Origin of the sequence: Vibrio sp. 10N.222.54.E6, from assembly GCF_041473955.1 — a bacterium.
In the GTDB taxonomy this organism is placed as follows: domain Bacteria; phylum Pseudomonadota; class Gammaproteobacteria; order Enterobacterales; family Vibrionaceae; genus Vibrio; species Vibrio tasmaniensis_A.
Genome location: NZ_JBFRTD010000010.1, coordinates 312,524 through 370,194, shown reverse-complemented (window position 1 = coordinate 370,194; position 57,671 = coordinate 312,524). Strand labels below are relative to the sequence as shown.

At 45.6% G+C, this 57,671-nt stretch carries 38 protein-coding genes, 1 tRNA gene and 2 pseudogenes (1 of these 41 cut by a window edge); 23 read left to right on the top strand and 18 right to left on the bottom strand.

The features are described 5' to 3' along the window. Nucleotides 1–719: the 3' portion of a ribonuclease D gene (gene rnd, locus AB4513_RS06550; RefSeq protein ID WP_032500282.1), read on the top strand. Its footprint begins 400 nt before the window's first position; only the last 719 of its 1,119 coding nucleotides appear in the window; its start codon lies beyond the left edge, outside the window; it ends in the stop codon at nucleotides 717–719. 99 nt (nucleotides 720–818) lie between these two features. Here the strand turns inward: rnd and pfaD are convergent, their stop codons facing one another. The 5 genes from pfaD to AB4513_RS06525 are packed head-to-tail and all read right to left on the bottom strand — an operon-like array spanning nucleotide 819 to nucleotide 18,506. After that, on the bottom strand, nucleotides 819–2,456 hold the full coding sequence (pfaD, locus tag AB4513_RS06545; RefSeq protein ID WP_009847297.1) for an eicosapentaenoate synthase subunit PfaD: 1,638 nt from the start codon (nucleotides 2,454–2,456) through the stop codon (nucleotides 819–821). Nucleotides 2,457–2,486: 30 nt separating this feature from the next. Next, a complete protein-coding gene (locus AB4513_RS06540) occupies nucleotides 2,487–8,429 on the bottom strand; it encodes a beta-ketoacyl synthase N-terminal-like domain-containing protein (protein WP_009847296.1) in 5,943 nt (1,980 codons plus the stop codon). Further along, nucleotides 8,426–10,474, bottom strand: a complete 2,049-nt coding sequence (locus AB4513_RS06535) for a PfaB family protein (RefSeq protein ID WP_009847295.1) — start codon at nucleotides 10,472–10,474, stop codon at nucleotides 8,426–8,428. Before AB4513_RS06535 ends, AB4513_RS06540 begins: the two co-directional genes overlap by 4 nt. After that, nucleotides 10,474–18,315: a type I polyketide synthase gene (locus AB4513_RS06530; RefSeq protein WP_102257781.1), complete on the bottom strand. Its 7,842-nt coding sequence runs from the start codon at nucleotides 18,313–18,315 to the stop codon at nucleotides 10,474–10,476. Before AB4513_RS06530 ends, AB4513_RS06535 begins: the two co-directional genes overlap by 1 nt. Beyond that, entirely contained in the window at nucleotides 18,315–18,506 is a 192-nt protein-coding gene (locus tag AB4513_RS06525; protein WP_083784101.1) for a hypothetical protein, read from the bottom strand. The genes AB4513_RS06530 and AB4513_RS06525 overlap by 1 nt, the downstream gene beginning before the upstream one ends. A gap of 527 nt (nucleotides 18,507–19,033) precedes the next feature. Between AB4513_RS06525 and AB4513_RS06520 the strand changes: the two genes are divergently transcribed. Further along, nucleotides 19,034–19,867: a 4'-phosphopantetheinyl transferase superfamily protein gene (locus AB4513_RS06520; protein ID WP_009847293.1), complete on the top strand. Its 834-nt coding sequence runs from the start codon at nucleotides 19,034–19,036 to the stop codon at nucleotides 19,865–19,867. A gap of 30 nt (nucleotides 19,868–19,897) precedes the next feature. Here AB4513_RS06520 and AB4513_RS06515 read toward each other — a convergent pair whose 3' ends face one another. Next, nucleotides 19,898–20,305 carry a thioesterase family protein gene (locus AB4513_RS06515; RefSeq protein ID WP_009847292.1) on the bottom strand — a complete coding sequence of 136 codons (408 nt, stop codon included), beginning with the start codon at nucleotides 20,303–20,305 and terminating at the stop codon, nucleotides 19,898–19,900. A 346-nt stretch (nucleotides 20,306–20,651) separates the two neighbouring features. On the opposite strand from AB4513_RS06515, the gene AB4513_RS06510 reads away from it, so the two are divergent. The 3 genes from AB4513_RS06510 to AB4513_RS06500 all read left to right on the top strand — a co-directional run bounded on the left by AB4513_RS06510 (nucleotide 20,652) and on the right by AB4513_RS06500 (nucleotide 23,832). Continuing rightward, nucleotides 20,652–21,647, top strand: coding sequence for a TRAP transporter substrate-binding protein (locus tag AB4513_RS06510; protein ID WP_009847291.1), 996 nt, complete (start codon nucleotides 20,652–20,654; stop codon nucleotides 21,645–21,647). A gap of 65 nt (nucleotides 21,648–21,712) precedes the next feature. Continuing rightward, nucleotides 21,713–22,468, top strand: a complete 756-nt coding sequence (locus tag AB4513_RS06505) for a TRAP transporter small permease (protein WP_009847290.1) — start codon at nucleotides 21,713–21,715, stop codon at nucleotides 22,466–22,468. Nucleotides 22,469–22,470: 2 nt separating this feature from the next. After that, nucleotides 22,471–23,832, top strand: a complete 1,362-nt coding sequence (locus tag AB4513_RS06500; RefSeq protein WP_009847289.1) for a TRAP transporter large permease — start codon at nucleotides 22,471–22,473, stop codon at nucleotides 23,830–23,832. 32 nt (nucleotides 23,833–23,864) lie between these two features. Here the strand turns inward: AB4513_RS06500 and AB4513_RS06495 are convergent, their stop codons facing one another. The 3 genes from AB4513_RS06495 to AB4513_RS06485 form a co-directional block, all read right to left on the bottom strand. Next, nucleotides 23,865–24,038 (bottom strand): hypothetical protein, encoded by a 174-nt coding sequence (locus tag AB4513_RS06495; protein WP_009847288.1) that lies wholly within the window; start codon nucleotides 24,036–24,038, stop codon nucleotides 23,865–23,867. Nucleotides 24,039–24,115: 77 nt separating this feature from the next. Beyond that, nucleotides 24,116–25,465 (bottom strand): sigma-54 dependent transcriptional regulator, encoded by a 1,350-nt coding sequence (locus tag AB4513_RS06490; protein WP_009847287.1) that lies wholly within the window; start codon nucleotides 25,463–25,465, stop codon nucleotides 24,116–24,118. Between the two features lie 60 nt (nucleotides 25,466–25,525). After that, on the bottom strand, nucleotides 25,526–27,334 hold the full coding sequence (locus AB4513_RS06485) for an ATP-binding protein (RefSeq protein WP_009847286.1): 1,809 nt from the start codon (nucleotides 27,332–27,334) through the stop codon (nucleotides 25,526–25,528). Nucleotides 27,335–27,497: 163 nt separating this feature from the next. Here AB4513_RS06485 and AB4513_RS06480 point away from each other — a divergent pair. The 8 genes and pseudogenes from AB4513_RS06480 to AB4513_RS06445 form a co-directional block, all read left to right on the top strand. Further along, nucleotides 27,498–27,680 (top strand): annotated as a pseudogene (locus AB4513_RS06480) (hypothetical protein); the annotation flags it as partial. A gap of 294 nt (nucleotides 27,681–27,974) precedes the next feature. Next, nucleotides 27,975–29,273, top strand: coding sequence for a trigger factor (tig, locus tag AB4513_RS06475; RefSeq protein ID WP_004736079.1), 1,299 nt, complete (start codon nucleotides 27,975–27,977; stop codon nucleotides 29,271–29,273). Between the two features lie 105 nt (nucleotides 29,274–29,378). Beyond that, entirely contained in the window at nucleotides 29,379–30,005 is a 627-nt protein-coding gene (clpP, locus tag AB4513_RS06470) for an ATP-dependent Clp endopeptidase proteolytic subunit ClpP (RefSeq protein WP_004736080.1), read from the top strand. 81 nt (nucleotides 30,006–30,086) lie between these two features. Next, nucleotides 30,087–31,367 carry an ATP-dependent protease ATP-binding subunit ClpX gene (clpX, locus tag AB4513_RS06465; RefSeq protein ID WP_009847283.1) on the top strand — a complete coding sequence of 427 codons (1,281 nt, stop codon included), beginning with the start codon at nucleotides 30,087–30,089 and terminating at the stop codon, nucleotides 31,365–31,367. Between the two features lie 132 nt (nucleotides 31,368–31,499). Further along, nucleotides 31,500–33,851, top strand: a complete 2,352-nt coding sequence (lon, locus tag AB4513_RS06460) for an endopeptidase La (RefSeq protein ID WP_009847282.1) — start codon at nucleotides 31,500–31,502, stop codon at nucleotides 33,849–33,851. A 170-nt stretch (nucleotides 33,852–34,021) separates the two neighbouring features. Continuing rightward, nucleotides 34,022–34,315 (top strand): HU family DNA-binding protein, encoded by a 294-nt coding sequence (locus AB4513_RS06455; RefSeq protein ID WP_012604504.1) that lies wholly within the window; start codon nucleotides 34,022–34,024, stop codon nucleotides 34,313–34,315. Nucleotides 34,316–34,535: 220 nt separating this feature from the next. Then, nucleotides 34,536–36,401, top strand: a complete 1,866-nt coding sequence (ppiD, locus tag AB4513_RS06450) for a peptidylprolyl isomerase (protein WP_009847281.1) — start codon at nucleotides 34,536–34,538, stop codon at nucleotides 36,399–36,401. Nucleotides 36,402–36,622: 221 nt separating this feature from the next. Further along, nucleotides 36,623–36,922, top strand: coding sequence for a ComEA family DNA-binding protein (locus AB4513_RS06445; RefSeq protein ID WP_009847280.1), 300 nt, complete (start codon nucleotides 36,623–36,625; stop codon nucleotides 36,920–36,922). Here the strand turns inward: AB4513_RS06445 and rrtA are convergent. Beyond that, nucleotides 36,919–37,461: a rhombosortase gene (gene rrtA / locus AB4513_RS06440; RefSeq protein ID WP_032555260.1), complete on the bottom strand. Its 543-nt coding sequence runs from the start codon at nucleotides 37,459–37,461 to the stop codon at nucleotides 36,919–36,921. The genes AB4513_RS06445 and rrtA overlap by 4 nt on opposite strands. A gap of 9 nt (nucleotides 37,462–37,470) precedes the next feature. Between rrtA and AB4513_RS06435 the strand changes: the two genes are divergently transcribed. Next, nucleotides 37,471–38,070: a tRNA-uridine aminocarboxypropyltransferase gene (locus AB4513_RS06435; protein ID WP_032555259.1), complete on the top strand. Its 600-nt coding sequence runs from the start codon at nucleotides 37,471–37,473 to the stop codon at nucleotides 38,068–38,070. A 26-nt stretch (nucleotides 38,071–38,096) separates the two neighbouring features. On the opposite strand, the gene AB4513_RS06430 is transcribed toward AB4513_RS06435, so the two are convergent. The 3 genes from AB4513_RS06430 to AB4513_RS06420 form a co-directional block, all read right to left on the bottom strand. Further along, the gene (locus AB4513_RS06430; protein ID WP_032555258.1) at nucleotides 38,097–39,440 is read right to left on the bottom strand and encodes an anti-phage deoxyguanosine triphosphatase; all 1,344 of its coding nucleotides are present in this window, start codon (nucleotides 39,438–39,440) and stop codon (nucleotides 38,097–38,099) included. A 54-nt stretch (nucleotides 39,441–39,494) separates the two neighbouring features. Further along, complete coding sequence (gene yfbR, locus AB4513_RS06425; RefSeq protein WP_009847276.1) at nucleotides 39,495–40,079, bottom strand: 5'-deoxynucleotidase; 585 nt, start codon at nucleotides 40,077–40,079, stop codon at nucleotides 39,495–39,497. A gap of 331 nt (nucleotides 40,080–40,410) precedes the next feature. Next, nucleotides 40,411–41,643 carry a pyridoxal phosphate-dependent aminotransferase gene (locus AB4513_RS06420; RefSeq protein ID WP_009847275.1) on the bottom strand — a complete coding sequence of 411 codons (1,233 nt, stop codon included), beginning with the start codon at nucleotides 41,641–41,643 and terminating at the stop codon, nucleotides 40,411–40,413. A gap of 295 nt (nucleotides 41,644–41,938) precedes the next feature. Here AB4513_RS06420 and AB4513_RS06415 point away from each other — a divergent pair, with 295 nt between their 5' ends. The 6 genes from AB4513_RS06415 (at nucleotide 41,939) to menE (ending at nucleotide 49,318) form a co-directional block, all read left to right on the top strand. Continuing rightward, nucleotides 41,939–43,246: an isochorismate synthase MenF gene (locus tag AB4513_RS06415; protein WP_009847274.1), complete on the top strand. Its 1,308-nt coding sequence runs from the start codon at nucleotides 41,939–41,941 to the stop codon at nucleotides 43,244–43,246. Continuing rightward, the gene (gene menD / locus AB4513_RS06410) at nucleotides 43,243–44,967 is read left to right on the top strand and encodes a 2-succinyl-5-enolpyruvyl-6-hydroxy-3-cyclohexene-1-carboxylic-acid synthase (protein WP_009847273.1); all 1,725 of its coding nucleotides are present in this window, start codon (nucleotides 43,243–43,245) and stop codon (nucleotides 44,965–44,967) included. Before AB4513_RS06415 ends, menD begins: the two co-directional genes overlap by 4 nt. A 9-nt stretch (nucleotides 44,968–44,976) precedes the next feature. Beyond that, nucleotides 44,977–45,777 carry a 2-succinyl-6-hydroxy-2,4-cyclohexadiene-1-carboxylate synthase gene (gene menH / locus AB4513_RS06405; protein ID WP_009847272.1) on the top strand — a complete coding sequence of 267 codons (801 nt, stop codon included), beginning with the start codon at nucleotides 44,977–44,979 and terminating at the stop codon, nucleotides 45,775–45,777. A 102-nt stretch (nucleotides 45,778–45,879) separates the two neighbouring features. Beyond that, nucleotides 45,880–46,746, top strand: a complete 867-nt coding sequence (menB, locus tag AB4513_RS06400) for a 1,4-dihydroxy-2-naphthoyl-CoA synthase (protein ID WP_009847271.1) — start codon at nucleotides 45,880–45,882, stop codon at nucleotides 46,744–46,746. A 75-nt stretch (nucleotides 46,747–46,821) separates the two neighbouring features. Further along, a complete protein-coding gene (gene menC / locus AB4513_RS06395; protein WP_102257782.1) occupies nucleotides 46,822–47,829 on the top strand; it encodes an o-succinylbenzoate synthase in 1,008 nt (335 codons plus the stop codon). A 52-nt stretch (nucleotides 47,830–47,881) separates the two neighbouring features. Continuing rightward, complete coding sequence (gene menE, locus AB4513_RS06390; RefSeq protein ID WP_032555257.1) at nucleotides 47,882–49,318, top strand: o-succinylbenzoate--CoA ligase; 1,437 nt, start codon at nucleotides 47,882–47,884, stop codon at nucleotides 49,316–49,318. A 145-nt stretch (nucleotides 49,319–49,463) separates the two neighbouring features. Here menE and nagE read toward each other — a convergent pair. Next, a pseudogene (gene nagE / locus AB4513_RS06385) lies at nucleotides 49,464–50,910 on the bottom strand (N-acetylglucosamine-specific PTS transporter subunit IIBC). Nucleotides 50,911–51,103: 193 nt separating this feature from the next. Between nagE and AB4513_RS06380 the strand changes: the two are divergent. Together AB4513_RS06380 and AB4513_RS06375 are read left to right on the top strand one after the other, a co-directional pair. Beyond that, complete coding sequence (locus tag AB4513_RS06380) at nucleotides 51,104–51,982, top strand: LysR substrate-binding domain-containing protein (RefSeq protein WP_017098789.1); 879 nt, start codon at nucleotides 51,104–51,106, stop codon at nucleotides 51,980–51,982. Nucleotides 51,983–52,088: 106 nt separating this feature from the next. Beyond that, nucleotides 52,089–52,256, top strand: coding sequence for a hypothetical protein (locus AB4513_RS06375; protein ID WP_017100591.1), 168 nt, complete (start codon nucleotides 52,089–52,091; stop codon nucleotides 52,254–52,256). A gap of 153 nt (nucleotides 52,257–52,409) precedes the next feature. On the opposite strand, the gene AB4513_RS06370 is transcribed toward AB4513_RS06375, so the two are convergent. The 3 genes from AB4513_RS06370 to AB4513_RS06360 all read right to left on the bottom strand — a co-directional run bounded on the left by AB4513_RS06370 (nucleotide 52,410) and on the right by AB4513_RS06360 (nucleotide 55,957). Continuing rightward, nucleotides 52,410–53,330, bottom strand: coding sequence for a YeiH family protein (locus AB4513_RS06370; protein ID WP_029223440.1), 921 nt, complete (start codon nucleotides 53,328–53,330; stop codon nucleotides 52,410–52,412). 144 nt (nucleotides 53,331–53,474) lie between these two features. After that, nucleotides 53,475–55,349, bottom strand: a complete 1,875-nt coding sequence (locus AB4513_RS06365) for an MFS transporter (RefSeq protein ID WP_102257783.1) — start codon at nucleotides 55,347–55,349, stop codon at nucleotides 53,475–53,477. 17 nt (nucleotides 55,350–55,366) lie between these two features. Continuing rightward, nucleotides 55,367–55,957 carry a TetR/AcrR family transcriptional regulator gene (locus AB4513_RS06360; RefSeq protein WP_012604487.1) on the bottom strand — a complete coding sequence of 197 codons (591 nt, stop codon included), beginning with the start codon at nucleotides 55,955–55,957 and terminating at the stop codon, nucleotides 55,367–55,369. A 197-nt stretch (nucleotides 55,958–56,154) separates the two neighbouring features. On the opposite strand from AB4513_RS06360, the gene AB4513_RS06355 reads away from it, so the two are divergent. Beyond that, the gene (locus AB4513_RS06355) at nucleotides 56,155–57,078 is read left to right on the top strand and encodes a Tim44 domain-containing protein (protein ID WP_102257784.1); all 924 of its coding nucleotides are present in this window, start codon (nucleotides 56,155–56,157) and stop codon (nucleotides 57,076–57,078) included. 472 nt (nucleotides 57,079–57,550) lie between these two features. On the opposite strand, the gene AB4513_RS06350 is transcribed toward AB4513_RS06355, so the two are convergent. Then, nucleotides 57,551–57,635 (bottom strand) — tRNA-Tyr (locus AB4513_RS06350). Nucleotides 57,636–57,671 lie beyond the last annotated feature (36 nt).

Here is a 57,671-nt window from a genome sequence, read left to right as displayed (position 1 = left end):
AATCTCGCACCGACTGGCTAGCGCGTCCGCTTTCTCAAAAGCAACTCGACTACGCAGCAGCAGACGTTCACTACTTGATGCCAATGTACAACAAGCTTCTAGAAAAAGTGATGGAAGCGGGCTGGTGGGAAGCGGCACAGCAAGAGTCTGATTTACAAGTGGCTAAGCGCATCCGTAAAGCAAACCCAGATAACGCTTACCTTGATATTAAAGGCGCGTGGCAGCTAAAGCCTCAGCAGCTAGCTATTTTAAGACCGCTAGCAACTTGGCGTTTAAAAGAAGCGATTAAGCGTGACTTAGCGCTGAACTTTGTTTTCAAAGAACAAGACCTATGGGCTGTGGCGCGTTTTGCGATGAAAGACCCTAAGCACATGGAGCAAGAAGGTTTTGATTACCGCTCTGTACGTCGCCATGGCGCTAAAATCAGTTCAATCGTTAAGTTAGCTGAGCATACGCCAGAAGAAGAGTACCCTGCGCCAGTAGAACGTCTAATGGACTACCCAGGTTACAAGCAACTCTTCAAAGTGTTGAAAGATGAAGTGAAAACAGCATCGCAACACAGTGGTTTAGCGACTGAGTTTTTGGCGTCGAAGAAGCAACTTAATCAAGTGTTAAGCTGGATTTGGAAGTACGATCGTAATCCTGAAAAGCTGCCAGATGTTATGCAAGGTTGGCGTTTAGATGTGGTTGGCGAGAAGCTAAATAAAGCGATCAAATAACCAACGACTGCAATGACATTTCGATGATTCAAAGAAAAGCGACCCGTTAAGGTCGCTTTTTTTATTCGTTGAGCTTAATTAACCGCTGTATTGAAATGCCTAGGCCATTCTTTGCGTTGGCTTCCAGCGTGCTAGTTCCGGATCAAGCTTGATACCTTGCGAAGTCAGCAGGTTAACACGAGCCAAGTAGGCTGCGCCGTGCATTAGGTGTTTTGCTAGGTCGACTGCATTACGCTGCTGGTAATCATCTAGGTAGCTGTCTTTCGCCCATGCGTTGAATGCGCCAAGTGCCGGGCCAGCCCATACTTGATAATCCATCTCACGACCTTGTTCGCCGGTGTTTGACCAACGGCTAGAAAGACCCAAGTACCAACGGAAAATCAACGCCATTTTACGTTTCGGGTTACCTTCAGCACGCTCGATCTGTTTAGGATCGCGCTCGTTAAAGTGCGCCACAGTCCCTGCCCAAATGTCATCCAGTGTTGAACGGAATACTTGCTTCTCAAGCTTCAGACGCTCTTCTACTGGAATCGCTTCAATTGAGTCGTAGCGAGTGTAAAGTTCATACAACTTGTTCGCACGCATTGGGAATAAAGTGCCGCGCTTAACCACTTGCAGTTTCACGCCCATTTCGAACATGTCTGCTGCCGGAGCCATAGTCACGTCAGCCATTTCAGTTGTCGAAAGCAGCTTACGTGTGTGTTCGCTCGCGCCAGCCTCAACACACGCTTGGTTGATTGAACCGGTAACAATGTAAGCAGCACCCATGTTAAACGTCGCTAGAGCCGCGTCAGGCGTGCCTACGCCACCACCACAACCGACACGTAGCGGAGTTTTGAATTGGTACTGTGCTTGGGTTTGTTCTTTCAGTGCAAGAATCGTTGGCAGCAGGGTAACCAGTGGACGGTTATCGGTATGACCACCAGAATCGGCTTCTGCGGTAATGTCATCAGCCATAGGAACCAGCTGTGCCAGTTCCATCTGTTCTGCTGTGATTCGACCTTCATCAACCAAAGCTTGCAGCATTTTAACTGGAGCTGGTTGCATGAACTTACTTGCAACTTCAGTACGGCTTACCTTAGCAATAACCTTGTTGCCAATCTGAATCTCACCTTGTGCATCGCGGCTAAGGCCCGCGGCACGGTAGTGAACGATCTGCGGTGTTAGGCCTAAGAAGGCAGAAGCCTCAACCGTTTTCACTTTGTGTTTCAAAAATAGCTCTACACTGCCGCGCTCTAGAGCGGGTTCGCTTGGGCTGTGAATCAGGTTAAACGCATAAGGACCGTTTGGCAGTGCTGCTTGAATACGGTTGATCGCTTGCTCAACGCGAGACGGGATTAAGCCCGCCGCGCCAAATGAACAAAGAATGCCAGCTTGGCCAAGCGCAATCACTAACTCTTCAGATGAAATGCCGTTTGCCATTGCGCCCGCATAGTAAGCGTATTTCACGCCGTGACAGCGACGAAAATCTTCGTCGCCTAGGCTTTGTGTACCAAGTGCAGGAGCAAAGGCGCTAACAGGTTGGCTGTTCGCTGAGCTTGCTGAATCGCCCGATGCAATCTCTGCTTGTTGGCTAACACCTAACCCTTTTTCTGGGTGGTTCACGACGTAACAAGCAAGGCTTAAGTCTTTCAATATTGTCGACATTGCTGCGTTATCAAAGCGAGTTGTGCTCTCTTCGATCTGCCAAGGCCACGGAGATAGCTTTTCGTTATTGATTGTAGTTTGAGTTGTCATACTAAATTCTTTCCTAGTTCTCTGTCAGGCTTATGCTTCTTCGATACAAATCGCGATGTCTTTCACTTCGTAAATACGTAGACCATCTTTGCTCAGGTTTGCGTCGCCAACGATGATGCGTTTGCCGTCTTCGTCTTTGATTGCAGTGATGTGTACATCCAGTGACATCTGTTTGTTCAGAGGGTTAATCTGACCACGGTATTTCCATTTCACTTCAGATTGGATTTGACCAAACTTAGGATTGCGGAAGCCAGCACCAAGATCTTTATTTAGCGCATAGGTTTGCATCAGTTCGATGATCGCTTCGACACCTAGAGAACCTGGCATTACCGGATCTTGATGGAAGTGGAACTGGAAGAACCAATCGCTTGGGTCAATCGTACGCTCAGCGTATAGGTAACCCAGACCGTCTTTACCACCATCGCTGGTGATCTGCACCGTATCGATAAAGTTCAAGCGACCGCCAGCCAGTTGGTAGTGCTCTTGCACTTCACCAGTAGCAGAAACAGGTGCATTGAAGTAACGCGTCGTTTTGTCTAGTAGGTTGATGTTTACATCCGGCGTGCGGTTGTTATCAACATGCCAAGGGTGAGTCACTTTACCGTTGTCCAAACCAAGCTGGTCTTTCAGTGCTGCGCCCTTGAAGTAACCGAATACCGCTGTACCTTGGTAGAACGGCACGCCGTCAGTGCTCAGTTCGAAGCTGAAGCTCTGAACGATGTTGGTGCCCATCATTACTGTTGAAAGCAGACGAGAATCGTTGGTGATCGTTTTGCCGCGCAAGTCGACGTTACGCAACATTTTGCCGCTGCCATCTAGGTTGCGGAAAAACAGTTCTTCACCTGGGAAACCCAGTGTTGTTCCCATGTAGCCAGAGATGAAGCCGTTTGGCTGCAGTGAAATCTCCATCAATACCGAGTAAGGCATTAGGGTCTGGTGGCTGTTTTCATCAAAGTACCATGCATTTTCTGGCACTTCGTACTCTGCGATACACGATGAAGGCTTCTTGAAGTCGCCACGCTTACCGTCGATCTCAACCACACGAGTGGTTAGCTGCAAGTCGCCACACGGAGTACGTGGTGGAATCATTCCACGGTAGATAGAGAAATCAGGACCGAAACACTTCTCGATATCGCCAGTCGCGAATTCGAACATGTGGTAAGGCGTGAATGGAACCGTATCGGGTGTGCGGTTTGGGTAATCTGGAGTTGCCGGAGCTTCAACGTGTTGAAGAGGAACCACACCTTTGTTTGGTGCAGTTTCTAGGTCTTCAATTTGAGCCATCAATGGCGCATTCGCTGAAGCCTGTTGGTTCACTTCTGGTGTATGGCCCAAGCTTTTATGGTCCAAGCTTTCGATAACAGGGGTCGCGACAGCTGATTCTAAAGAAGGCAGATAACGAGTACATTCGTCGTCTTCTTTGATCATCACACCCAAGTTTTGGAAATCAACAATCACTTTGCCATTCAGCAAAATATCGATGTTAGCTTTCGCGTATGGGCGAGGGCTTAGACCAATCTCAGTCACTTCCATGCGGTAAGTCAGTTCTGCCGATTGTGGTAGAACTTGACCACGGCAACGTACTTGTTGAGGCGCATTTTCAAGCGGTTGGAAACGACCATTTTGAACAAGCGTGTGCATGCCAAGGTGCATCATGAAGAACTGAAGCAGTTGACCACAACCTTCTGCCATCAAAGAACCAGCCATTACCGAGTCATCTTTGAAGTGACAAGGGAAGTACCAATGCTCAGGCTCTAGCTGCTTATGACCTTCAATCAGACCAAGTCCCCATGTGCCACCTTGTGGTTCAACACGACTAACCTTTTCGATCATCATGAACTTCTCTGAGCTGAAGCATAAAGAAGGCTGGTGGCTATTGGATTGGTGAGTTGGACCAAAACATTCTGCAATGTTGGCAGTCAGTAGATGACGCAATTCTTGGTGGTTAAACTGAGTTTTAGGGCAGTGCAACATAGGATCGAAGCGTTGCTTAGTTGCAAGCTTACGAGCCTTGATTTCATCTTCAGTGTGAATCACACCCTTGCCATCTGCCAACTCTTCATCGGTGAAGAAGCCCGCACAGCCGTTATCCATTTTCAGGATCATCTTGTCGCCAACGAAACATTCGTACGAGAAGAAGAACAGCAGCGTGTCGCCATTGCGAGCAAAGTTGTTGATTGAGATGTCGTAACGCAGTGTATCGCCACCACGAGGCAAGTCGCCAAGGAAGGTCAGCGTGCAATCAAGCAGGCGATAAACACGCTCACCTTTGTTTTCGAAATCAATACCTAAGTAGCTGATTAGCATTAGGTCACACTGACCAGATTCAACTGCAACAGCCCAAGGGATCTGACCATCAACAAGATACGGCGCATCAACTGGGATGTCGTATTCTGTGGTCATTGTGCTTGGCTTGTACTCGTTAACGGTCGCGTTTAGCTTGGTTACACGAGATACCAGTAGGTAGTCCGTGGTTGGCAAGCGAACGCGACGCGAGTAGCTATCGATGATCGCGTAATCAGGGCCAAATACGTTCGCAATATCGCCTTCAGCGTATTCAACCAGATCATCGTAATCCCAGATACATGGCTTACGGATAGGTTTTACTGGTGCTGGCGTCGCAAGTACGTTGACTGGCGTTGACGAAACCTGAGCCGGTTGAGCTTGAACAGGCTGAGCTGGCGTTTGTTGACCAGTCGTTTGTTGGCTGGTCGTTTGTTGAATCAGGGCATTGCTATCTAAACCAGATGTCACTGCGTTTAGCTGTGCTTTTAATAACGCATCAGCCATCTGCATGCCTTGGGCACGTGTGTGCAGGAATGCTTTGTGTACCTGTTGAGCCGCTTGCTGGTTTTGAGCAAAAGCTTGGTTTTGGCTTAGATTTTGCGGCTGCTGTGAAGCTGCGTCGATTTGAGACGCGCCATTTTTAGCGGATAGGACATGAGTCATATTGCTGTGGTTACCTGTTAGCTGACTGTGGCGAGTTGGCGCCAGAGTAGGAGATACTGATGTAGGAGTTTCGATGACTGGCTCTATCGCGTTTTGCGCTAATGCATTCTTCTCTAACTCTTTTTGTGCAAGGGCTGCTTGAATGCTTGCTGTCGTTGGAACCGACGCCACTCTTGCTGCTTGTTTACCAGAAGCTTTCTGTTGAATCGTTGCCAAGTTGGTCACTGGGGTTTGGGCAATATGTTGATAGATATCACGACCACCAAGAGTCACTTGCTTAACTAATTGACGTTTAGCATCGCTCGCCAGTTCATTGCTTAAACGAACGGAAAGTGATTGAGATTCAACACTCGATTGGCTTAGTAGCAGCTGTGAACATTGTCCTTCGCTGATGTTGGCAACAATCGCGCTCTTAGAACTGACATTCGGATTCAGAGGTGCAAGGTTCAGGTTGAGCAGACCGTGTAGCAGGCTTGCCATACCAGAAGCAGCAGAGCAATGACCCACACGTTGACTTGCTTGAGTAGTCTTTGTGTTCCCTAAACTTAGAGACGAAAACTGATGAGATGAAGATTCTGGTGCATGGTTAAGCTCAAGCAGAGAAACATCGTTCGAGCTCATACCGACTTGAGTCAGTAACTCATCAACAACGGCGTTGTTATTCTCGCTTGAACCAAAAGCTAAGGCGTTGATGCTGCCGTAAGCCGCATCTTGGTTGCTCGCTACTTGGTTTTCTTCAACAAGAACAATCGCACCTGCACCTTCACCGACATTCCAACTGCCATCTTGCAGCTGTCCGAATTTTGGAGCTAGCGTCACTGGGCTTACGCTGTTCTTCAGAATCACATGTTCTGCACTGCCGCTTAGGTCGACGGCTGCAATCACAACGGCATCCATCGATTCTTGTGACATCAAGTTTTGTGCAACATCAATACAACGAGCAACCGACTGTTCAGCAGCTGAAATCGTAAAGGCAGGGCCATTAAAGTCCCACAATGAAGAGATACGCGAAGCCATGATATTGCCGATGAAACTGGTGTATTGGTTCAGCTTGGCTGCGTCCATCACACTGTCCATCGCGATGGTTTCTAGCGCTTGGTATTCGTCTTGAGTTAGTTCGATACCCATGTTGGCAAAGCTGTCAGCCAATTGGCTATGCAGGTTTACGCGTCCACGGAATTGGTGCATCTCAAGCTCTGTTTCCATCGCAACTAAAACCGCAACCTTTTGGCCTGCAACAAGCTTGGCATCTTTGATGGCTTCGTCTGCAACTTTCATCAGTAGCAACTGCTGAGAGATCAAACGGTCATCTTCATTTGGCGGCACTTTGAAGCGCAGGAAATCGAGATCGAATTGATCGATGTACGCGCCATTTGGAATACCGTGTAAACCAAACTGATTCAGTAGTTCTGGATGTTGGTCTAAGCCTTTCCAGCGCTTCTTAGGCAAGGCAATGAAAGCATCGTTGTTGGTCTCAATCGCAGTGCTTAGCGCGTTGATGCTCTGCAGAGAACCAAAGTGAGACGCTAGACCAGTAATGCTTAAATTAGATGGTTGTAGGCTTGGAGACGCTGACTCTTGAGTCGGGTTTACATGACTGGTGTCTGAATACGCTTCAAGCAGTAAGTGAGCGTTACAGCCACCGAAACCAAAGACAGAAACACCCGCACAGCGCTCTGAGTTGCCCGCTTTACTTGGCCAAGATTGAACCTGCGTTGGCAGAGTCTGTGAGCCAAATAAACCTTCTGGCGACGATAGTGGCTTATCCAAGTTAATACTTGGCGGAAGCACACCTTCTTTCATCGCAAAGATCATTTTCATGATCCCTGGCATACCCGCCGCAGTCAGCAAGTGACCGAGGTTGGACTTAGCAGAGCCAATCAATGGCGGGTTCGAACCATTCAATTTGTCAGCAAAGAAACGCTCCATTGAGGTTAACTCAACCTTGTCACCTAATGGTGTACCGGTTGCGTGACACTCAATCACTTCAATGCTGTCTGGTGATAAGTTCGAAGCCTCGTAAGCGCGTTCAAAGGCTTGGACTTGTCCTTTGCTGTTTGGGCTTAATACGAACTGGCCTCGGCCATCGTTCGACAAGCCAATACCGCTGACGACTGCGTAAATATTGTCGCCATCACGCTCTGCATCAGCTAAGCGTTTTAGGACTAAAACCCCCGCACCTTCGCCAGCAAACAGACCTTTACTGTTGCTATCAAACGGAACCGACACACCGTGATCAGGGTAAGCGTGGAAGATCGAAAAACCCATATTGATAAAGAATGGGTCAGCACCGGATACCGCGCCTGCCAACATCATGTCGGCTTTGCCTGTATTCAAGTAATCACACGCTAACTTCAATGAATACACAGAGCTTGCACATGCGGCATCTAGACTCAGTTGTACGTTACCTAAACCCAATGCATCAGCCACTAACTTAGAGGCGTTGTGTGCCGCTGCACCATTGATAGGGTTGAGGTCTTGCGCGGTTTCATTGGTTGGTAGCAATGAAAATTGGTCATTAGCTAATTTATCTTTAAATGCTTTCTCGACCACCGAGTGATAAATCGGTAGAAACAGGTCGTTTGAACGTGTGGTTGGGAACGAAAGGGCACCCATGATCACGCCTGTGCGCTCTAAAACATCGGCATTCAGATCAATGCCAGCGTCGACTAACGCCTTACGACTGGTATCCAAAGCCCATAGGAAACTTTGGTCAACACCGTTGAACGATTCTGCTGTTAAGCGGTAGCCATTGCTATCGAAATTGAAGTTTTCGATGTAACCGCCTTTGTCACAGTAAAAGCGGTCTGACTCACCTTGCACGCCCTGATAGTTTTCAGGTTTAGCTCCTAACTTTTCAGCGCTTAATGTGGTTCGAGAATCTTTTTTATCCAGCAAGTTTTGCCAAAAGTCTTTTGGCGTATCAGCTTCTGGGTATTGGTTTGCAATACCAACAATCGCGATCTTATTGCACTTTACTTGTTGTTTGTTCTGAGCCTGATACTGGTTCGATTGAGAACTCATACTAGCTCTCCTTGATGATTCACTGCGCTGCCTTGAGACACACCACTTAATTGCTTAGCGGTGGTGATCTGTTGTTTTAGCCCTTGAATAAGTGGCTCGACAGACAGTGGAATTTGATGAGTAATGAGCTGACCAATGCATTTGATGAGCGTGACAACATCGTCACCGCCTTTGGCATTGGAAGCGATTGTGCAGTACTGGTCTGCTACGTTGTCGCTACGATTGATCTTGTCGATCAATGTGCTGGTTTGACGATCGGCACCTACTTCTACAAACAGACGAGCACCTTGTTGACGCGCACTCTGGATCAACGCGGTGAAATCCAGCGTTGAACAGAAAGTGTCGGCAATCGAAAGGGCGATGCTGTCACTGTCGATATTGATTGGTGCGCCAGTCGGTAGACCTGCTGCGCTGATAAAGCGGATATGCTTTGGCAACTCGTCGAACAGTGATTGCGTGTAAAACTCACGCACTTGGCTATGCTGACTCAGCGCTGGTGTGGTGTGCATCGCAGTAACACGGTTCGCGGCAATGCCACGTTTACCAAGCTTTTTGAGCAGAGCTCGACATGTGCTTTCACAACCGGCCAGTACGCAAGTATCACCTTGGATGATAGCGAGATAAGCGCGCGGAAACTCTGGTAACAGAGCTTCAATCGCTTGCGCATCACTGCGAACCACAAAGCTGTTCCATTGGATGCTTTCGTCGCTGTTCAACTGCCAATCTTGACGCACTGCGGTGAGTTCACCAGAAATAGCCGTCGTGAAGATAGGACTGGTTTGAGTCATCTCAATCAGCGCATGTGGGTTTTTCCAAACATTTAAGCTGGCCCACATGGAGGCTTCACCTTTGGAGTAACCCAAAGCGAAATCTGGCTGCACTTTGAATTCATCACACAAGAGCTGCGTTAGTAAATAACTACTGCCGACACCTGCAATGGCCAATTCACTGAGCGACATTTCTTGCGCGTCGTCTGCGTAGGTTTTTTCTGCCTGCAGCATCTCTTTCAAGTTACCTTCGCGCTCTAAACGAGCAAATAACTGTGGGAAATGTTGGTGAAATTCGCGCAACATGCCGGGATAAACCGTGCCAACACCAGGGTAAACAAATGCAACGCCACCTTTGCTTTGAGGCTTCGGTGAGAAACAACTGCCCGCTGGCGTTTTGTAGTGGCTATTGTCACCCATTACTTTTGGCAACGCATTTTCTATCGCGGTGATCTCTTGTAGTGCAGCCTCAATTGAAGCCGCCTGAATCACGATGTTTGCACCACGGCCAGCATTGTGTTGAACGCTTTGAAAGTGGCTTAGGTTTGAATGCATCAAGGTGGCGATAGCAAGTTCGCTGTCCGTTGAATCACTAACGCATTTTAGCTCTTCTCTTAACGAGGTTAGCTGAGAAACCAATTCAGTTTGCTCGCAGCCAAAAACCACAAACATCAAACGTTCGCTGGATAGCAAGGTTTTTGGTTCGTGCAAACCGGTCGCTTGAGTCAATATCAGGCTGGTGGCTTTTGGGCTATCGTCACTGAAAGTTAACGCAGCAACACGTGCTTTGTTTGGCTCAGTGAACCAGTAATGGTTAGGTAATGAATGGCTCGGTAATGAACGGCTCGATATCGCATTAATTATATTCAACAATTCATCAAACTGCTGCGAAGCCGATAAGTCAGAGTGTTGCTGTTGATGACTTAAATCTGAAGCGGGGCGGCGTGCAATATCCAGAGCTAGCTGAATGCTATTTCCGGTAGCTGTATCTACAAAGCTCGCCAAATTCGCGTGTGGGTGAATCTTATTCTGAGCAGCATTCAGCGCACTTAACATCAACAATGATGGTGAGTGATGATCCAAACAGAGCTTAACGACATTACCTTGATTGACTGTCTCGATGGCGTGAGCAAGTGCTTGATTAAAATTGCCATCAACCACAACAGTTATCATCTCTGGGAACGAGGGAAATAAGTCGGCAGAAAGCTCAGCCGCGTTTGCTGGCTGAGCTAAAAGAGCGATGCGCAATGGCATCGCTTTATTAGTAGGAACAGTCACTATGACAATTGCTCCTTTTCTGGGTTCTTAGTAGTCTCTTTCTTCGACACTGCTGAGCTAGACTTCGGCAAAAATGCGTCGTTTAAGCTTTTGCTGATGGTGACTTTTGCACCTTTCATTACCGCGCTTAAACGACCATCTTGGTGGTAAAGCGAGATATCAGCTTGAAGCGAACGAGCCGTACTTTTTATCACGCTCAGATCTAGCCAACCTTGGTCACCATCGTGCATCGGTGCGTAACAAATAAACTCACCGATTGCAGACGGTAGGCTTGCCGCGCCGTATTTCAATCGAGCCCATACCAACATGGCTTGCAATAGATAATCTTCAGCAAATGGCTGGCTATCACCAAAACCTTGCTTCGGAATAAATGATCCGCAGTCGCTGTTTTCAATCTGAGGTAGTTGGCACTGAGCCAATAAACCTAAGTCGTCAAAGCATTCGACTGAGGTAATACCTTGCAATCTTGGTCCATGAAACAGAGTGCCGTCACTGTATAGAGCTTGTGCCGTTGTTACAGGAGCTGAAGTGTTGGCTTCAAAGCGCTTTGTCGACGCTTGTTGAACATCTTCAGAAACTTGCACAGAGGCAACTTGCAACTGAGCTTGATACTGTGGTCGTCCTTGGCAACTGATCACTGCTTTTAGCTGACCTTTTGATTTAGCATCAGAGGAAAGAACCAGTCTTAGCTCTTGCACTTCATCAGTATCAAAAATCACACCTTTCAGCAGTTTGTAGTTGTGAACGCTAACGTTCACCCCTAACAGTTGCTCAGCGATTTCACGCATCCATTGGATGGCACACACTGTCGGTAACACTGGGTTACCGGCAATGCAGTGATCTTGAATGAAAGGCAATGCCTTAGGATCAAGATGACGTGTCACAGTAATGCTTGTATTCAGCGGACTCTCTGCAAGATGCACAGACTCCGCATTAAGCTTTTTTACAGCAGCTTCCTTGTTGTCAGAACCTTGCATGCTCGTGCCAACCAGCAGTTGAATGCCAGTTTCGTTCAGTAGTTGAGAGCTAAATAGCTCTGCACCCGCTTGAAGAGGAATTACGTACACACCGCGCTCTGTAAACATACGCTTCAGCGCTGCGTTTACCATGCCGCCGTCCCACGGTCCCCAGTTGAAGCTCATCACTTTCGCTTGAGGGTTACGAGCAGACAATTGCAGAGCCGCTTTGTTTAGGATTTCGTTAGACATCGAGTAATCGCTTTGGCCTGTGTTTCCGTAGAAACCCGCCGCCGAAGAGAACATCGCAATCAGTTTTAGCTTGCTGCTATCAAGACCACCAAGAACCGCTTCTAGTCCGCCCACTTTCGTGCCGTAAACCATGTTCAGTTCATCAAGTGTTTTGTCTTGAATGTGTTTGTCAGCCAGTACACCAGCGCCGTGGATAAGACCTGTGATGCCTTCGAAATTCGCCAGTGTTTTCGCTACTGACTCATGGTTCGATACATCTAGGCTTAGGTATTCAGCGCTCGCGCCAATCTCGTTGAAAGCGGCAAGTGCTGCGTTGATTTCAAGGCTGCTCAATACAGGTTTTAGCAAGGTATCAACTTTCTTAGGCGTTGGTTTGTCACCTGTTGCTTGTAGGTGAGCGATAGCCGCTGGTTTTAGCTCTTTCTCTTGCTTACCTTGTGCCCACTGAGGTAGCTCAGCTGAAGTAATATGCTTACTACGACCTGCAAGAATGAAATGAGATTTACATTGCTTAGCAAGCGTCAGTGCACATTCAAACGTCACGCCTTTAGCGCCACCAGTTACGAGAACTTTGTCGCTCTTGGTGAGTTGAGCGCCTGTGTTTTTAGTTTGTGCAGCGCCTGGTGTTGTCGCAATCAGTGTTGCACGACCAGATTCACCGTTTTCCGCATGGCTAAGGCCGATTTCAACCGTGTTGGTATCGATATCGAACAGTTCGCCTGTGATAGCTTCAGCTAGGTGACGAGCATCAATAGAAGCGTCAGCATCCAATGCACGGCAGAACACGTTTGACCATTCATGGCTCAGTGTCTTAGTTAGACCAGACAACGCGGCTTGGTTAAGTTCTGCATTCGCTAGTTGCTTAGTATCTAGGTAACCAAAGCCACCATCGATACGGCTTAGTGTGAAGAACACACTACGACCAGAAACGGCATTCAGTTGGCCATTTAGGTGCTTGGCGAATAAGAACGCTGTCGTCAGTGAAGCTCTGGAGTCTGCATTCAAGTTAACCGCTTGCTCGTTGCTTTGTTTCGCATCAACGATAGCTTGTAAATGAATGAAGCCAGCAATCACTTTGTTCGACGTTTTAAGGTCTGCTTCGATGCCGTTAATAACCGCAGTGACACCAGCATCATCGACGCTGTTGAGTGTGTAGCTTGCGATTTCACTGTTTAAAGGTGACGCGGCAGAAAGAGCACTACGCACTACAGCCACTTGAATGCCGTTAGCGGTCAACTTTTCTGCTAGAACACCGGCGTTGTGACCATCATCTGTGATCACGACACAAGCGTCTTTTGAGAAACAATCGACGAGTTTATCTGCCGCTGGTAGCTTTTTTAGCGCTACCTCATTGTGTGGAGGAAGTTCCGCTGTCGCTGTTTCTGCGATAGGCGTTACTGATTCAGCTTTTGGAGTTGCTGCGGGTGCAGCAGCGGATAGCTTGCTTTGCATGTAGGTAACGATTTCACCAAGCGTACGACACTCAGCTAGGTCTTCAGGGTTTAGCTCTGGCAGCGTTGGTAGCTGGTCTTGAACCGTACCCAGGATCTCGACGCGTTTAATCGAATCGATACCAAGGTCTGCTTCCATGTCCATCGCTAGGTCGAGCATTTCTGCTGGGTAGCCAGTTTTATCGGCAACCACTTCCATCATTGTTGATTGAACATGAGCAGGATTTAGGTCATTGCTCGTGCTTTCTGTAGCAGGAGCTACTGTCGCTGCTTCCGAACTAGGAGCTAACTTGCTGTTCATGCCTTTAGTATTCATGTAAGCAACGATTTCACCCAGAGTACGGCACTCCGCTAGGTCTTCAGGGTTCAGCTCTGGCAGTGTTGGTAGCTGGTCTTGAACCGTACCAAGGATCTCAACACGTTTGATTGAGTCGATGCCAAGGTCTGCTTCCATGTCCATTGCTAGGTCTAGCATTTCTGTTGGGTAGCCCGTTTTATCAGCCACTACGCTCAGCATTGTGCTTTGAACTTGTTCTGCGTTTAAACCGTTTGATACTGCTTGCGCTGGTGCAGATGCTTGAGTTGCTACTGGAGCAGAAGCTGGAAGTTTGCTGTTCATGTACTCGACTATCTCGCCTAGAGTACGGCACTCAGCGAGGTCTTCAGGGTTTAGCTCTGGAAGAGTCGGTAGCTCGTCTTGAACCGTACCTAGAATTTCAACACGCTTGATTGAGTCGATACCAAGGTCTGCTTCCATATCCATTGCTAGGTCGAGCATTTCAGTCGGGTAGCCCGTCTTTTCTGCTACCACTTCTAGCATCGTCTTCTGAACGACAGCGGCATCTAAACCGCTAGCTGCTTGAACTGAAGTTGCTGCAGTTTGAGCGACTACAGGAGCAGAAGCCGGAAGCTTGCTGTTCATGTAAGCAACGATTTCGCCAAGAGTGCGACACTCAGCTAAGTCTTCAGGGTTTAGCTCTGGAAGAGTAGGCAGTTCATCTTGAACCGTACCAAGAATCTCAACACGCTTGATTGAGTCGATACCAAGGTCTGCTTCCATATCCATTTCTAGATCAAGCATTTCCGTTGGGTAACCTGTCTTCTCAGCAACCACTTCTAGCATGGTTTGTTGAACGACTTTTGCATCAAGACCGTTAGCGGCTTGAACAGCAGCAGTTGCGCTTGGCTGTGCTGCCACAGGCGCTGATGCTGGCATCTTGCTGTTCATGTAAGTAACGATTTCACCAAGAGTACGACACTCAGCTAAATCTTCAGGGTTCAGCTCAGGTAGGTTTGGCATTTCGTCTTGAACGGTACCAAGGATCTCTACGCGCTTGATTGAGTCGATACCAAGGTCTGCTTCCATGTCCATTTCTAGATCAAGCATCTCCGTTGGGTAACCCGTTTTCTCGGCAACGACTTCTAGCATCACTTTTTCAGCGTCGGCTGTTTGTACTGCTACTGGTGCAGCCACAGGAGCTGGTTGCGCTTTAACTGGCACAGGTTGAGCTGCAACAGGCGCTGCCGCTTGAGCCGCTACTTGTGGTGCAGGAACGGCTTTCTGTACTGGCGTAACTTGAACAGACTGAGCTTGAACTGGCGCGGCTTGTACAGGAGTCGCTTGTACTTGAGCTACAGGCTGTTGGACGGTAGCTGCTGGAGTCGTTGGAGTAGCTGTAGCTTGAATCACTGGCTGAACATTTACTGGCGCAACGAAGGTTTGTTGTGCCGTTTGTGCTGAACCTTGCGTTAGCATATTAAGTGCTGAGTTGTTGCTGTGCGCTTGCATTTCTAGGTAATGAGCGTGCGCTTTTAGCGTTTCAGCTTGGTGCTGGTGGAACATTTCCATAGAACGTTGCAGGTTCTCAGGAATTGCTACGCCTGCTGTTGCCATTTTCGCTTGCTCAGACATTAAGGTGTTGAACGTGTCACCGTATTGCTGAGGAATCGCCAAGAATTGCTGATGTACTTCTGCTGCTTGTTGTTGAGCATTGAAGAACGACTGCAATGAAGACTCATCTACCGTTACTTGAGCTGTTGGCTGACTAGTCGCTGGGGCTGTTTGAACCACTTGAGGCTGCTGAGCTGTTGTTGCTACTTGTGCGCTTGGTGCTGGAGCAGCTGACTGTTGTACATTTGAAGCTTGAGGAGCAGCCACAGGTACTTCAACGATTTCTGTTTTAATCACTTCTTTTTCCACGATTTTCTCGACTTCAACTTTCACTTCAACAATCTCAGTCTTTTCGGTGACGTTGCCCGAAGCCAATGATTGATCCATTTTCTTACGAGTAGCAGGGCTGATGTAGTTGGTTGCATTCAGCTTGATGTTCATTGGTGATGCCTTCGCAGGTTCAGCAATGTCAGCTTGGTAAGGGTCAATGTTGTCTAATGAAATACCTGCCACGCACAGTTGAACCGCAGCTAAGCGAAGCTGTTGGTCACTGTCGCCTTTAGGGCTTGGGTTGATGCTGATTGCGTAAAGCTCTTCGTTCTTATCAGCCAATGTTTTCTCAACCAGCTTTTGAAGAATGTTTTTCGGACCGAACTCAACGAATACGCGCGCGCCTGCTTCATACATCGCTTCAATTTGCTCGCTGAAACGAACCGATTGCAGCATGTGTTGCTTGAACGCTTTCTTGATCGCTTTAGCGTCTTTGCTGTGCAGTTTGCCCGTTGCGTTCGAGTAAAGCGGCAGCGTTGGAGCGCTGAATGAAGCTTTATCAATTGCAGAAGCAAATGGTTTTTGAGCGTGAGCAACAAGCGGTGTGTGGAAAGCACCAGACACTGGCAGAGCAATCGCTTTGAAGCCTTGTTCTGTTAGCGCTTGTGCTGCTTGTTGAACCGTTGCAGTTGGACCTGCAATAACCAGTTGAGTCGGAGCGTTGTAGTTGGCAATGCTCACGCCTTCGAATTGGCTGATGCAGCTTTCAACGGCTGGAAGTTTGTCTGCGTCTAGGATGACCGCAAACATCGTACCGCTGTCACCTTGTTCTGGTGTTGCAGCCATCGCATCGCCACGAGCGAAAGCTAGCTGGTAGTAATCGTCTTGCGAGATAACACCCGATGCACATAACGCGCTTAGCTCACCAAAGCTGTGGCCTGCGACCATGTCTGCTTTGAAGCCAGCTTGAGTCATGATGTCGAACTGACCCATAGACACAGTACCAATCGCACTTTGAGCATTGGCCGTGTTGGTTAACACCGCTTCTTGAGCTTTGGTTGCTTCTGGTGTGAAGGTTGGAATTGGGAACAGAATTTGCGACAGAGCTGTTTTCTTGTGCTGACCAAATACTTGATCCGCTTGAGCAAGCTGTTGGCGCATTTCAGGGTAGTGACATGCAAGCTCGCGACCCATGTTTAGGTATTGCGAACCTTGACCTGCAAACAGAGCTGCTACTTTACCCGCACCATTTTCTGCAATCAGTGCCGACTCACGGTAGCTAGCACCGTTTGGCATCTGCCAATGTGTTTTGGTTTGGCTCTCAAGCATAGAAATCGCTTGAGTCAGTTGCGCTTGCAGGTCTGCTTGGTCAGTGACAACTAAACCAAGACGAGCGTGCTTAGCGTCTACTTCGCGTAGAGCGTGCTGCTCAGCAAGCGCTTCCAGTTTGAACGCGGCGTCTGCAGCTTGAGTTGAAACTTGTTTTAGCTCATTGATCAATGCTTGACGAGATTCTGCGCTGAATAACAGAGTTTGCGGTACTTGGCGCTGACGGTATTTATCACCGCGAGCGTGCTCTGGCGTGTACTCTTCCAATACAACGTGGAAGTTAGTGCCACCAAAACCGAATGAGCTGATACCTGCACGGCGTGGTGTGCCGTCGACACGTTTCATCCAAGGACGCGTTTGTGTATTTAGGTAGAACGGTGAGTTCTCGATATCCAACTTAGGATTCGGAGCCGATACGTTAATCGTTGGCGGCAGTACTTTGTGGTGCAGTGCTAATGCAGCTTTGATTAAACCGGCAGTACCCGCGGTTGATTTAGTGTGACCAATTTGAGATTTCACAGAGCCTAACGCAATGTGTTGCTTCTCTTCGTTGTTCTCACTGAATACTGAGTTTAAGCCACCAAATTCAGCAACATCACCCGCAGCAGTACCAGTACCGTGCGCTTCTAGTAAGCCAAGCGTGTGCGGTGCAAAACCTGCATCATCGTAAGCACGTTTCAGTGCTTTAGCTTGCCCTTCAGGGCGAGGCGCGTAAATACTCTTGAACTTACCATCCGACGAAGAACCCACACCTTTAATTACCGAGTAGATTCTGTCGCCGTCACGCTCTGCATCTTCAAGACGCTTAAGAGCAACCATGCCGATGCCTTCACCAATCATCATGCCTTTTGAATCGATGTCGAAAGGTTGAATGGTTTCGTTTGTAGTGAATGCTGGGGTTTTAGAGAAGCTCATGTACATGGTTGGTGAGTTATCAGTACACACACCACCAGTGATCATCATTTCACTGCGGCCTTCAACCAGCTCACTCAGAGCCATACGCATTGCAGCCAGAGAACCAGCACATGCAGCGTCTACTACACAGTTGATGCCACCAAGGTCAAAGCGGTTAGCAATACGACCTGAAATTACGTTACCCAATGAACCAGGGAACGAGTTCTCTTCCCAGTGGATGTATTGGTCTTGGAACTTTTTGATCAGCATTTCGCTGTCTTCGTCGTTGATGCCACTGCTCTTGAAGACTTTTTTCAAAACAGGGTATTGAAGACGAGCATTCAGGCTTTGAGCAATCTTCTGACCACCGCCTACACCAAGCGTAATACCGATCTTGTCGCGATCGTAACCTTCAGGCAGTTTGGCATCTTCAAGTACTTCTTTTGCCACGATCAGAGAAAGTAGCTGTGACGTATCCGTCAGTTCAAGGATATTTGGCGGAAGGCCGAACTCCATAGGGTTGAAGTCAACTTCTGGGATGAAACCACCGCGCTTACAGTAAGATTTGTCTGGCGTGGTACGATCTGAATCGTAGTAATCTTCTGGACGCCAGTGTGTATCAGGCACTTCGGTAATTGCATCGATCTTTTCGCTGATCAAATCCCAAAACTTGTTTAAGTAACGAGAGTTCGCAAACATGCTTGCCATTCCAACGATAGCAATAGGCATGTCTTTAAGACGTTTATTAAGTCGAGTGTCGTCGACTGATTCCGGTGTGTTTTTTTCGGGTTGGCTCATTATGAGTCTCCACTAGAAATCACAGAAAGTGATGTCGTGTTTTGAGGCTGCGCTTTTAAAGCTATAGAAAGAAAATCTGAAACAGACTTAGGGAAGCGCAGCTGAAAATTCAGGTTGCTGAGTGGCGGCAACCAGATAGAAATTAGTTTTACGAAGTGCGTTGACTTACGAGAGTAGGGGAGGTGTTTCATGCGCGACGGTGGCATTCAAATGTTGAGGCGATGTCCATTAAAATCCTGTTCAAAGTCTGACTAAACGACAAGTCGGTATCCGCAAAGAAAACGTGTGAATTTGTTTAATGGTTGAGCAGGCTACCCGAGGTGAGTGGCCGATACAATGCTCCCAGAGGCCACTATGATCTGTTCAGACCAGATGATTTTGCTGAACTTTTGTTTTTTGTATTTTTAATGGAATTAACTTATTGATAATTAATGGATATGGGTGGTTTTTTAGTGTTTATACTCTATTTCTTGACTTGGTGGGATCTATGTCAGATTTTTGTAAGTAACATTTAATAGATGCCTGTTCTGTAAGGTGGAGTGTGATCTGTGTTTTAATTTGTTATTATTTTAAAAGTTAGTTTTAAGTCCCTATATGAAGGGTGTTTCCCTCCCGTATTCTCTAGGTTCCACTTAATTTATAGGTGAGTTAAATTTGTTCGATTGGGTTGTTCCAATCGTGTTTTGAAGAGTGATTTATAGAAGTGAGTTCGAGTTAAATGAAAACTCCCGTTGTTGATTTGTGGCTATGTTCTCTGAGTAATTTAAATGACCAGCCAAACAATGTATCGCAGCTCAAAAAGAGACTGACAGCCGATGAGATTGCCAAAGTTGAGCGTTATCGAATGCCCTCATCTCAGATTCAAGCTTTGTATGTACGAAATTATCTGAGAAAGGTGCTGTCTAGCTATTCTGATTTGATGCCTGAAGCGTGGCGCTTTGAATATGGTGAGAAAGGGAAGCCGAGATTAATAGAGAAACAACAAATAGAAACCGGCCTGAATTTCAATATCAGTCATAGCAAAGAACATTTGTTGATTGCAGTTTGCCAGAGAAAAGGGAAGCAAGTTCAATTGGGTGTTGATATTGAACACGCAAGAAGTTCGACCAATATCGACTCGATCATGAAGCACTACTTTTCAGATAAAGAATTGGCGGATTTACTTGAGCTCAGCAAAGAAGAACACAGAGAGCGTTTTTTCGATCTGTGGGCGTTGAAAGAGTCGTACATCAAAGCGACGGGGAAGGGGCTAGCCACATCGTTGCGAAGCTTTTCGTTCGATTTCTCCAATCTGACGGAGCAAACATTGCCAATTCACGCTTCGGATTTTCAACCAAACTTGCAGGATGAAATTAGATTGTATCGCGAAATCAGGCTAGATAGCGGGATTGGGTTGGATTTGGATTCTTATCAACAAGACGATATTTCTACAGATTGGCAATGTTGCTTGGGTCGATTAGATGACCAGTATCGTTTCGCCGTGACTCTTGGTGGGAATTTGCTACCCATGCAGATAGAGATGAGAACCTTTTCGTCGTCTCATCTCCTTTAAGCGAGTTTGGTGAGGTGAGGTAAGATGAGGTTAACTCGTTTCGCCAAGCATCGCTTTTAAGACTTCAGCAGGCACTGGCTGAAGTTGTTTGTCTTTATCTAAACAGACCATTTCGATATCACCAATCACTGCGGGTTTGGTTGCATCTTTACGCCACACTTCTTGTCGCCATAGCGTTTTGTATTTGCCATCGAGTTCAAAAGAGGTGCGGATGTCGCAGATCTCAGCGAACTCAACCCCATCTTGAAAAGTCATGTTGGCTTTATATACCGCAAAACCTAATCCATGTTCATTCCACAATGTTGCCAGTTTATCGCTACCCAAGACATGTTCGCGTGCACGCTCAAAGTACTTTAGAAAGTTAGGGTGATAAACCACACCTGAGTGATCGGTATCTTCATAGTAAATTTGTACTGGGTGATGGTAGATCTGGCTCATTGATATCAACTCTTATTAAGTAGCGTTGTAGTAAATCTGACTAAGTTGTGCAGCACTCTACAGGATAGGTCGAAATTACTTCAAGGTATCATCGGCAATCGAGCTTTTGGTCAGACCTCATTTATCACCGATGCTTTGGTCAGCTTCCACCCATTTACAAATATTCTATGTGTCACTTTCCACCCATTGATTTTTGCAGCGAGTTAGTGACTGCTGCAGGCAGATATCATGAAGCCTTACGGTTAAAGGGTTGTTAATGATTTGTGTCAATGTGGCGCGCTAATTGCCTTAGTGAAAGCACGCAGTTCCCATTGAAGGGCTGCTTTGTTTACTAAGGAGAATAATAATGTTTAAGCCTCTTACCCTGCTGTCTGTATCTGCTCTGGTGCTCACAAGTTTTAATGCTGCTGCAAACTGTGACCCAGGTGAAATCGTGATTAAATTCAGTCATGTAACCAATACCGATAAGCACCCGAAAGGCATTGCCGCTTCTTTACTGGAAGAGCGAGTAAACACGGAAATGAATGGCAAAGCTTGTATGCAAGTTTTCCCTAACTCAACACTCTACGATGATAATAAAGTACTGGAAGCCCTGTTAAATGGTGATGTTCAAATGGCGGCTCCTTCGCTGTCTAAATTTGAGAAGTTCACTAAGAAATACCGCATTTTTGACCTTCCTTTCCTATTTGAAGACGTAGAAGCTGTTGACCGTTTCCAAAACTCAGAGTCTGGCGAAAAGCTGAAGAACGCGATGAAGCGTCGTGGCCTTCAAGGCCTAGCGTTTTGGCACAATGGCATGAAACAGATGTCAGCAAACAAACCTCTTATCAATCCTGAAGACGCGGAAGGCTTGAAATTCCGTGTTCAAGCATCAGACGTATTGGTTGCTCAGTTTGAACAGCTAGGTGCTAACCCACAGAAGATGTCTTTCAAAGAAGTATACGGTGGCCTACAGACTAAGGTTATCGATGGCCAAGAGAACACATGGTCAAACATCTACGGTAAGAAGTTCTTTGAAGTACAAGACGGCGTGACAGAAACTAACCACGGTATTCTTGATTACCTCGTAGTAACGTCGAACGACTTCTGGAAAGACCTACCTGAAGATGTACGTACGCAACTTGGCACAATCGTTCAAGAAGTGTCTGAGACTCGTAACGCAGAATCTTCAAAAGTTAACCTAGCGAACAAAAACAACATCATCGAAGCGGGTGGTGAAGTTCGTACGCTTACGCCTGAACAGCGTGAAGCATGGGTAACTGCGCTTCAACCAGTATGGAAGAAGTTTGAAAAAGACATCGGTTCAGATCTTATCGATGCAGCGTTAGCTTCAAACCAATAACACCGCTAAGGGAGTGGCGTGAATTTCGCCACTCCTCATTAAAATAACTATAAGCGGAGTCAATTATGGATAATCCTCAAATGGAACAGCCAAATTCTAGCGAATCAGCACTGGAAACCTCTTTTTTTTCCAAAGTCGGAAGAGTTACGGATGTGATTGAAGAGTCATTAATCGCATTTTTCCTTGGCGCAATGACGCTACTTACTTTTGCCAATGTGGTATTTCGATACGCATTCAATGGCAATATCTTATGGGCACTAGAACTGACGGTGTTCATGTTCGCTTGGATGGTGTTAGTGGGCGCATCTTATGGCGTTAAAAAACACTTCCACATTGGTGTTGATGTGATCATCAACCTTGCCCCAGAAAAGCTACGCAAAGTGTATGCGTTAATCGCCGTCACAAGCTGCCTAGCATTCTCAATCTTACTTCTTATAGGTTCTTGGAATTACTGGTACCCGTTCGCGACTGAGCGCGCTTGGTACGAGACCGATGATATTCCAATGCCAGAGATGCTTCAGTTCCTTGCCGACTGGATGAATGAAGGCGAGCGATACGAGAAACTGCCACGTTTTATTCCTTACATGGCACTGCCTATTGGTATGGCAATGCTGACGTTCCGTTTTGCCCAAGTTGCTTACCAAGTAGTCACAGGCAAGCTTGATCGCATGATAGCGGGGCATGAAGCCGAAGAAGAGCTGGATGCATTGAAAGCTGATGTGTTAGCGGGTTCTGATGAAGACGCGACAGCGGTATTGGATTCGACTAAGCAAAACAAGGCGAACGAGTCGGGTACAAAATCTAACGGTAAGGAAGACTAATCATGGCAATGTTATTTCTATTTTTAATGGTAATTGCTTTCATGTTGGTCGGTGTACCAATTGCGATTTCCCTTGGTTTATCGAGCGTCATATTCTTGTTGATGCACTCTGATGCGTCACTAGCTTCGGTTGCACAAACGCTGTTTAATGCATTTGCAGGCCACTACACACTCTTAGCGATCCCTTTCTTTATCTTGGCCTCTAGCTTTATGTCTACTGGTGGTGTGGCGAAACGTATTATCCGTTTTGCTATTGCAATGGTGGGTTGGTTCCGCGGCGGTTTAGCAATGGCATCGGTTGTGGCGTGTATGATGTTCGCAGCGTTATCTGGGTCGTCTCCAGCAACGGTAGTGGCAATCGGTAGTATTGTTATCGCTGGTATGATCAAAAACGGCTACACAAAAGAGTTCGCGGCAGGGGTTATCTGTAACGCGGGTACGTTGGGTATCTTGATTCCACCATCCATCGTTATGGTGGTTTACGCTGCGGCGACGGATGTATCTGTCGGTCGTATGTTCTTAGGCGGTGTGATTCCTGGCCTGTTGGCGGGCGTGATGTTGATGATAGCTATCTACATTGCAGCACGTATTAAGAAAATTCCTGCACAACCATTTGTAGGCTGGGGTGAGATGTTCGCAGCCGCGAAGGATGCGAGCTGGGGCTTGTTGCTGATTGTTATCATTTTAGGTGGTATCTACGGCGGTATCTTTACTCCGACAGAAGCGGCGGCTGTTGCAGCGGTTTACGCGTTCTTCATTGCCAACTTTATCTACAAAGATATGGGGCCGTTTGCGGAGAAGAAAAATACAAAGCCTGCTTTGGTGAAAGTGTTCCAAACGTTTTTCCATAAAGACACCAAAGACACGCTCTATGATGCGGGCAAGCTGACCATCATGTTGCTGTTTATCATTGCCAATGCTCTGATTCTTAAGCATGTACTGACAGAAGAACGTATTCCTCAGATGATCACGGAATCGATGTTGTCTGCAGGTTTAGGGCCGATCACCTTCTTGATTGTGGTGAACGTTCTACTCTTGATTGGTGGGCAGTTCATGGAGCCATCAGGCTTGCTGATCATCGTTGCGCCGTTGGTATTCCCAATTGCAATTGCACTGGGTATCGACCCTATTCACCTAGGTATCATGATGGTTGTGAACATGGAGATAGGGATGATAACACCGCCTGTGGGGCTCAACTTGTTTGTGACCGCAGGGGTTGCCAAGATGTCGATGATGAACGTAGTAAAAGCCGCACTGCCATGGGTTGGCGTGATGTTCTTATTTCTGATTATCGTAACCTACGTACCTTGGGTATCAACATGGTTACCGACTACCTTGATGGGGCCGGAGATCATCACGAAATAGATAGTGAAATCATAGCGAAGTGATGGGGAGGGTTAAACCTCCTCATCAATGATTTTTCCATATCGAGAGCTAGATTCAATCGGATCATACAGCGCTCTTTTTGCCTCTAATTCTGGAGTGTCTAAGTTGACATGATTGTCAGTATAAAAAATACCGTCAATTTCAAACGTATCGGTGATCGAGGGAACTTTTGTTTTCTCACCCATAATGATCTCCTTACCACCTTGGTTGCATAACATCCTGTTGTGAAATAAGTATAGGTGATCTTGCTCCCAAATTTAATTTAGTTTTCGCTCTGTCGGTATGACTCTTTAACTAGTTGGTGTTTTTGCATTTTATCGTAGAGGGTTTTACGTGGAAGTTGCAGTCTATCCATAGTCTGTTTAATGCTGCCATTACACTCAATAAGCGCTTGTTTTAACGTGTTTTTCTCAAATTCAGACACCAGTTCTGCCAAAGACAGTTCTTGAGTGACTTGATTGGTGTTGTCTGATAAGTGAGAAAGCTTACCTAAAAGTACAAACCGCTCAGCTGTATTACGCAATTCTCGTACATTTCCCGGCCAATCATGGGCTAAAAGCGCGTGCAGCTCCTTTTGGGGAAGTGCTGGTGCTGTCTTGCCATAACGTGCAGCAGCGACCAGTAAGAAGTGGTGGAAGAGTGCAGGGATGTCTTCTTGACGGCTTCTTAACGGCGGTAAATCTAGGGTCACAACGTTGAGTCGATAATAGAGGTCTTGGCGGAAAACGCCTTCTTCAGCCGCCTTCTTTAGGTCGACTTTGGTTGCAGCGATTACTCGAATATCGAGAGGCACTAAACCGTTTGAGCCAACCCTTTCAATAACGCGCTCTTGTAAGACGCGCAACAGGCGAATTTGTGCCTGCATCGGCATGGACTCAATTTCATCTAAGAATAGAGTTCCGCCTTGAGCAAATTCAAATTTACCCACTCGCTTGCTTTCTGCGCCAGTGAACGCACCTTTCTCATGACCATACAGTTCACTCTCTATCAGGTTTTCAGGTACCGCACCGCAATTGACGGCGACGAAGTTTTGTTCTCGCCGGCTGCTTTGTTCATGTAGAGAGCGTGCGACCAACTCTTTGCCTGTGCCAGTTTCACCAAAGAGTAAAATGTCAGCGTTAGTATCTGCCACATGAGTGATGATAGAACGCAGGTCGGTCATTGATTGCGTGTCACCAATGATTCTCGGCCCAAGCGCTTTACTGGCCTTTAAAGAGCGCTTCAATTCAAGATTCTCGAGTGTGAGTTGACGTTTTTCTATTGCTCGTTTGGTGGTTTCGATTAAACGTTCATTGGCGAACGGCTTTTCGATGAAGTCATAGGCGCCATCTTGGATCGCTTGTACCGCCATCGAAATATCGCCGTGACCAGTAATCATAATCACGGGGATTTCTTTGTCTTTGTGCATCACGGTGTTGAGTAGGTCATGCCCGGAAAGGCCCGGTAGACAGATATCAGTGATGATTACGTGAGGTAAGCCGTTCTCTTGAATTGCGAGCAGAGCAGACTCCGCATCGGGAAAGAATTCGGCATCAATATCGGCGAGCTCAAAGCTCTGTTCAATAGCCATTCTTAGATCGGATTCATCATCAATGAAATAGACGTGACACATAGTTATTCCTTTAATCTTTTATTTTTATTGTTGGTGAAGGTGTACTGGTTTGTTTAGCGACTAATCTGATTCTTTTGTTGGAACTATGGGTAACTCGATACTAAATCGAGCACCACCTTGTGGGCTGTGATTGGTAACTAGCTTGCCATTTATTCCGCTGATTATTTGTTGAGAAATCGATAGCCCAAGTCCAAGTCCATTTTTCTTGGTGGTATGGAAGGGTTCAAAAAAATTTCCGTTAGAAGGGGAGGTGAAGCCTGGGCCATTGTCATCGACATGAATCAGCAAGGTCTTGGCTTGTTGATGGTCGGGCTTCCTAATCTCTAACAGAATAGCTAATTGTTTGTCGTCTTGTTGTTCCATCGCCTGAATCGCGTTAGTCAGCAAATTAATGATCACTTGTTCCAATTGAATGGCGTTGGCGAGCACGCAAGCATCAAAGGTTTCAGGAAGTTCGTTGACCTTTACTCGTTCACTCTTGAGTTGTGGTTTCATCAGTTCTTTTGACGAGTGCAATACTGGCAGTATCTGTAACGTGTGCAGCTCTTCCGCAGTGGATTTCTTTGCAAAGGAACGAAGCTGGTGGCTTATCTTAGCCATACGGTCAGTGAGCGCCGAGATTCGCGATAGGTTGTCATCGACACGCTCGGTTTTTTCTTTGGCAAGAAACAGTCGGCCGTTGTCGGCATAACTGCGAATCGCAGCAAGCGGGTTATTCAGTTCATGGCTGATGCTTGCTGACATTTGCCCCAACACTGCCAGTTTGGCGGCTTGGATGAGTTCGTCTTGTGTCTGCCTCAGTACATGTTCAGTTTCGATTCGGTGCTTAATCTCGACATGCAACTCTGATGTTCGTTCAAGCACTTGAAATTCTAGCTTTTGCTTGGCTTCGGATTGCAGTCTGTCTATCTGAGCTCGTCTTTGTTGTCGATGGTGATTGAGTTGCATCGTTAGATAAATAATCGCAAAAATAAGGCTCAAAACCACAAGGTAAGCAACCAAGTCCCACCAAACTAAGTGGGTCGGAGAAAATACTCGTATGGTGAGTTTTGGCTCGGCTAGGAAGCGTGAGGAGTTAAAGAACTGCTCTTGGACGAGCTTGTGGGGAGACTCAATATTGCTAGTAGCACTCTCTAAGTCACCGGAGAAGTGCAGGCTTTCTATTTTTGTATCGAGATACTGCCTGCTTTCTTGAATTCGAGTGTGTTGTTCTTCGCTTAATGGTTGAAGGCTTTTGAACAGCCACTCAGGATTACTCGACATAAATACGATCTGGTCTTTATCGTCAGCAACAAAAAAACTCTGTTTGCCTTTCCAACTTGCTTCAATCAGCGATAAATCCATCTTTACGACAATGACGCCAATAATCTCGGCGGCATAGGCGACGGGGTAAGAATAATAATAGCCTCGTTTCCCAGAGGTTGAACCTAGCGCAAAATATTGATTTTCATTGCCAAGAATCGCTTCTTGAAAGTAGGGACGGAAAGCGAAATTTCGCCGAATAAAAGAACGCGGTAGATTCCAGTTACTGGCTGCTATGGTGGTGCCAATGCTATCTAACAGATAGGTGTCCGATGCTTGAATCACCGAGTTTACGTGTTCTAGGTAGCGATTGGTGAGTTCGATTTGCGCAGAGTTACTTGGAGAGTGAAGAGCATCGACCAACTCTTTGTCTTTTGAAAGCAGCTCGGGAATGTGCGCGAACTTGTCGAGTTGGCTTGAAATATGAACCGAAAATCGGTCTAGCTTAGATTGATGATCATTTAACAAACTTTCATGGCTTGTGTTCCACACCCAATGACCGCCGAACACCATTAGTAAACTGTATGTGGCCATTAATAGGATTGGGATTCTCAAAGCTTGAAACATGAAGGCTCTCCGCTCATTTCTTTGGTAAATAATCAAGCCTGTCTTCTCTCGTTTATGGTAGCAAATAGCGGTAGTGTTTGCTGAAAGTAGACAGTCGCCAGATGGATGTAGGTTAAGGGTTTGTAACGGGGATTGTTGAAAAAGTTATCGACTCTGAGGGGTAAAACAAGAGCAAGATCTCTTTTTAAGGTTTTTAGCAAAAAAAGCCCTCGATTCCCTTGAAAAAGTCGCTATTGTCCCCATTTCTGTTGTGCTAAGTGATGATTTGATCGTTTTTGTATCATTTAGTTGGACGAATTTAGAGCATTCATCATCATGCAGAGGTGAACGGCTCGACAGAGATTAAACAGATCGCTAGAATGTCGCGTCTAAAATTTCTGTCCTGAGGCTAATCGGAGATACCTTTCTTGTTTTCGAAAACAAGCTTTATTGCGTTTTAATCGACGCGTGAAGAACGAAGATATCGCTGATTAGTCTGGTGTTTGGTTGAATAATCAATTCAGACATCAATGCTCGATTTTAAATTAGGTGTTCGGATAGAGCACTACACAAGGATGCAGCCAACAACGTCGGCTTTTGAATTAAAGCTAAGTTACGGCTCATATGCTCAGATTACTGAGCCAGTTTTGAGGTTTATATAATGCAAGTTACTGTTGAAACGCTAGAAGGCCTAGAGCGCCGTCTTAATATTACTGTTCCTGCTGCTAACATCGAAGATGCAGTTACAGCTGAACTACGCAACATCGCGAAAAACCGTCGTTTCGATGGCTTCCGTAAAGGCAAAGTGCCAATGAAGATGGTTGCTAAAATGTACGGCAAAGCAGTACGTCAAGACGTGATGGGCGAAGTAATGCAACGTCACTTCATCGAAGCGATCGTTAAAGAGAAAATCAACCCAGCTGGCGCACCTACTTTCGCACCAGTTGAAAACAACGAAGGCGCTGACCTAGTATTCAACGCAACTTTTGAAGTTTACCCAGAAGTTGAGCTGAAAGGTCTAGAAAACATCACTGTTGAGAAACCAGCAGTAGAAGTTAAAGAAGCTGACGTTGAAGAGATGATCGAAACTCTACGTAAGCAACAAGCGACTTGGACTGAAGTTGAAGCTGCTGCTGACGCTGGTTCTCGTGCAACTATCGACTTCGTTGGTTCTATCGACGGTGAAGAGTTTGAAGGCGGCAAAGCTGAGAACTTCCCACTAGAGATGGGCGCTGGTCGCATGATCCCTGGTTTTGAAGACGGTATCGTTGGTAAAACAGCAGGTATGGAATTCGAAATCGAAGTAAACTTCCCAGAAGATTACCACGCTGAAAACCTAAAAGGTAAAGCTGCTAAGTTCTCTATCAAGCTGAACAAAGTTGAAGCTCGTGAGCTTCCAGAACTAAACGAAGAATTCGTTTCTAAGTTCGGCGCAGCTGAAGGCGTTGAAGGCCTTAAAGCTGAAGTTCGTAAGAACATGGAGCGTGAGCTTAAGCAAGCAGTTAAGAACCGCATCAAAGAGCAAGCAATCGACGGTCTAGTTAACGAAAACAACATCGACGTACCTTCTGCTCTAATCGATCAAGAGATCGGTGTTCTACGTCAACAAGCTGCTCAACGTTTCGGTGGTAACACTGAAGCTGCTGACCAACTTCCACGTGAGCTGTTCGAAGAGCAAGCTAAACGTCGCGTAGTTGTAGGTCTTCTTCTTGGTGAAGTAATCAAGACTGAAGAGCTAAAAGCTGATGACGAGAAAGTTAAAGCTATCATCGAAGAGATGGCTACAGCATACGAAGATCCAACAGAAGTTATTGCTTACTACGAGCAAAACGAGCAAATGATGAACAACATGCGCAATGTTGCTCTAGAAGAGCAAGCTATTGATGCAATCATCGCTAAAGCTCAAGTTTCTGATAAAGAAGTTAGCTTCAACGAGCTAATGAATCAGCAACCTGCTTAATATAGTAATATCTGACGTAGAAGGTTGACGTACGGTCAACAATTCTGCTAACAATGGTCCGTATGATTTAATCATTCGGGCCATTTATTTTAGGGACATAAGAATATGAGCTACCAAGAAAAAAATACAATGCCATCGATTATGGACGCACTAGTTCCTATGGTGGTTGAACAGACTTCCCGTGGTGAACGTTCTTACGATATTTATTCTCGTCTATTAAAAGAACGTATCATTTTCTTAACAGGTCAAGTGGAAGACCACATGGCAAATCTTGTCGTGGCTCAACTGCTTTTCTTGGAATCAGAAAACCCAGACAAAGATATCTATCTTTACATCAACTCACCTGGCGGTAGCGTAACAGCGGGCATGTCTATCTATGACACAATGCAGTTCATCAAGCCAAACGTGAGCACAGTATGTATGGGTCAAGCTTGCTCTATGGGTGCATTCTTACTAGCGGGTGGTACTCCGGGTAAGCGTCACGTGCTTCCAAACTCACGTGTAATGATTCACCAGCCACTTGGCGGCTTCCAAGGCCAAGCGTCTGATATTCAAATTCACGCGCAAGAGATCCTAACGATCAAGCAAAAGCTAAACAAACTATTGGCAGAGCACACAGGTCAGCCTCTAGAGGTTGTTGAGCGTGATACAGATCGTGACAATTTCATGTCTGCTGATCAGGCTGTAGAATACGGTTTGGTGGATTCAGTTCTTAATCACCGCGGTCAATAATTGCAGGGCAATTGTTTAACGCAAAGTGATTCAAATTGATATACACTCAAACATAGAGAGTAAAGGCTAAGAGGTTAGCGAATGACAGATAAAAGCAAAGAGGGTGGTAGCGGTAAATTGCTTTACTGCTCTTTCTGTGGCAAAAGCCAGCACGAAGTTCGCAAGTTAATCGCAGGTCCTTCTGTTTACATTTGTGATGAATGTGTCGATCTTTGTAACGACATTATTCGTGAAGAAATTAAAGATGTTCTTCCAAAGAAAGAATCGGAATCGCTGCCAACGCCGCGTGAGATTCGTGAGCATCTTGACGACTATGTAATCGGTCAAGAATACGCGAAAAAAGTGCTAGCAGTTGCAGTATATAACCACTACAAGCGTTTACGTAATGGTGATACGACGGCTGAAGGCGTAGAGCTAGGTAAGAGTAACATTCTTCTTATCGGTCCTACTGGTAGTGGTAAAACCCTACTGGCTGAAACACTGGCTCGTTTCCTAGACGTTCCTTTCACAATGGCAGATGCAACAACACTAACCGAAGCGGGTTATGTGGGCGAAGATGTTGAAAACATCATCCAGAAGTTGCTTCAGAAATGTGATTACGACGTAGCGAAAGCGGAACGCGGCATTGTTTACATCGATGAAATCGATAAGATTTCTCGTAAAGCTGAAAACCCATCGATCACGCGTGACGTGTCTGGTGAAGGTGTACAGCAAGCTCTATTAAAACTTGTTGAAGGTACAGTGGCTTCAGTTCCACCTCAAGGTGGTCGTAAGCATCCACAGCAAGAGTTCTTGCAAGTGGACACGTCTAAGATCCTATTTATCTGTGGTGGTGCGTTTGCCGGCCTAGATAAAGTGATTGAGCAACGTGTAGAAACAGGTTCAGGTATCGGCTTTGGCGCAGAAGTGCGTTCAAAAGACGAAACCAAAACTATCGGTGAACTGTTCACTCAAGTAGAACCTGAAGATCTAGTGAAGTATGGTTTGATTCCAGAATTCATTGGTCGTCTACCTGTTACAACAACACTGACAGAGCTTGATGAAGAAGCGCTAATCCAAATCCTTTGTGAGCCAAAGAATGCACTGACAAAACAGTACGCTGCATTATTTGAACTTGAGGATACAGAGTTAGAATTCCGTGAAGACGCCCTACGCGCAATTGCGAAGAAAGCAATGAACCGTAAAACGGGTGCTCGTGGTCTACGCTCTATCTTGGAAGGTGTTCTACTAGAAACTATGTACGAACTGCCATCTTCAACTGATGTAAGCAAGGTTGTGATTGATGAGTCGGTAATTAATGGTGAGTCAGAACCACTATTGATTTACAGTAACTCAGATAACCAAGCAGCTGTTGCAGAGTAGGTCTTTTTAAGACTACACACTCAAATTGAAAAAGGAGGTAAGCAATTACCTCCTTTTTTTTATTCTTCCATTGAATCCAGTCGTTTAAGCCCCATATACTGCTTTATAAGTTAAAGCGGAAGAGAGAAATATATGAACTTGGAACGTTCCGAGCGTATCGAAATCCCCGTGCTACCTCTACGTGATGTAGTGGTTTACCCACACATGGTTATTCCATTGTTTGTTGGTCGTGAAAAATCGATTACTTGCCTTGAATCGGCAATGGAAGCTAACAAACAAGTACTACTTGTAGCGCAGAAAGAAGCGGACACTGATGAGCCTTCAATCGACGACCTATTTAACGTAGGTACAGTCGCTACTATTCTTCAGTTGCTAAAGCTGCCAGATGGTACCGTAAAAGTACTTGTCGAAGGTCAGCAGCGTGCAAAAATTCACCAGTTCAAAGAGAGTGAGTTTTTCTTAGCGGATGCCGAATACGTTGTAACCTCAGAACTTGACGAAAAAGAACAAGAAGTGGTTGTTCGCAGTGCGATCAATCAATTCGAAGGCTTTATTAAGCTGAACAAAAAGATTCCACCAGAGGTTCTAACCTCGCTGAACGGTATTGATGAGGCTGCTCGCCTTGCTGATACGATTGCTGCGCACATGCCACTTAAACTGGTAGATAAGCAGCACGTTCTAGAAATTTCAGATGTGACGGAACGCCTGGAATTCTTGATGGGCCAAATGGAGTCAGAAATTGATATCCTGCAAGTTGAAAAACGCATCCGTGGCCGCGTTAAGAAACAGATGGAAAAGTCTCAGCGTGAGTACTATCTGAATGAGCAAATGAAAGCGATTCAGAAAGAACTGGGCGAGATGGACGACGCGCCTGATGAATTCGAGACTCTGAAGAAGAAGATCGAAGATTCTAAGATGCCTCAAGAAGCTCGTGAAAAAACTGAGCAAGAACTGCAAAAACTGAAAATGATGTCGCCAATGTCTGCTGAAGCAACAGTAGTACGTAGTTACATTGATTGGATGGTAGGCGTTCCTTGGGCTAAGCGTTCAAAAGTTAAAAAGAATTTAGCGAAAGCGGAAGAGATCTTAAACGAAGATCACTACGGCTTAGAACGTGTTAAAGAACGTATTCTCGAATACTTGGCAGTACAAAACCGTATCAACAAACTTAAAGGTCCAATCCTTTGTCTTGTTGGTCCTCCTGGTGTTGGTAAAACTTCACTAGGCCGTTCGATTGCCGCGGCAACGGGTCGTAAGTACACACGTATGGCGCTAGGCGGCGTTCGTGATGAAGCTGAGATTCGTGGTCACCGTCGTACGTACATCGGTTCACTTCCGGGTAAATTAATCCAGAAGATGTCTAAAGTTGGTGTTAAGAACCCACTGTTCCTATTAGATGAAATCGATAAGATGTCTTCTGATATGCGTGGCGACCCATCTTCTGCGCTTCTAGAAGTACTAGACCCTGAGCAAAACAACGCATTTAACGATCACTACCTAGAAGTCGATTACGATTTATCTGATGTGATGTTTGTTGCAACGTCTAACTCGATGGATATTCCGGGCCCACTATTGGACCGTATGGAAGTGATTCGCCTGTCGGGTTACACAGAAGATGAAAAGCTGAACATTGCCAAGAGCCACCTATTGGACAAGCAAGTTCAACGCAACGGTCTTAAGCCTCATGAGATTGAGATTGAAGACTCTGCAATCATCGGCATCATTCGTTACTACACGCGTGAAGCGGGTGTGCGTAGCCTAGAGCGTGAAATCTCTAAGATCTGTCGTAAAGCAGTGAAGAATATCTTGTTAGGCAGCGACCTTAAATCTGTAACGGTTAACATTGATAACCTGAAAGAGTACTTAGGTGTGCAACGTCATGACTTCGGTAAAGCGGATGAAAGCAACCGTATCGGCCAAGTAACTGGCTTAGCATGGACGCAAGTAGGTGGCGATCTACTGACCATCGAAACTGAATCAATGCCAGGTAAAGGTAAGCTAACGCAAACCGGTTCACTAGGCGATGTGATGAAAGAGTCGATTCAAGCGGCAATGACAGTGGTTCGCTCTCGTGCGGAAAATTTGGGTATTAACACCGATTTCTACGAGAAACGTGACATTCATGTTCACGTACCGGAAGGTGCAACGCCAAAAGATGGCCCGAGTGCGGGTATCGCAATGTGTACTGCATTGGTCTCTAGCTTAACGGGTAACCCTGTAAAAGCAGAGGTTGGTATGACCGGTGAAATTACCCTTCGTGGTGAAGTTTTACCTATCGGTGGCTTGAAAGAAAAGCTGCTTGCAGCGCACCGCGGTGGTATTAAAACGGTCTTGATTCCTAAAGACAATGAACGTGATTTGGAAGAGATTCCAGACAACGTAATCGCTGACTTGAAGGTGATTCCGGTTCAATGGATTGATGAAGTACTGAAAGTCGCACTAGAACGAGATCCGTCAGGGGTCGAGTTCGACGTGAAAAAATAGTGATGCATAGCAAAAATAAGTAAAGAATTACGCTGATAGACCCGAAAAGGCTTGTCAGCGTTTTTTTTGGACGCTAAGTTATTCGACTAAAGCGGCAGCCCTTTTGTAATAAGGCTTGCGGCTAAATTAAAACCAAAATGGAACGTACAGTCATCGAGAAGTAGTCACAGATGACACATAGGGGAAAAACAGTGAATAAAACACAACTAGTAGAATCAATCGCAGAAAACGCAGACATCTCTAAAGCTTCAGCTGGTCGCGCTCTAGACGCTTTCATCGAAGCAGTTGGCACAACGCTACAATCAGGCGACCAAGTTGCACTTGTTGGCTTTGGTACTTTCAGTGTTCGTACTCGTGCTGCTCGTACAGGTCGTAACCCAAAAACTGGTGAAGAGATCCAAATCGCAGAAGCTAAAGTACCTGGCTTCAAAGCGGGTAAAGCACTTAAAGACGCATGTAACTAATTTTTGTTGCTGAAACCTCGAGTTTTGTGAGGGGAAGGCAGTAATATGCGTTTACTGTTTGAACAATGATGTTTCATTTTTAAACAGTATATGTGCAAAGCACATTGAACTTATTTAAATTATGCGCATCCTACTGATGCGCATTTCTTTTTCTGATAATATCGCGTGAATAGATTTTTATTTTGAAGCCAATGCTTCATATCCGGAGAGCACTTAAATTATGATGGATCGATTACGCGAAGGCGTGAATAGCATCGCGGTAAAAATTATCCTTGGGTTGATTATCCTGTCATTCGTATTCGCAGGTGTAGGCAGCTACATCACCGGTGGCGGTAACAACGCAGCAGCTAAAGTTGGCAACACAGAAATTGCTCGTGGTGAGTTCGAACAAGCTTACCAAAACGAACGTAATCGCATGCAATCTCAACTTGGCGATTACTTCGCTCAAATGCTTGCAGACCCTACATACGTTGAGTCTTTCCGTAAGTCAGTACTTGATCGCATGATCAACGATGTTCTACTTGAGCAGCAAGCAGAGTCTCTAGGCCTACGAATCAGTGATTCTCAAATCCGTACCATGATTCTAGAAATGCCTCAGTTCCAAACGGCTGGTCAATTTGACCAAGAAGTTTACCAATCGGCATTACGTCGTGCAGGTTTCAGCGCAGAAAGCTTCGCTGAATACATGCGTCGTGACCTAATGCGTAACCAGCTTGTTACTGCACTTCAAGGCAGTGAATTTGTTCTTCAAGGCGAAATTGATATTCAGAGCAAGCTTATTGCTCAAACTCGTGACATTCGTACAGTGACACTGTCTGTTGCTGACCTAGCGAAAAATATCGAGTTAACTGACGAGCAAATCGAACTGTACTACCAAGAGAACCCTGCGGCTTACACTCGTCCAGAGCAGGCCAAGGTGTCTTACATCGAACTTTCTGCTGAAGCTCTTAAATCGCAGCTTGAAGTTAGCGATGAGGAAGCACAGAAATACTACCAAGAGCACCTAGACAAGTACTCTACTGAAGAGCAACGCAAAGTTAGTCACATCCTAGTTCAAGGTGATGACGAAGCGAAAGCACAGTCTATCTTAGACGAGCTAAATGCAGGCGCTGATTTTGCTACGCTAGCAGAAGAGAAATCTGACGACTTCGGTAGTGCAGACGTTGGCGGTGACCTAGGTTGGATTGAACGTGATGTTATGGACCCAGCATTCGAAGACGCGGCTTTCGCTCTTGTGAATATTGGCGATACAACTGGCCTAGTTAAATCTGATTTTGGCTACCACATCATCAAGCTAGATGAACTAAAAGCATCTCAAGCTCAGCCTTACACTGAAGTAGCGGCAGAGATTAAGACAGAGCTTCTAGACCAACACGCAGTTGATCAGTTCTACGAGCAACAGACTGAACTTGAAAAAGTAGCGTTTGAATTCCCAGATTCTCTAGACGACTCTGCTGAAGCTATCAACGCAAAGATCACGACGACTGATTTCATCTCTCAAGCTGATGCTCCAGAAGTTCTGATGACGCCTGCAGTAATGCAAGCTATCTTGAGCCCTGAAGTGAAAGAAGACGGTTTGAACTCTGAAGTTATCGAAGTGGCTCCTGAGCACGTTATTGTTGTACGTGTAGAAGAGACTCGCGACGAAACAGTTCTTCCTTTAGCAGAAGTGAAAGATCAAGTTGTAGCTGCATTGTCTGCTGTAAAAGCAGAGCAACAAGCGGTAGAGCTAGGTGTTTCTCTAGTGAACGAACTCAAGCAAGGTAATGAAGCGGTACTGGCGGATAACAGCCTTGAGTTTACTGAACTTGAAACCATTGACCGTAATTCTCCATTAGCTGCATCTGTATTCGCTCTAGTGAAACCAGAAGCCGGCCAAGCTGTGTTCGGACAATCTAAAGACCAAGACGGTAACATCGTTGTTGTTGAGCTTTCTAAAGTAACGGCTGAAATCAACCCTGCTTACAGCACACAACTTGGTGCACAGTTAGAGCGCGTTGGTAATCAACAAGACCTTACTAATGTACTAAACGTACTGCGTAAAAATGCAGACGTTGAATACTACATCGTTGGTCAAGCTCAATAAGCTTTGAATTTACTCGGTAGTCTTCTGCCGAGTAATGCAACTTGAGAATACAACTTGAAAGTAGTGCAGCAACTCGGTTTGCGAGCTAGCTAACAAATTGATGAAAATTAGATGTATAACGAAGCGGGTCACTTAGGTGACCCGCTTTATTTTTGTCTGGTGAGTGTTTTATCTAGCGCAGCAAATGCATAAGTTACGTTTTTTGAACAAAGGAACGGTTTATGCGCACGATATATTCAACATTATTTCTTACATTTCTGATTCTGTTAAGCCCCGCAGCGTATGCAGACAGCCCAACTAAGGCAGAGCTTTACGATGGCATTGAGATTACGGTCAATATCAATACCGCGACAGCTGAAGAGCTGTCAGCGCTATTGGTTGGTGTGGGGGATAAGAAAGCTCAAGAGATCGTCGATTACAGGGATCAAAACGGGGCATTTACGACTGCTGATGATTTGGTGAGTGTGAAAGGTATAGGTGAAGCCACGGTTAACAAGAACCGCGAAAGAATTCAACTTTAATCCGTTTGTCTACTTGTTAGAAATGAAGCGATAGATATGAAGCCTCCGGCCAATGCACCTGCTAGGTGGGCTTCAATCGCGACACGAGCATTAATCAGTTCACCAGTTGTGCTAGAAGGGCCAACAAGCTGCTCCCAAGCGATTTTAGCGATTAATCCCAACACTAACAGCCAACTTGATCTCCTACCGTTTAAAGCCTCACTGAGCGCGAATAAGCCAAATAACCCATGCAAAGAGCCTGATAGGCCAACATAGATCTGAATACTCGAAAACAACAGGGCGATCCCAGTCACTAAACTAATCACAAGCAGAGCAAGAACAAGCTGTTTTTTACTCGGTTGAAACAGATAGCTGATGATCCATAAGCCTGCTAGATTCATCAGAAGGTGCGAGTAGTTGGTATGTGAAAAATTTCCTGTTAGGATCCGCCACCATTGCCCCTCGGCAATCGCATTGCTATCCCATACGACCCAAGCTTGTATTGGCTCAAATTGGAATAAGACGCATAAAAGTGAAGTGAAAATTAAAACAGGGTACACATTAAATCCATGTCTCGTTATTGCCCCCAATGCAGCAAGGCTTTGAAAGCTTGTATTTGTCAGTGGGTTACACCACTCGAATCGAATGTTGAGCTTATCATTCTTCAGCACCCATCAGAAGAGCATCGCCCGATGGGTACTGCGCGTATCCTCTCGTTATCCCTAAATAACAGCGTGACGCTTGTCGGTGAAGATTTTTCAGACAACGAACAATTGAACGCATTGCTGGCCAATGAACATTACCAACATGTGATTTTATACCCAAGTGAAAACTCTGTTTCAGTTGAGTCGGCAACATCTCCAAATAAGAAGCTGCGTGTGATTTTATTGGATGGCACGTGGAAGAAGGCGTTCAAAATGTGGCAAGTATCGAGTAACTTGCATGCGCTGAATACGGTTCACTTGCCGAAAGATCTCAAGGGTAATTACCGAATTCGCAAAGCGCCAAGTGAAAACAGCCTTTCGACAGTAGAGGCGGGTTATCATCTGTTGAGCTTGTTAGAAAATGATCGAGACTTTAGCCCTCTGCTAACGGCATTTGACCGAATGATTCAGTTTCAAATCAATCAAATGCCACCGGGCGTGTTTGAGAAAAACTACTTAGATTAAGCTGTTTCAGTAAAGTGAGCCAGGAATTAAAACTCGGTATGAGCTGAGAACAGTTGCTGATGCATTTTCTGCGCAAGATCATCGGTCATTGATGAAATGTAATCCGCAATCACGCGCATTTTTCGAGACTCATCTTGATGTTGTAGCCATTGCTTCTTGATAGGTAGTGGCAGCAAGCGTTCAGGATCTGCGCTGAATGCTTCAAACATATCCATGATAATCTGCTGACCTTTATATTCTATCACTTGAACCTGTGGCACTTGAATCACGAACTCGCTGACAAAATGTTTCAGTTTGTCGAGTGTGGCGTCCATGCTCGGTTCAAGCACCGCATTGTAAGCAAGCAGTACATTCTCAAATCTAGCATCTACTCGTTCAATCGAAATACTGGTCAACAGAGCGTTGACTATCCCACCAATCGCATCCTTTCGACGATACTGCTCACCAGAGAAAAGCATCTCTGTGATTGAATCTAGGTGTTCACAAACCCAAGGGTCGGCCATCTCTTTAAGTTGAGGGTAAGCCGACTCGACCCATTGAGATTTGGTGACAGAGCCAAGCACAATCGCATCTTCTAAATCGTGCACGCCATACGCGATGTCATCAGCCAGCTCCATGATTGAACAATCAAGTGACTTATATTTGGTCTTATTGTGCTCAAGTGGCTCTGTATGCGTTTTTCTTTTCTGTTTTAGAAGCTGTTGGTCGCTGCTTGAAAGCGGCTCCATTACCCAGTTAAAAAGCTCTTCATCATGATCGTAGATGCCTTTTGCTGGCATCCAATCTTTGGCTCGGAGCTGTCGTTGATGCTTAACAGGCTCAGACTGTAATTTAGCTTGAACCTCACTAAGCAGAGAAGGGTACTTAATCAGACCTAACAGAGTTCGTCGAGACAGGTTCATCCCGTGATGTTCAGTGTAAGGTTCTAGCTGCGTGACAATGCGAAATGTTTGAGCATTGCCCTCAAAGCCACCATGATCGCGCATCATATAGTTCAACGCGACTTCGCCACCGTGCCCATAAGGTGGGTGGCCAATGTCGTGAGCAAGACACAATGAATCAATCAAACTGTCTGAAGGCAACAAATCTCGAAACTCGGGCTGCTTTTTTTTCAGCTGGGCAACGATACCGGTACCTAGCTGAGCGGCTTCTAGCGAATGAGTAAGGCGAGTTCGGTGGAAATCGTTTACCGTGGTGCCATGAACTTGGGTTTTTGCTTGGAGGCGGCGAAAAGCGGCAGAGTGAAGCACCCGCGCACGATCGCGTTGATACGGGCTACGGTGGTCATCACGCCTTATTTTATGTTCATCGTCATTTCGATGTTGCCATTCTTGTTCGAGTTCAAAGGGTGGTTCGAGTGGAGAATTCAAAATAGCACCTATCAAATTGATTTATTTAGCTAATTACATTCAACTTATACCCAGCTAGCTTATCTCGTCTAGTGATAATTCAAAGCTCGGCGCAAATGTGGTGAGAAAGTAGTCCATTTCCGGGCTTTTACGCTGTTCGAGAGTCTCTTCTAGTCGGCGTTTCGCTTGTTCGTACTCATGGTTGCCCGCACTGAGTTCCTCCAAACACTTGAGGTAAGCGCAGATAGTGTCGGCTTGCTTAACGATGCTTTGCTCTTCTTTGTTTGCTGTTCCAGATATCAAAAACGGGGAGAAGTCGTCTCGGAACTCTTCTGGCAGCATTGAAAGCAGTCTTTGCTCTGCTGCCGCTTCTATCTTCTTATACTCTTGTGCGATGTCTGGATTGTAGTATTTAACTGGCGTCGGCAAATCACCTGTTAGCACTTCACTGGTATCGTGGTACATGCCAAGCAGAGCAATGTGTTCTGGGTTGAGTTTGCCATCAAACTTCTTGTTTTTGATAAGCGCCAAGGCGTGGGCGACGAAAGCGACCTGTAGGCTATGCTCTGAAATGTTCTCGCTTGAGACTGAGCGCATCAGGGGCCAGCGTTGAATCAGCTTCATACGGGCAAGATGGGCAAAGAAATGGCTTTGTTTCATAAGAGTCCTTTTAGTACCAATCGTAGTAAATAACTGGTCATCCTAGCTTGTTAAAAAACTCGATAACTTTGTTAGAATTTTTGATTGTAGAATAACTACTTACCAAAAAAATCTGCCTTGTTCTCAAGTTTTTTCCCTGCGCTATTTCTGAAAACTTACTTACTGTGATTGGTATAAGCAATGCTCCACTCGTATCTTGTGTTTGCACAGGGACACGAGACAGCGGATACAAAAAAGGCTCCTAAATAGGAGCCTTTTAAGCATAGAAGTGAATGAATACAAGTTAAAGTCTTTTAAAACAGCAAATTGTAGCCATCTTTCTTTGTGCTTATTAACCTTCGATGAGGTCGTCTTGGCTGTAGGTCTGTAAGAAGCGCTCTAGACGACCAATCGCGATTTCTAGATCTTCGATATGTGGCAGAGTCACGATGCGGAAGTGATCCGGTTTTGGCCAGTTGAAGCCAGTACCTTGAACCAATAGCACCTTCTCTTGCTTAAGGAAGTCGAGCACAAACTTCTGATCGTCTTTGATGTTGTACATCTTGGTGTCGATCTTAGGGAACAGGTACATCGCGCCTTTCGGTTTAACACAAGAAACGCCAGGGATCTTGTTGATTAGCTCCCATGCGCGGTCGCGTTGCTCAAGTAGTCGGCCGCCTGGCAGAATCAGTTCATTAATACTCTGATAGCCGCCGAGCGCGGTTTGGATCGCGTGTTGCATTGGCACGTTGGCACACAAACGCATCGAGGCGAGCATTTCTAGCCCTTCGACATAGCCTTTCGCGATGTGTTTCGGACCCGTTAAGAACATCCAACCACCACGGAACCCACATACACGGTAAGCCTTAGACAGACCGTTGAATGTCACCATGAGTACGTCTTCGGCAAGCGTTGCAACTGAAGTGTGTACCGCACCGTCGTAAAGTACTTTGTCGTAGATTTCATCAGCGAAGATGATCAAACCGTGCTCACGAGCAATCTCAACAACTTGTAATAGGAAATCACGGCTGTATACCGCGCCCGTTGGGTTGTTCGGATTGATAAGAACGATGCCGCGAGTCTTTGGTGAGATCTTCGCTCGCATGTCGTCTAGATCTGGATACCAATCAGCATCTTCATCACACATGTAGTGAACCGGCGTGCCGCCAGAAAGCGCAACAGACGCTGTCCATAGTGGGTAGTCCGGAGCGGGAACTAAGATTTCATCACCATTATCCAGTAGCGCCTGCATAGACATAACGATAAGCTCTGATGCGCCGTTACCAATGTAAACATCTTCTACATCAAGGTTACGGAGGCCTTTTTTCTGGTAGTGCTGAACAACCGCTTTGCGGGCTGAATAGATGCCTTTTGAGTCACAGTAACCTTGAGATGTCGGTAGGTTACGGATTACATCAACAAGGATTTCATCAGGGGCGTCAAAACCAAATGGGGCGGGGTTACCGATATTAAGCTTCAGTATTTTATGCCCTTCTTCTTCCATGCGCTTAGCATGTTTGAGTACAGGCCCCCTGATTTCGTAGCATACGCTGTTGAGTTTTGACGACATCCCGATATTTTGCATTGCCGATTTCCTGAAATTAATTTAAATACTTTATTAAAGTACCGCAAAACGGGGTTTGATAGAATAAAAATCTGATGAATGTCGTATTTCAGTGTCACGTTTGGTCTTTTTGTTGTCACTCTTTTCTAAATTTTAATTAATCGCTTGTTTGTTGTTGGCTAAGATGAATAAAGAGGCGGGATCGCTTAAAATCACACGAATGTTCGAAAGATATCGTACATTCTTGATCTAAGTTGGTGCTGCCCATAAAGTATCAAACTAATATAATAATAATTTAGATGTGAACGAGGTCGATTTGTCACATTTCCAGCAAACTGTCTCCGCTTTGATTGAGCGAGTACAAAATGCCCAAGCAAGCGAAGTGCGTTGTGTTGAAGTTCTAACGCAAAAACCATCGTTTGCATTTATTGAATGGCTTCATGCTCAACCACTCTTTCCTAAGTTTTATTGGCAGTCACGTGATACTCGTGAAGAGGTCGTTGCGCTCGGGCAATTACATACTTTTTCTGATCCCGCTCCCGCGTACGCAATTCTTGGTGAAGACCAACGAATCTGGGGTGGGCGCTCGTTTGACGGGCACACCGCAAAAAACCGTCGTTGCATGGAATCGTTTTTCTTCCTTCCTCAGGTTGAACTGATCCGCTTTGACAAGACTTGGTCGTTAGCCGTCAACTTATCTCCTGATCGCGTTGCTTCTATTAATGCTCTAAATAAGCTTTCTGTCGAAGCGGCGATATTGGCCCCTTTGTCAGCGCACATTGAGCAGATTAACCACGTTCCAGAACGAGAGCTGTGGGGCAACCTTGTCGATAAAGTGCTGAAAGGCATTAGCGACGAAGAGTACAAGAAAGTCGTTTTAGCGCGTAAAACCACATTGCAATTGGATGCGCCAATCTGCGCGGCTCAGTTGCTTAAAGCCAGCTATTTGCAAAATCATCACAGTTTCCACTTTATGTTGGTACTGGACTCTAAACACAGTTTCATTGGTTCGACGCCTGAGCGCTTATATAGCCGATATGGTAGTGAGCTTGATACGGAAGCGCTTGCAGGAACCATTGGCCGAGGAGAAAACTCGACCGAGGATATGGAACTAGCAAACTGGCTTTCACAAGACACTAAAAACCTCAATGAGAACCAGTATGTGGTTGACGACATCATTGAGCGCCTCACTCCTCATTCTCAAACGGTTCATGTTGAAAAGGATACGCGTCTTGTGCGCTTGCGTAAGGTGCAGCATCTTAAGCGTAATATCCACGCCCAGCTTAACAATGGCGTTAACGGTGTACAGTTGCTTGCTGCATTACAGCCGACGGCTGCGGTGGCTGGTTTACCGCGTAAAGAGGCGATGGATTTCATTCTTGAACACGAACCGTTTGCTCGAGGGTGGTATGCAGGCTCTGTTGGCTATATTAGCCATCAACGCGCTGAATTCTGTGTCGCGATTCGAAGTGCCTTGATTGTAAACGATCAAGTACAACTGTTTGCGGGTGCCGGGATCGTACCGGGATCGGTTGCTGAACATGAGTGGCAAGAGTTGAATAAGAAAATGTCGACTCTGCTCAGCCTAATTTCAGACCATCCATTACTGGGTGTCGCATCATGAATCATGACCAAGCCGTATTAAATAGAGTTTGGTGTAAGACGTTACTGGAGGAGCTTGCACGCAGCGGTATTGAACATGTTTGTGTTGCACCGGGTTCTCGCTCAACACCATTGACACTCGAAGCCGAAGCCAATCCAAAGTTAACTTTACACACGCACTTTGACGAGCGTGGTCTCGGTTTTTTTGCTCTAGGTTTAGCTAAAGCGAGTGATAAGCCAGTTGCCGTGATTGTTACCTCTGGTACAGCCGTTGCGAACCTTCTTCCTGCGACGGCTGAATCGGGTTTGACACGAGAGAAGCTGATCTTGCTGACGTCTGATCGACCAATAGACTTGGTTGGTTGTGGGGCGAATCAAGCAATTCAGCAACAGGGTATCTTTTCGTCTCATGTTGAAAGCTCTTTAAATCTGCCCAGCCCAACAACACAGACTTCTTTGAATTGGCTTCTGACATCGGTTGATAGCGTACTTGCGAACCAACAAAGTGTTGGCGGTGCGATTCATATCAACTGTCCATTTCCTGAGCCTTTGTATTCAACAAGTAGCGCTGAAATGTATGCACAGTACACATCCAGTATCTCTGGGTGGAAATCGGGAACAGGTTGTTACAGCCAAACGTTTTTACCTAATCAAGTGAATACACAACCGATTGCTCCAGGTGAGTATCTTGGACGTAAGGGTGTGGTTATTCTCGGTTCGCTCGATATTGAACAAGCGACAAAAGCTCAGCAGTTTGCCACTGCATTAGGCTGGCCAGTTTTTTGCGATCCTCAATCAGGTGTCACAAGTGATTGGAAGCATTATGATCTGTGGATGCAGAGTGACGTAGCTAAAGCGCAACTCAATCAATGTGATTTCATCCTTCAGTTCGGTGAGCGTGTTGTTTCTAAGCGCCTTAATCATTGGATAAAGTCGCAAGCTTCATCATTCTGCTCGTCACAATACATTGTTGTGTCACCAGATACGCACCGAATCAACCAAGATCATCTGCCTCAAACCCATATCGTTGCTGATATCGAGTCATGGGTGTCAGAACAGCATTTACCTACCTTGTTAGGTCAACATGCAGGTTGGGCTGCACCTTTGGTCGAAATCGCGAATACGGTTCAACAATTGGCATTGGCACAAATATCCAATAATGACCAACTGACCGAGTTGAGCGTTGCAGTTGACTTGTCGACTAGACTTAAAGACAGAGAGTTGTTTGTGGGAAACAGCTTGATGGTAAGGCTGGTGGATATGCTGTCATCAATATCTGCGAATCAAGTTTACAGTAATCGTGGTGCATCGGGCATTGATGGCTTGGTGGCGACGGCTGCGGGCGTGGTGAAAGCTAATCAAAACCCTTTATTGATGTTGCTCGGTGATACCTCTTTGTTGTACGACCTCAACTCACTGGCCCTGCTTACTCACAATATAACGCCGATGGTGATTGTTGTGAGCAACAATGATGGCGGTGCGATCTTTGACTTGTTGCCTGTTCCTGAGCAACAAAAACAATCTCTATATCAAATGCCCCATGGTTTCGGTTTTGAACATGCCGCTGCGCAATTCCAGCTTGGTTATGCTGCGCCAGAAACCTTGAACGGCTACCAAACTATTATCGAACAACATTTCGAGCAGGGTCAGGGCACCTTGCTCGTTGAAGTTAAGACGCCTCCCGAACAAGCGGCTACTTTGTTGAAACAATTCAGTGCAATGCTCATCGAGGCATTAGCCTAAGGACTTAACATGCTTTACTCCAATTATTACCCAGCTGTACAAGAATCTTCTGACAAACCTTTGCTTGTTTTTCTACATGGTTTACTCGGAAGCGGGGATGATTGGAGCGCATGTCATCCATATCTAGAGGAGTTTCCTCGTCTTTGCATAGATTTGCCCGGGCACGGACAAAGTCGCTTTATCGATCCGGTAGGCTTTGATCATTGCTGCAAGAAAATCGTTCAGTGCATCACTTCTCAACTTGCGCTCAACGATCTTCCTGCGGATTATCCTATCGTGGTGATTGGCTACTCTATGGGTGGTAGGCTTGCCATGTATGGGGTGACAAGCCCTTGCTTCGAAACGCTCAATCTTAAGAAAGTCATTATTGAAGGTGGCAACTTTGGTCTGGAGCGTGATGAAGAACGAGCACAAAGGTTAGTACATGATACGCAATGGGCTGTCCGTTTTGCGCAGCAGTCGATTGAAGATGTTTTAGACGATTGGTATCAACAAAGCGTCTTTTCTTCACTAAATCATGAGCAAAGACAAACTTTGGTCATAAAGCGTAGTGGTAACCTTGGAGTATCCGTAGCAAATATGTTGTTATCTACTTCGTTAGCTAAGCAACCGGATTTACGTGCCACATTGAAATCTCATGAGCATCAATTGCATTATGTGTGTGGTGAAAAAGATCGTAAATTCATGGAGCTAGCTGAGAATAGTGGCTTTGAATATAGTCAGGTTGATTACGCTGGTCATAATGTTCATTTTGAGCAACCAGAGTTGTTTTCCAACCTGATCATCCAATGTATCGCCAGTCGCCGCTAAACTGACTGAGCGGTTCTCTCGTATCAAGCACTATCAAAAGCAGAGCAACACCGTCACGACTATTCGTTAGTCGTGGTCTCTAATAGAACAATGGGAATCACCATGGCTAAAACAGTAGGCATCACAGAAGAAGAACTTTACGCAGCAGTTAACTGGCGCGATGAAAGCAGTCAATTTGAAGATATTCAGTACCACAAGTCTGACGACGGTATTGCGAAAATCACGATTGCTCGTCCTCAAGTCCACAATGCGTTCCGTCCACAAACCGTAAAAGAGATGATCAATGCATTGGCTGATGCTCGTTATGACGAGAAGGTTGGCGTAATCATTTTGACGGGTCTTGGTGAGAAGGCGTTCTGTTCTGGTGGTGACCAAAGTATCCGTGGTGATTACGGCGGTTATCAAGATGATTCAGGTACACATCACCTGAACGTGCTTGATTTCCAACGTCAAATTCGTACTTGTCCAAAACCCGTTATCGCAGCGGTATCGGGGTGGGCAGTCGGTGGCGGTCATGTACTTCACATGATGGCAGACCTTACTATCGCAGCTGAAAACGCTCAGTTCGGTCAGACGGGTCCTAAAGTAGGTTCATTCGATGGCGGTTGGGGTGCTTCTTACATGGCTCGTATCGTTGGTCAGAAGAAAGCACGTGAAATTTGGTTCTTGTGTCGTTTCTACGATGCTAAAGAAGCATTGGACATGGGCCTGGTAAACACCGTAGTGCCTGTTGCCGACCTAGAAAAAGAAACCGTTCGTTGGTGTCGTGAAGTGCTTCAACATAGCCCAATGGCGCTGCGTTGCTTGAAAGCTGCACTAAACGCAGACTGTGATGGCCAAGCCGGCCTACAAGAGTTGGCGGGTAACGCAACCATGATGTTCTACATGACAGAAGAAGGCCAAGAAGGCCGAAACGCATTCAACGAGAAGCGTCGACCTGATTTCGACAAATTTCCGCGTAACCCATAGTCTTTCTCTTCTTTAAAGTGAGTCGCTAATAGCGGCTCGTTTTGTTTTGATGTTCCCCGTTTTTTAGGAAACTTTATGAACTCAGTGAATTCTCAGCGTCACGCTAAACTCTACCGTTATCAATTGCCTATGGATAGTGGTGTGATTCTTCGTGACAATAAGTTGAACGAACGCGTTGGCTATATCATCCAACTAGAGTGTGATGGTAAAACTGGTTTTGGCGAAGTCGCACCTTTGCCAGGTTTTAGCCAAGAAAATGCCGAACAAGCTGGCATTCAGCTTCAACACGAATTAGAGCTTTGGAGCCACAATAACCCTCAAACGCCTTTTGATGAGCTATATCCTTCTGTTGCGTTTGGCTTTTCGATGGCGATGTTGGAATTACGAGGCGAACTCAATGCTGAAGGTAACTACCAAGCCGCGCCGTTGTGTACAGGAGACCCAGATGAACTGATCCCTGTGCTGAATGAGATGAAAGGCGAGAAGGTCGCGAAAGTGAAAGTCGGTCTCTACGAAGCGATTCGCGATGGCATGTTGGTTAGCTTATTTCTTGAGTCGATCCCTGATTTGACCCTAAGACTTGATGCTAACCGTGCTTGGAAGCCAGAGAAAGCGAAGCAGTTCATTAAGTACATTTCGCCGTCACTGCGTCAGCGTATTAGCTTTATTGAAGAGCCTTGCCAAAAACCAGAAGACAGCTTGGCATTTGCCATTGACCATGGCGTAGCGATTGCGTGGGACGAAACATTGCAAGAAGCGGTGCGTAGTCCAGAGTTTGATCTTAGCGACCTCACAGGTGTTAAAGCTGTTGTGATCAAGCCAACTCTTATTGGTTCTGTAGCGCGTTGTGTGGCAATCATTGAGCGTGCACAACAACTCGGTATCAAACCAGTACTAAGCTCAAGCATAGAGTCTAGCCTTGGCTTAACTCAGATTGCTCGATTAGCACAACAATACTTACCTAATGAAGTGCCGGGGCTTGATACTATTGGTTTGTATCAACAACAACTCGAAGTCTCTTGGCCGGGTTGTCAGCTTCCGGTTTCTACTCTTGAACAGCAACAATTGATTTGGTCTTCTTAAGCTGATCGTTCGATTGGCTTAGACCGTTTTCAATCTATAACTTGGTTATCTTATGATGCGCCCACAATCTAATCATCACCCGCTTTGGGTACAGTGGGCGCAGCAAAACCCACATCAGACAGCGTTAGTGACTACTCACCACACTTATACTTGGCAGCAAGTGTCTGTGCTAGTGAGTGAGTACCAACAACAGCTATCTCATCAAGGTCTATCTGAAGGTGATGTACTGACGATTGTTGGTAAGAATCAAGCTGAAGTGATTTCTGCTTATCTTGCCGCACTTAATTTGGGTGTTATTTGCGCTTTAACCATGCCTCAACCTCGCTTACGCCTGAAGAAAAAGCTCGATTCCTTATATCAAGCGGGTCAACAAAGCTACCTTTGGCTTTTGGACAGTAGCGGGATAGAGCAATCAGAGACTGTTGATTTAAATACTCAGTTGGTGACCTTGTCTTGCTTAAATGAAGTGAAGGTCGATGGTGATGATAATCGGATAACGACATCTCAAGACTCCAGCTTCAATCCTCAAAACCTTGCAAGCATCGTATTCACTTCTGGCTCTACCGGAAACCCGAAAGCGGTGGCTCACACGTTGCAGCAACACTTATGTTCAGCTCAGGGGTTACTAGATGTTTTCAACTTTGAACAAGCTGACACATGGTTACTGAGTTTACCGATGTACCATGTGTCGGGATTGGCGATTGTCCATCGTTGGTTGGCGGCTGGTGGCTGCATCAAAATAGGGTCAGGTAAGCTTGAGTCAGACATCGAAGGTTGCAGTCATGCCTCTTTAGTGGCGACTCAACTACATAGGTTATTGCAGAGTAAGCAAGCACTTACTTTAACTCATGTGCTTTTAGGCGGTAGCCATATCCCAGAAGCGCTAGGGTTTGAAGCTCAACAAATGGGCATTGAAACTTGGCTTGGATACGGCATGACAGAAGCGGCTTCAACAGTGACCGCGAAGCCAGTCGATTCTAGTAATACTGCAGGTTTTGTTCTCGACCAACGCCAGTTAAAAATTGAAGACCAACGTATCTTTATTGGCGGTAATACGCTTGCTTCAGGTTATTACTATCAGGGCGAGTTAACACCGTTGGTGGATGAGAACGGTTGGTTCGACAGTAAAGATCTCGGCGAATGGGATGGCGAACAAGTGTCGATTATTGGTCGCGCTGATAATCAGTTTATTTCTGGGGGAGAGAATATCCACTGTGAAGAAATTGAACGAGCACTGAATCAGTTATCTTTAATCAATCAGGCGTTTATCGTTCCAATTGAAGATGATGAGTTCGGGTTTCGACCTGTCGCTATTGTGGATTGTACGGAGTTACCAACCAAAGAATGGTTTGCCGAGCAATTAAATGGCCGTCTTGAACGGTTCAAATTTCCTGTCGAGTACTATCGAATGCCTCATCAAGAACAGCTAGGTATTAAGGTTTCACGCGCAGGGTTGGCACAATGGTTACAGCAGATACGTTCTAAATAGAGCTGAGAACAATAAAACGAAGCGCAATACACGGTGACTAGTCGTAATTGCGCTTCAGGGGGTTGTGATGGTGGTGAAACCATCACAAATTCTTAATATTCTATCTGGTCATTAAGGCTTTTATCTTTGCATCTGGCTGTTTAGCTTAAGCGAGTGCCTTCTTCATTTGTTCAGCAACCTTATCTACCTTACCTAAACCGATAATGACTTGTAGGCCACCTTTTCCAATAGGCACGACGCCTGCAGCACCTAGTTTTTTCAGTTTGTCACTGTCTGCTACTGACGAGTCTTTTACTGTTAAGCGTAAGCGAGTAATACAGTTGTCCACTTCTAGAATGTTGTCTGCACCACCAATAGCTTCGATGTAGTTGTTGGTTAGGCTAACTAACGCTTCTGGAGATTTTGTCTCGCCTTCTGCTTCCATCTCTTCACCGCGACCCGGAGTACGTAGATTAAACTTGATGATAGCGAAACGGAAAATACCGTAGTAAAGCGCGAAGAACACTACACCTTGAACTAATAACATGTACCAGTTAGTCGCTAACGGGTTTTGGCTTGATAGCACCAAGTCAACAAAGCCTGCAGAGAAGCCAAAACCTGCCATCCATTCCATGCTTGCTGCAATGTAAAGCGACAGACCTGTTAACACAGCGTGCACTAGGAACAATACAGGTGCTAGAAACATAAAGCTGAACTCTAGAGGCTCAGTGATGCCTGTGAAGAACGAAGCCATTGCTGCGGCAAGCATGATTGCGAATACTTGGTTCTTGTTTTTTCGCGTCAGCGCAGTGGTACATCGCCAATGCTGCTGCTGGTAAACCAAACATCATGATAGGGAAGAAGCCTGCTTGGTACATGCCAGTTTTACCCGGAATACCCGTACCGTTAGCGATAGATTGTGCACCGCCGAGGAAGTTTGGAATATCGTTAATACCCACAACGTCGAACCAGAACACAGGATAAAGGGCGTGGTGCATGCCGACTGATAGGAACAAACGGTTGAAGAATCCAAACAGACCGGCACCAACTGCGCCCATGCTTTCTAGTTTAATTCCTAGAACGATCAGAGCATCGTAAACAGCAGGCCAGATGTAAAGAAGGGTAAAAGAAAGCGCCATACCTGCGATTGAGGTAAGGATAGGAACCAAACGCTTACCGCTGAAGAAAGCTAAAGCTTGAGGAAGATCAACGGTGGAGTAGCGGTTATAGATTTCAGCGGAGATAATACCGACAATAATACCCACGAATTGATTGCTGATTTTGCCAAATGCTGCTGGTACTTCACTTAACTCAACATCCATTAATTGAGCAACTGAGCCTGGAGCCAGTAGAGTGGTCACGACAAGGAACATCACAAAACCGGACAGTGCCGCAGAACCATTCTTATCACGGCTTAAACCAAATGCGACACCCACCGCGAACAGAACCGCCATGTTGTCGATGATCGCACCACCTGATTTGATCAAAAATGCGGCCAGAATACTCTCTGAACCCCAACCAACAGGATCCAACCAGTAGCCGATCCCCATAAGGATTGCTGCAGCTGGCAGTGTGGCTACGGGAACCATCAATGCCTTACCTACTTTTTGCATATACCCAAGTATATTCATACGTGCCCCTAAGTTTGTAATTAATTTTTTTAATGTTTCTGCTCGTCAACGTATGGAGTTAAATATTGATCGAAGCAGGGTTTTAAGTAACTGCGGCTATTAGAGACTTATTTCTTAATGCAAACAAACGAAACGGGTAGTACTATGAATTAAAATTTTTAATGCATGAGTTCGTATGGCTAACCATCAATCTTTACTTAGAAATCTTCATACTTTTAATGTTGCTGCCGAGAAAATGAGCTTTACGTTAGCCGCGAAAAAGTTGCATTTGACTCAGGGAGCCGTTAGCCATCGAATCAAAGTGTTGGAAGGTGAACTCGGATTTAACTTGTTTGTGCGAGGCACTCGTAAACTGGAATTGACCGAAGAAGGGCAACGCTTTCAACGCACGTTATCCAAGTCGTTGAGCTCTATTTTTGGTGAGATCGAAGACATTACCAACACCGACTTGTACGGTCAGATAAATATCGGTACCAGTCCTGCCTTTGCTAACAGTTGGTTGCTACCAAGGCTAGCTGATTTCAAACAGCGATACCCAAAGTTCAACCTCAATATTTTCTCTCAAGAAGAGCAAGACTTTCATCAAAATCACCTCGATGTCGCTATTTACTATGGTGCTGAAGATCTAAAAGATATGCATCGCCAGCGTCTGTTTGGTGAAAAGTATATTCCGGTATGTACACCGAGTTATGCCGCTGAACACGATATCTTTGATGATGGTTTAGAGTCGTTACACCGGATTAATTTCATTCATGCGCTAGGCTCTGATGTGTGGCAGCGTTGGATTAAGCACAATCAACTCGATGTAAATCTGTTTGAGCAGTTTTATTGTGTGAGCCACCGAGACATGGGCGTGCAGAGTGCTCTGCATAATATCGGTGTGGCAATGGGGCGTTATCATTTTGTTAAGCCGTACATTGAGACTGGTGAGCTCATAACGCCTTATCCAAGTATGGATACTGATAAAGGATACGAATTGATCTGTCCGTTAGGCACTGAAAAGCGACCTAAGGTAAGAACGTTTATTAAGTGGCTAGAGGGGCAGTTACGCTAGGTTAGTTAATTTAGCAATTAGATAGTTCAAAACAGAATTTATTATCTTTATAACCATCCATCATAATAAGCTCTATAAATAACGGATTATAGAATAAGGTCTTATTATGAAAGTCGCCCTCATCATTGCGGTTTTGCTGCAGATAGGCCAAGCGCTCGTTTCGTCAGGACTGACTCGTTCATTGGCTGAACTTACTGCATTTGTGCTGGTTGTGGTACTTGTTTTAATGAAAAGAGAGAGCAAGAAGAGTGATAAGCCCCTGTTTGATTCGTGATTGTTGTAACAAAGAATATCTTTACTACAAACGATAGGGGCAAAGCCCATTAGAGCTTTGCCTTTTTGTTTTGTTGCTCGTTAATCTGAGTGTCTGGTTAATACATTAACCAATCTACAGTGCTTCTTTACGTATTGGGTGTAATTAGGCGTATTATGCGAGAGTTAACCACGCTAATGAGCCTGTCGAAATCATCGTCCACATTGTAATACCAAACATCAATGGCTTCGGCCCAGCAGCTTTAAGCTTCTCAACTGAAATACCGCAACCAATCAAGAATAGACACACCACCAATGCACGCTTAGACACATCAAAGATACCTTGATAGACCATCTCAAATTGTGGCAATAAGTCACTAACAGCAATAGCAGCGCAATAGAAGAAAATGAAGTAAGGAATCGTAATCTTCTTTTGATCGTTCTTGAAGATCATCGCACTGACTAACGCGATTGGGATAATCCAAAGTGCGCGAGCGAGCTTCAATGTGGTTGCTGTGGTCAGTGCTTCTTCGCCATATGCTGATGCTGCGCCTACTACAGACGATGTATCGTGAATCGCGATTGCAGCCCATGTTCCGAAAGTTTGTTGGCTTAACTCTAGTGCATGGCCAATCATTGGGAACAAGAAAAGGGCGACCGAGTTCAACACAAATACAGTGGCTAACGCTAAGCCAATCTGTTCATCATCGGCTTTGATGGCCGGTGCTACGGCGGCAATAGCGCTACCACCACAAATTGCGGTACCAGAAGAGATAAGGTAACCCGTGGTGCGATCTAATCCCATGCGTTTTGCCAAGAACCAACCAATGACCAAGGTACCAATAATCGTCGTTACAATGAGGCCAATACCATCGCCTGTTACCGCTAATGCTTTCTCAAACTGAATGCCAAAGCCTAAGCCGACAATCGAGTAGGCCAGTAGCTTCTTGGTGAGTTTGCCTACTTCTAGATGCTCAGGGACTAAACCTAAGCTCGCAAGAAGGAAACCGATCACGAGTGCCGTCGGTGAACTCACCCATGGGGTTAAGCAAAACAGAGCAGCAAGATAAAATGGAACAGACTTTTTTAGATTCATTATATTTAATTCGTCGCGTCTAGTATTGGCAGCGTAGTGGAAGACTATACGCTTAACGCAATGGTAAGTAAGTCTAAATGAATTGAACAAACGTTAAGTAAAACTAAACGTTTGTTCAGCTGATATGAATAAAGGCTTGGTTATTTAGCGTATTGAGCCGCGAAGATCAGAGACTGACTGTCGAAGCGTGTCGCATGAAGCTTCTTTGGCTAGCATAGGTTCGGCAGCTTCTATCTCTAACTTGGCCCTGAAACGGGTAGGTAGCCCCTTGAAAGCTTGACCTTTATAACGACTGAAGTAACTGCCCCATAACCCTTTAAGTGCCATTGGAATCACAGGTACAGGAGATCGTTTGATAATCAGCTCCATGCCACGCATGAATTCGGCTACTTCGCCATCAGCGGTTAGCTTGCCTTCAGGGAAAATACAGACGATGTGCCCTTCATCTAGGGCTCGTTCAACTTCTTTGAAAGCGTTTCTAATCGAGTTTCGGTTGGTTGCGGAGATTGGAATAACTCCTGCTCTTTTTAAGAATCGACGTAGTGGAGGCAGCTTGGCGTAATCCTCTTCCATCACAAACCGAATCAAGCGAGGGCAAACCGCACTCAGAAGCAGTGCATCCATATAACTCACATGGTTGCAAACGATCAGTGCGCCGCCATTCTCTGGAAGATGGTGTAAGTTCTTGTGCTTAACTCGGTACATGGTGTGAGTGACCACCCATGTAAAGAAACGGAAAGCGTAGATAGGCACCTGATAAAACAGGTACAGCATAACCAAAGTATTCCCTATCGCGAGCAACACAAATAGTTGTGGAATAGAAAGATCGAGAACACTCAGGCAAACAATACCTAAAACGGCGCTTCCCACCATGAATAGTGAATTGTAGATGTTGAGCCCGGCAATCACTTGAGCGCGTTCATCTGGTTTCGCTCGTAACTGCATCAGAGAATACAGAGGAACAATGAAGATACCGCCAGAGATACCCAATAGCAGAAGATAAGCAAACAGCGGCCACAGCTCTGAATACGTCACGAATTGATGGAAAGAGGTAAATTCAGGCAAGGACTCAGGAATGGATATCGCCATCAATAGCCCAAAAATCGACATACCTAGGCTACCCATTGGTACGATTCCGATTTCAATTCTGTGATTTGACAACTTATCACAAGCCAAAGAACCTATAGCAATACCGACCGAGAAAAGAGCTAACAAAAAGGCAACCGAGCTTTCAGTGCCGTTCAAGTGGAGCTTTGTGAAGTTTGGAAACTGAGTTAGGTAAGCAGCGCCAAGGAACCAGAACCAGCTGATAGACATCAGTGCTTGAAACGTTGGGCGATCTTTTTTTGCAATCGCCAGTGTCGCGCGGGTTAGCTTTACTGGCTGCCACTTCACTTTCAGATCTGGTGCGTTACTTGGCGCTTGTGGAATAAAGCAGCTTGATACATAGCCAAGCACGGCGAAAGAAACAATACATACCGCAGCAATGAGCTTCGCGCTTTCTTCAGATGCAATAATACCGGCACCTAGAGTACCAATAAGGATGGCTAAGAATGTGCCGGTTTCGACTAAAGCGTTGCCGGATACCAGCTCTTTTGTTTCTAACTGTTGTGGAAGCAGTGCGTATTTCACCGGGCCAAAGAAGGCACTTTGCGTTCCCATTAGGAACAGAAGTAGGAGTAGTATCCCGTAGCTTTCGTAGATAAACCCGATCGCGCCCAATGACATGATCGCCACTTCAAGGAGCTTAACTTTACGTATAAACCAAGATTTTTCGTATTTGTCAGCCAGTACACCAGCCAAAGCAGAAAACAGGAAGAAGGGCAGAATAAAAAGACCAGCGGCCAAATTAATGAATAGATTGCTGGAAATAGGCAGCGTATCTACGCTTGCGAAAGCAACAAACAGTAACAGAACATTTTTGAATATGTTGTCATTAAAGGCGCCTAGAAATTGAGTAATAAAGTAGGGTAGGAACCTTTTTTGCGTTAACAGCGAAGATTGGCTGCTGTTGTTCATTGTCTTTCCTTGGATGATTACCAGTTGGTTAAGTAGTTTGAGATTAGGTTATTGATCAACTCTTTACCATCGATAGGTTCAGAGGCGAAAAATTTATCATCAACGCTAAGTAGAGTAATTCCATGTACTCCAGACCATAATACACGGCTGGCTTTAATGACTTCGCTTTCTGTGTGTTCAGGCGCAATAGCTACCAGCAATTGCTCTAACATACCTGTCATTCTATCAATACGGTTCGATTGCCATTCAGGAAGGTTTTCACCATTCATGTTGTGCTCAAAGATAAGCTGCCAACGGTGAGGGTGTTTTTGTGCAAAATCGTGATAGCAGTATGCAAGATTGAAAAGAGCCTGTTGAGGGTTGCTCGATTGTTCAACCGCAGAAGCAGATTGGGACGACAGTTCATCTAATGTTTGAGCAACAACGTGTAAAAGGAGTAGGTTGTAGTTACCAAATACATTCACCAAGGTGCTAGGGACATAACCAATCATATTGGCAATTTTACGTAGACTTAGCTCGTGATAAGAGTGCTCTTCTAAGAAGTCGGTTACCGTCTTTAAGGTTAATTGCACTAATTGTTCGCGAGTATGATCGTTTCGTCTTGCCATGAGTACTTTCTATTAAATGAACATCGTTCAATATTTTAATGCTGCCCCAGAGTGCCGTCAATCCCTTCGCTAGTTTAGTAATCAATTAATAGCCGCAATATTATGATACATGTGTAAACGTCGTGAATATTTCATTGTTCTTTGTTAACGAGTATGATTAAGGTGTCGAAAGATAAAAAAACCTATAAAGGATAATAATGAAACGATTTTTCTCACTAGTCGCGATCCTGTTGGTAACAGTCGCGGTGACGCCAATCGCGGAAGCGAAAAAGTTTGGTGGTGGTAAGTCATTTGGCAAAAGCTTTAAAACGGCTCCAGCACCAAAACAACAAAACACAAATTCGATCCGACAAGATCAAACGGGCAAGAAAACAGCAGCAGCTAACTCTAGCAAGAAAGGCCTTATGGGCGGTCTGCTAGGTGGTTTACTTGCTGGTGGTCTTTTAGCTGCATTCTTTGGTGGCGCATTTGAAGGTATCCAGTTCATGGATATTTTAATCATGGGTCTGATTGCTTTCCTAGCATTTAAATTCCTACGCGGAATGTTGGGCGCGAAGCAGGGCTCAATGAATCAGCAGAATGCACGTGGCCAACAGCCAGCATTCGGCGGCATGGGTCAGAACAAGTTTGAACAACCTAAGCAACAACCAAATGTTCATAACTTCGAGCAAGCACAGCCTCAATCACAACCTCATTCGCAAAATAGCGCTGGTTGTTTCGGTTTTGGTGCACAAAGCGATGTTCCACATAACTACCCACCAGGTTTTGATCAAGCGGCATTCATCAACGGTTCTCGTGAGCACTACCGTACACTGCAAGGTGCATGGAATCACAACGAGCTAAATACGATTGAAGAATACGTATCTCCAAGCCTATTTGAAGACCTAAAAGCTGAGCGTAACAAGCTAGACGGTGATCAGCACACAGACGTAATGTACGTTGATGCTGAAATCGTTCGCGCAGATCACGATGGTAGTAAAGCACAGCTAAGCCTTCAGTTTAGCGGTCGCTACCGTGACACCGCAGACGGCATTGAAGAAGATATCACTGATATCTGGCACTTAGAGCGTGACCTAACGACTCAAAATGCACCTTGGTTAATTGTTGGTATTCAAGGTTAATTCCAGGATTTAACTAAACATCAATAGGATGTAGTTATTCGGAATGACACCAAATAATATAAAGCCCCTGCTGAGAAATCATCAGGGCTTTTTTGCGTCTAATGATATGTATCTATAAGTCGCAGCAGGGAAATTGGCTTTGAGCTTTTTTTGGGTGGGGGAGAAGAGTTTTAGACTCACGGGACAATGCCAATATGACTAACACGTGGTGAACCGACAAAGAACATGTATCGACCAATTGCTTAGGCTGCGTTGCTTATCTGGTTTGTGAGCGTCATGTTGAAGTGTGGGATCACTGATGTTTGAATAGGCTAGTTCGCTTAGTCTTTTTTGCAGTATTGGGTTGGTGTAAGTTGAGGACCGTGTTTAGAAAGATAAGTTTAGAAAGACACGTTTAGAAGGATACAGAGCTCAGAAACGAAAAAAGCCAACTCAATGAGTTGGCTTTTCGATTTTCCAATTAAGGAGAATATGGTGGAGGGAGACGGATTCGAACCATCGAAGGCAGTGCCGGCAGATTTACAGTCTGCTCCCTTTGGCCACTCGGGAACCCCTCCAGGGTGTGTCTTACTCTTCACAAAGTAAGCCTAAAT

What these genes read in the sequence shown, in the direction of transcription:
- pfaD (WP_009847297.1), bottom strand. Translation starts at nt 2,456, where the DNA reads ATGACAACTCAAACTACAATCAATAACGAAAAGCTATCTCCGTGGCCT.
- AB4513_RS06540 (WP_009847296.1), bottom strand. Translation starts at nt 8,429, where the DNA reads ATGAGTTCTCAATCGAACCAGTATCAGGCTCAGAACAAACAACAAGTA.
- AB4513_RS06530 (WP_102257781.1), bottom strand. Translation starts at nt 18,315, where the DNA reads ATGAGCCAACCCGAAAAAAACACACCGGAATCAGTCGACGACACTCGA.
- AB4513_RS06525 (WP_083784101.1), bottom strand. Translation starts at nt 18,506, where the DNA reads ATGAAACACCTCCCCTACTCTCGTAAGTCAACGCACTTCGTAAAACTA.
- AB4513_RS06520 (WP_009847293.1), top strand. Translation starts at nt 19,034, where the DNA reads ATGAAAACTCCCGTTGTTGATTTGTGGCTATGTTCTCTGAGTAATTTA.
- AB4513_RS06515 (WP_009847292.1), bottom strand. Translation starts at nt 20,305, where the DNA reads ATGAGCCAGATCTACCATCACCCAGTACAAATTTACTATGAAGATACC.
- AB4513_RS06510 (WP_009847291.1), top strand. Translation starts at nt 20,652, where the DNA reads ATGTTTAAGCCTCTTACCCTGCTGTCTGTATCTGCTCTGGTGCTCACA.
- AB4513_RS06505 (WP_009847290.1), top strand. Translation starts at nt 21,713, where the DNA reads ATGGATAATCCTCAAATGGAACAGCCAAATTCTAGCGAATCAGCACTG.
- AB4513_RS06500 (WP_009847289.1), top strand. Translation starts at nt 22,471, where the DNA reads ATGGCAATGTTATTTCTATTTTTAATGGTAATTGCTTTCATGTTGGTC.
- AB4513_RS06495 (WP_009847288.1), bottom strand. Translation starts at nt 24,038, where the DNA reads ATGGGTGAGAAAACAAAAGTTCCCTCGATCACCGATACGTTTGAAATT.
- AB4513_RS06490 (WP_009847287.1), bottom strand. Translation starts at nt 25,465, where the DNA reads ATGTGTCACGTCTATTTCATTGATGATGAATCCGATCTAAGAATGGCT.
- AB4513_RS06485 (WP_009847286.1), bottom strand. Translation starts at nt 27,334, where the DNA reads ATGTTTCAAGCTTTGAGAATCCCAATCCTATTAATGGCCACATACAGT.
- tig (WP_004736079.1), top strand. Translation starts at nt 27,975, where the DNA reads ATGCAAGTTACTGTTGAAACGCTAGAAGGCCTAGAGCGCCGTCTTAAT.
- clpP (WP_004736080.1), top strand. Translation starts at nt 29,379, where the DNA reads ATGAGCTACCAAGAAAAAAATACAATGCCATCGATTATGGACGCACTA.
- clpX (WP_009847283.1), top strand. Translation starts at nt 30,087, where the DNA reads ATGACAGATAAAAGCAAAGAGGGTGGTAGCGGTAAATTGCTTTACTGC.
- lon (WP_009847282.1), top strand. Translation starts at nt 31,500, where the DNA reads ATGAACTTGGAACGTTCCGAGCGTATCGAAATCCCCGTGCTACCTCTA.
- AB4513_RS06455 (WP_012604504.1), top strand. Translation starts at nt 34,022, where the DNA reads ATGACACATAGGGGAAAAACAGTGAATAAAACACAACTAGTAGAATCA.
- ppiD (WP_009847281.1), top strand. Translation starts at nt 34,536, where the DNA reads ATGATGGATCGATTACGCGAAGGCGTGAATAGCATCGCGGTAAAAATT.
- AB4513_RS06445 (WP_009847280.1), top strand. Translation starts at nt 36,623, where the DNA reads ATGCGCACGATATATTCAACATTATTTCTTACATTTCTGATTCTGTTA.
- AB4513_RS06435 (WP_032555259.1), top strand. Translation starts at nt 37,471, where the DNA reads ATGTCTCGTTATTGCCCCCAATGCAGCAAGGCTTTGAAAGCTTGTATT.
- yfbR (WP_009847276.1), bottom strand. Translation starts at nt 40,079, where the DNA reads ATGAAACAAAGCCATTTCTTTGCCCATCTTGCCCGTATGAAGCTGATT.
- AB4513_RS06420 (WP_009847275.1), bottom strand. Translation starts at nt 41,643, where the DNA reads ATGCAAAATATCGGGATGTCGTCAAAACTCAACAGCGTATGCTACGAA.
- menD (WP_009847273.1), top strand. Translation starts at nt 43,243, where the DNA reads ATGAATCATGACCAAGCCGTATTAAATAGAGTTTGGTGTAAGACGTTA.
- menH (WP_009847272.1), top strand. Translation starts at nt 44,977, where the DNA reads ATGCTTTACTCCAATTATTACCCAGCTGTACAAGAATCTTCTGACAAA.
- menB (WP_009847271.1), top strand. Translation starts at nt 45,880, where the DNA reads ATGGCTAAAACAGTAGGCATCACAGAAGAAGAACTTTACGCAGCAGTT.
- menC (WP_102257782.1), top strand. Translation starts at nt 46,822, where the DNA reads ATGAACTCAGTGAATTCTCAGCGTCACGCTAAACTCTACCGTTATCAA.
- menE (WP_032555257.1), top strand. Translation starts at nt 47,882, where the DNA reads ATGATGCGCCCACAATCTAATCATCACCCGCTTTGGGTACAGTGGGCG.
- AB4513_RS06380 (WP_017098789.1), top strand. Translation starts at nt 51,104, where the DNA reads ATGGCTAACCATCAATCTTTACTTAGAAATCTTCATACTTTTAATGTT.
- AB4513_RS06375 (WP_017100591.1), top strand. Translation starts at nt 52,089, where the DNA reads ATGAAAGTCGCCCTCATCATTGCGGTTTTGCTGCAGATAGGCCAAGCG.
- AB4513_RS06370 (WP_029223440.1), bottom strand. Translation starts at nt 53,330, where the DNA reads ATGAATCTAAAAAAGTCTGTTCCATTTTATCTTGCTGCTCTGTTTTGC.
- AB4513_RS06365 (WP_102257783.1), bottom strand. Translation starts at nt 55,349, where the DNA reads ATGAACAACAGCAGCCAATCTTCGCTGTTAACGCAAAAAAGGTTCCTA.
- AB4513_RS06360 (WP_012604487.1), bottom strand. Translation starts at nt 55,957, where the DNA reads ATGGCAAGACGAAACGATCATACTCGCGAACAATTAGTGCAATTAACC.
- AB4513_RS06355 (WP_102257784.1), top strand. Translation starts at nt 56,155, where the DNA reads ATGAAACGATTTTTCTCACTAGTCGCGATCCTGTTGGTAACAGTCGCG.